This is a genomic window from Rhizobium sp. 01T417, from assembly GCF_056398905.1.
In genome coordinates this window covers 55,751-111,189 of sequence record NZ_JBFTQH010000005.1, presented here as the reverse complement: position 1 = coordinate 111,189, position 55,439 = coordinate 55,751, and the positions used below count along the sequence as shown (strand labels likewise).

Genomic DNA, 55,439 nt, shown 5'->3' with positions numbered 1-55,439 from the left:
GGGCTTGTCGAAATAGAGCTTGTTGATCTCGCTGTAGGGTACGAAATTCTGGACGTTGAGGACCTTGTCGCTTTCCGGCATGACGCCAGCCATCTCCTCGCCCTCGATGACGATGTATTCGCCATTGTCCAGCTGGTATCCCTTGACCTGGTCATCCCGCTCAACCGCCTTGCCCGTCTCGCTATCGACGAACTGCCGCTCCACCCGATGGCCGGTCTTCCGGTTGATGATATTGAACGAGATGCGGTCCGAGGTCGAAACCGCCGTATATAATCCTACGCTGCAGACAAGGTCTCCGACCTTGAGATGGCCTTTCCAGCTTGCCCGCGCTGCCATGACATTCCCCCTCAGTTGTCGTTTTGCAGTTTGCGTTTGCGTCGCTGGTCAATGGCTATGATCTTCTCGACGGAGGCGATGTCGTCGCTGGTGACGACTGGAACCGGATCGGACGCGATCGCCTCCAGGACTTCGTCCGAGAGTCCCCCATTCCGAATAACCCATTCCAGCGTCTCACGAGTCTGACGCTCGGCCTTGAGCTGAGCATAAAGCGCGATGATCAGCCTATCCCGGGCATCCACCTGCTTGCTCTTGCGATCAATTTTCCGGATCTGAGGCACCTGATCACCCGCCTGCTTCGGCAACGAAGGGATTCAATGGATTGGAAGCGAAAAAGTTCCGGCGCACCGCCGCGAGCGCCAGATTTTTTCCTCGTTTGCAACCTGATCGGGCCAAAGCGGAACCGCCGACGCCCTTCAGGCGCTGTCCTCAGTGTTTTGCCGATCTGGTCGGAATGCTGGAACCAGTTGCCGCGACTGGGTCGCTGGCTGGAAATGTGCCTTCCAATCCCTCGTCCAGCTGTTCTTCCATTGCGGTCTGATCGCCGGCGGCACGAGCGCTCGGCCGTGCCTTCAATCGGCCGACGCTGGCCTCTTCCGTGTCGGCCGTAGCCATCTCCGCCATGACAGCCTGGGCTCGTTCAACCGCGTTCCTTGAGTTGAGGGTTTGCTTCTCGTCATTGCGCAATTGGACGGAAACGATCTCCCCTCCATCGCCCACGAATTCAATTGTGAAACCGAGTTTGCCACCCTTCTCGGGAATGACCTGCGTGCCGACGACCTGCATGACGCTCTCCTTCAACTCTTCTTCCGGAGGAAACGAGCGGCCGCAACCGAATGTTCCGAGGCACGTCGACGGCGCGATAGGCAAAAAAAAGCCACCGCTATTCACGGTGGCTGGGAGTTCGAAGGTCAAAACCTCCAGAGGGAACAGTTGCCCATCGACCGGGAGGATGGTCGACATGCGTGAGCAACTGCCGTCAATATGCGATTTTGGCGCCGTCCGCTCAATCAACTAGGCACCGAAATTCCGCTGAGGCGGAAATCATCTTTCCATCGTTTTGGAAAAACGCGCGATATTCTACCAGCAACCGTCCCGGGGGAAGCGGCATCCGTAGTTATGACGTCAGGACGTAGACTGCCTGGCCGGCCCCGTCGACTCGCGCAGGATCAGTTCGACGGGCCACAATTCGTGGATGTCCAGCGGAGACCGTCCTGACAGCAATTGCAGGACAAGATCGGCGCATCGCGTTCCTGCCGCGCGCATCGAAGACCGCGTTGCCGAAAGCGACGGCACCATGTTGTCCGCCGTCAGATACGGAAAGACGTCGTCGTGAGCGATGACCGAAACGTCCCGGCCGATCTGCCGCCCGAGCGAGCGGGCCGCCCGATAGACGCCGAGCGCCGTCATCATGGATCCGGCGACGAATGCAGTTGGCGGGTTGGGTTGTTCGAGGAAAGATCGAGCGAAGCGGAAGCCAAGCTCGTCGGTGAAATTCCCGCTCGCCATCAGCTGCGGATCGGGCTCGATGCCATGGCTTTGAAGAGCCTTGCGGAAGCCGCTGTCCCGGTGAAGGGCATAGGTCGCGCCCGGCCGACCGTTTATCATCGCAATTCGCCGATGGCCGAGATCGATCAGGTGCGAGGTCGCGCGCATGATCGCAGCTTCGTTATCGATATCAAGCCAGGCGTGCGGCACGTCAATGGCCGACCGGCCATGCACGAGGAAGGGCATGCCGAGCTCGTGGAGCAGCGCGATGCGCTCGTCATTCGGTTTCGGCGAATGCACGATGATCGCGTCGACGCGCCGGCTCTCCACAAGTCGGCGGTAAAGCTGCATCTCGTCTTCCTGGTTCGGATCCGCCATCGGGATGACGAGAATGTCGGTTTCTTCCGCCACCAGCCGCTCCGCCATGCCGGCCATGAATTCGGCGAAGTGGAACTCGCCGGCACGCCCCATCACCACGCCGATCGCGCCCGCCCGACCCGTCTTCAGCCGCACCGCGTTGACGTTCGGGCTGTAGCCCAGTCTGACGGCGGCTTCCGCAACGCGTGCACGCGTGGTCTCGCTCACCTCAGGATAACCACTCAGCGCACGACTGACTGTCGTTGGAGACAATCCGACCTGTTTCGCGAACTCTTTAAGCTTCATTCAACATTGCGTCTTTCGTGCTGGTCCATCTGGCTGATCGCCGCCAAGTGCTGGTCTTGCTTATGGACTAAGCATAGCAGCTTACAAGCAACCAAACCGTTTTCAATTTTGGATATTCCCCGAAGAGGTATTTCGACCTTTACCCACAACCAAATTGAGCAGCATCTCTATGATTTTGCTTTGTTATCAATATGTGATCGCGGTTGTGCGACTTTGGCACGAGTGCCCGCTTGACTCAATATCGACCTTCTGACAACTTTTTCCAGCCAAACCGTTTTCAATTTTTCCAATGTTTGGTTCTTTTGGGAGGAAGATATGAAATTTCGTTTCACAGCGGTCGCCGTCGCGGCCGCGTTGATTGGCGTCGCACAACCGTCCTTCGCCGCAAATATCAGCATTTCCGCCAGCTCCACAGGCAAGAACCTGGAGCTCCTCCGCAAGCAGCTCGACGCCTTCGAGAAGGAGACCGGCAACAAGGTCAGCATCGTGACCATGCCATCCTCCTCGACCGAGCAGTTCTCGCAGTACCGCCTGTGGCTCGCCGCCGGCAACAAGGACGTCGACATCTATCAGACCGACGTCATCTGGGCGCCGCAGCTGGCGGATCAGTTCGTCGACCTGAAGGATGCCGCCAAGGATGTCGTCGGCGACTTCTTCCCGTCGATCATCGCTTCGCAGACCGTGAACGGTCGCCTCGTGGCGCTACCGCTCTACACCGACGCGCCGGCGCTCTACTACCGCAAGGACCTGCTCGACAAGTACGGCAAGCAGCCGCCGAAGACCTGGGACGAAATGGCGGCAACCGCCAAGGAAATCCAGGAAAAGGAACGCGCCGCCGGCCAGAAAGACCTCTGGGGTTATGTTTTCCAGGGCAATGCCTACGAAGGCCTGACCTGCAACGCGCTCGAATGGGTGAAGTCGTCGGGCGGTGGCCAGATCATCGAACCGGACGGCACGATCTCCATTAACAACGAGAATGCCGCGGCAGCGCTTGACCGCGCCAAGGGATGGATCGGGACGATCTCGCCCGGCGGCGTCCTCGCCTATCAGGAAGAAGAGTCCCGCGGCGTCTGGCAGACCGGCAATGCCGTCTTCATGCGCAACTGGCCATATGCCTATTCCCTCGGCAATGGCGCAGACAGTGCCGTCAAGGGCAAGTTCGATGTAACGACGCTTCCGGTTGCCAAGCAAGGCGACTCGCCGTCATCGACGCTCGGCGGCTGGAATCTCGCAGTCTCCAAATACTCTGAGAACCAGGACGCCGCGATCGCGCTCGCCAAGTTCCTGACCTCCAAGGAGAGCCAGAAACAGCGGGCGATCGAGCTCTCCAACCTGCCGACGCTGTCGGCGCTCTATGACGACAAGGACATCGCCACGGCACAGCCGTTCATGCCGAACTGGAAACCAATCTTCCAGAACGCCGTTCCGCGTCCGTCGGCATCCGCCAAGGTCAAGTACAACGAAGTCTCCTCGAAGTTCTGGACCGCCGTTCACAACTCGCTTTCGGGCAACGGCACGTCCGCAGAAAACCTCGAGCTTCTCGAGGCCGACCTGACATCGCTGAAGGGCGAGAACTGGTAATCGAAGGCATCGGCAGCGGCGGACGTCCCGCCGCTGCCCTTCCCTGAGACGCCACCGTCAATCGCCTCAAGAAGCGGGTACCACATGACTGAAGCCGCAGTTTCCCAAAGCGTCGGATCGCGAGCGCGCGCCGTCAATACCTCGTCGGACTTGCGCGCCGAGCGCATCCGTTCCGCCTGGATATTCCTGGCCCCCACCCTGTTCATTCTTGCCGTCGTCGCCGGATGGCCCCTTTTCAGGACGATCTATTTCAGCTTCACGAACGCATCGCTCACCAACCTCAGCGGCGCCGAGTTCGTCGGCTTCAAGAACTACCTCTCCTGGATCACGCTGAAGAGCGGGCGCACGGTCTATAGCGGCCTGCTCGCCGACCCGAATTGGTGGAAGGCGGTCTGGAACACGATGAAATTCGCGTTCCTGTCGGTGACCATCGAAACCATCCTCGGCCTCATCGTCGCCCTGGTACTGAACGCGAATTTCCCTGGCCGTGGCATCGTCCGGGCCGCCATCCTCATTCCCTGGGCAATCCCGACAATCGTTTCCGCCAAGATGTGGGCCTGGATGCTCAACGACCAGTTCGGCATCCTCAACGACATCCTGCTCGGCATGGGCCTGATCAGCCAGAAGATCGCCTGGACCGCCAATCCCGAGACGGCAATGATCGCGGTGCTGATCGTCGACATCTGGAAGACGACGCCTTTCATGGCGCTTCTCATCCTCGCCGGTCTGCAGATGGTACCTGCCGATATTTACGAGGCGGCAAAGATCGACGGCATCAATCCGATCAAGGTATTCTGGCGCCTGACCCTGCCGCTGGTCCGCCCGGCCATCATGGTCGCCGTGATCTTTCGCATGCTCGACGCTCTGCGCATCTTCGACCTGATCTATGTGCTGACGCCGAACAATGCTCAGACCAAGACCATGTCCGTCATGGCGCGCGAAAACCTCTTCGACTTCGACAAGTTCGCCTATGGGGCGACGGCGTCGACCGTGCTCTTCCTTATCATCGCGACGATCACCGTGCTCTACATGTGGCTCGGTCGCGTCAAACTCGGTGGGAGCGACCGCTGATGCTGCTGACCCTGACCAAGAACACGCTCTTCTATCTGCTCGTCACCGTCATCGTCATAATCGCGGTTTTCCCGTTCTACTATGCGATCCTGACGAGCTTCAAAGCCGGCACTGCCCTTTTCGAGGTCAACTACTGGCCGACCTCGATCTCGCTCACCAACTACACGTCGGTGCTGACCACCGGCAGCTTCATCCGCAGCCTCGGAAACTCGCTGCTCGTCGCCATCCTCGTTGTCGCAGCCTCGCTGCTGCTGGCCGTCACAGCATCCTATGCGCTTGCCCGCGTCAATTTCCGCGGCCGCGCGCTGCTGATGCTGACGATCCTGTCGGTCTCGATGTTCCCGCAGATCGCCGTGCTCGCTGGCCTGTTCGAGCTGATCCGTTGGATCGGCATCTTCAACACGCCCTTCGCGCTGATCTTCTCCTATATGATCTTCACCCTGCCCTTCACGGTCTGGGTTCTGACCACCTTCATGCGCGATCTGCCGATCGAAATCGAGGAAGCGGCGATCGTCGACGGCGCCTCGCCGTGGGTCATCATCACCCAGGTTTTCATGCCGCTGATGTGGCCGGCTCTAGTCACGACCGGTCTGCTTGCCTTCATTACAGCCTGGAACGAATTCCTCTTCGCCCTAACATTCACCTCATCGGACGCTCAGCGAACGGTGCCGGTTGCCATTGCCCTGCTTTCGGGCGGCAGCCAGTTCGAAATCCCGTGGGGCAACATCATGGCAGCATCCGTCATTGTTACGGTCCCTGTCGTTGTCCTGGTCCTGATATTCCAGCGGCGCATCATTTCCGGCCTGACCGCCGGCGGCGTCAAAGGTTGAAGAAAGCACGATATGGCACAGATTCGACTCGACAATATCCGCAAGAGCTTCGGTGCGCTTGAAGTCATCAGGGGCGTCTCGCTCGATATCCGCAAGGGCGAGTTCATGGTCTTCGTCGGCCCGTCCGGCTGCGGTAAGTCCACACTGCTGCGGTTGATCTCCGGGCTGGAGGACATCACCTCGGGCACGCTTTCCTTCGATGGCGAGGCGGTCAACCGCTACGCGCCGTCGAAGCGCGGCATCGCCATGGTCTTCCAATCCTATGCGCTCTATCCGCACATGACCGTGTTCGAAAACATGGCCTTCGGAATGAAGCTCTCGGGACGCACGAAGGAAGAGTGCAAGGCTCGTGTCGAACAAGCAGCCGGCATGCTGCAGCTGTCGCCCTACCTGGAGCGTCTGCCACGCCAACTGTCGGGCGGCCAGCGCCAGCGTGTCGCGATCGGTCGCGCCATCGTCCGCGATCCCAAGGTGTTCCTGTTCGACGAGCCGCTGTCGAACCTCGACGCAGCCCTCCGCGTCGCGACGCGTTTGGAGATCGCCAAGCTTCACCGCAGCATGCACGGCACGACGATGATCTACGTCACCCACGACCAGGTCGAGGCGATGACGCTCGCCGACCGCATCTGCGTTCTGCGGGACGGCGTCGTCGAACAAGTCGGCACGCCACTCGAACTCTACGAGACGCCGAATTCTGTTTTCGTCGCCGGCTTCATCGGTTCGCCGAAGATGAACTTCCTGACCGGTGAGTTCTCGGCACCCTACAATGCCCACACCATCGGCGTTCGCGCCGAGCATATGGAGATCGTTCAGCAGGACGCCGCCTGGCGCGGCACCGTCATTCATTCCGAAATTCTCGGCTCCGACAGCTTCGTTTATCTCGACATCGGCACATCAGAGCCGCTTGTCGTGCGGGAAACGGGCGTCTCCGGCCACCAGCCCGGCCAGAAACTCGGGGTTTCCCCGATGGCTGACCGTGTTCATCGCTTCGACCAATCCGGACGCGCGCTCGAGAGGGTGTTCCTTAAAGGCGCGGCCTGACATCTACCCAAAACCACAGGATCCGCCTCGCCTCCCATCGAGGTCGATCCACCATCTGCATGAAGGAGCAAGACCTTGCCTATTCGCACCATTGTCTGGGGTGAAAACATCCACGAGACCACCAATGCCATCGTTCGGGGCATCTATCCCGAAGGCATGCACACCACCATCGCCAACGCGCTGAATACCGATCCGGCGATCCAGGCGACGACGGCCACGCTGCAGGAGCCCGAGCACGGCCTGACGGAAGCCCGCCTTGCCGAAACCGATGTCCTCACCTGGTGGGGCCACAAGGATCACGGCGCGGTCTCCGACGTTGTCGTCGAGCGCGTCGCCAAGCGCGTCTGGGAAGGCATGGGCCTTCTCGTCCTGCACTCCGGCCACTTCTCGAAGATCTTCAAGCGTCTGATGGGCACCCCCTGCGCGCTGAAGTGGCGCGAAGCCGGCGAGCGCGAGCGTCTGTGGACGATCAACCCGCGCCACCCGATCGCAGCCGGCATCGACGAAAACTTCGTTCTCGAGAACGAGGAAATGTACGGCGAGCAGTTCTCCGTGCCGGAGCCGCTGGAAACCGTCTTCATCTCCTGGTTCCAGGGCGGCGAAGTCTTCCGTTCGGGACTTACCTGGCGTCGTGGCGCCGGTAACATTTTCTACTTCCGCCCTGGCCACGAAACCTATCCGACCTATCATGATGCCAACGTTCAGAAGGTACTCATCAACGGCGTGAAATGGGCTTATAACCCACAGGGCGATCTGAAGAGCATCACCGATGCCCCGAATGTTCCGGTCGAAAAGGCTCTCGAGCCGATCGTCGAACGCGGCCCGCGACTGCATCAGGCCGGCGAAGCCGGTTACCGCTGAGGAGCACACATATGCGACTACTCGTTCTTGGCACCGGCTCGATGGCCAGAAACCAGGTTGCCAACTTCCTCGCCATCGACGGCGTGGAAGTTGTCGGCGCCGTCGATACCGACCCGGCGCGCCTCACCGAATTTGCCGATCACTTCCACATCGAGAAGCGCTTCCAGACGCTAGAGGAAGCGATCGCATGGGGTGAATTCGACGCGGCCACCAACGTCACGCCTGATCGCATCCACCACGCGACGAGCCTGGCGCTGATATCAGCCGGCAAGCACGTCTTCTGCGAAAAGCCGCTGGCCGAGCATTACGACCACGCCTTGGAGATGACGGAAGCGGCAGAGGCTGCCGGCGTCATCAACATGGTCAACCTCACCTATCGCAACGTCGCTCCGCTGCAGCGGGCCCGCGAAATGGTATTGGCGGGAGAACTCGGCACCATCAGGCACGTCGAGGCCTCCTACCTGCAAAGCTGGCTGGTCTCGCGCGCCTGGGGCGACTGGCGCACGGAATCGCGCTGGCTGTGGCGCCTGTCGACCGGTCACGGCTCGAACGGCGTGCTCGGCGACGTCGGCATCCACATCCTCGACTTCGCCGCCTATGGCGCGGCGACCGATATCGACCACGTCTTTGCCCGCCTTAAGACCTTTAACAAGGCACCGGGCGGCCAGATCGGCGAGTACCTGCTGGATGCCAACGACAGCTTCACCATGTCGGTCGATTTCACCAATGGTGCACTCGGCGTCATCCATGCGACCCGCTGGGCAACCGGCCATCTCAATGAGCTGAAACTTCGCGTCTATGGCGAAAAGGGCAGCCTTGAGGTCATCCATCGCCCTGACGGTTCCGAACTGCGCGGCTGCTTCGGCGAGGATATCGAGACCGCCACCTGGCGCGACATCGAGGTCCCGGCTGTTCTGACCAACTATCAGCGCTTTGCGGAAGCCGTCAGAACCGGAAAGCAGGACGACCCGACCTTCCGCCACGCCGCTAATCTGCAGAAGGTCCTCGACCTTGCGATCGTGTCGGAGAAGGAGCGGCGGGAGCTCAATCTGCTGGAGGCCTCCGAGCAGGATAGCCCGGCAGACAAGCGGATACCGCCGCTGACCGTCGTGGTCTGACAAAGGCACCTGCGAAAAAGCCAGGCACCTTGATGCGGACATTCATACGACTGTCTCCGTCATGCCGGCCTTGAGCCGGCATCCAGCCGCACGGCGTCCGCGGTGCGAAAAGATCTTTCGCGCGCAAGGACTTGCGCGCGCTGGACCCTGGCTCATGGGCCGGGGTGACGACGGATGGGACATCCGCTTCGATACGCCACAGGAGTTGAACAATGCAGGCCCGCTAGCGCGGGCCTTCATCATTTCAAAACTACCGAAGACGATCCGCGAGCAAACTGATCGAAGCCGCATCGGCATTGGCGAAAGCCAGGCGGAGATAGTGCTCCTGCCCCTCCCCGAAATAGCTCCCAGGTAGGCAAACAACACCGGCCTCCTTCGCCAGACGCTCTGCGACAGCGGCTGAGCTGAGCTCCGCGAACGGGTGGCGGATGAACGCGAAATAGGCGCCAAGCGCACCGATCTCCCAGCCAGGCAATCCGGACATGACGGCCCGCAACGCATCCGCGCGGCGCGCAATCTCCAGGCGATTTCCCGCCCGCCAGTCCGCAAGGATCGGCATTGCCTCGGCAACGGCAACCTGCGCAGCGCGCGGCGCGCAGATCTGCATGTTGTCCATGACCTTGGTAATCTCGGCAACGACGTTAACGCCGGCGGTGATCGCTCCGAGACGATGGCCGGGAATGCAGAAGGACTTCGAGAAGCTGTAGAGCAGGATCAGCGTGTCTTCCCAGCCGGGGATGCCAAGCAACGGATGCGGGGCGCCATAGCCTTCGGGAAGGAAGTCGCGATAGGTTTCGTCGACGATCAGCCACGCCCCATGCTTGCGGCAGAGGTTAAACAGTTCCAGCAGCAATTCAGGCGGATAGACAGCGCCCGTCGGATTGTTCGGCGTGACCACCGCCAAGACCTTGGCGCCGGCCGCGAGCGCCTTTTCGGCCGACTGCACCTCAGGCAGGAAGCCATTTTCCGTATTGCAGTCGACGAGAACGCGCTTGATGCCGAGCATCGACAGCGTCGTCTCCTGATTGAAATAGAACGGGTTGGTCAGCGCCACGGTATCGCCGGAACCGGCGAGCGCGATGGCCACCGACATGAAGGCCTGGTTGCAGCCCGCAGTGATATGGATATTGGCGGCAGCAACGGACGCCCCATAGACGTCAGACATATGCCGGGCATAGGCGTCTCTCAGCACGCCCTCGCCCTCGATCGGCCCATAGCCCGTCGTCTTCGTCGAAGATGCCGCTTCGCCGAGCAGCCGCAACATTTCGGGATGGGCTGGATAGCCGGGCACCGCCTGCGAGAGATCGACCAGTGGACCTTTGCCGCCCTTGTATTCGCGAGCCCAGGCGAGAACCGAGGGAATGGGTGGCGGAGACAGGCGGGAAACAAGCGGATTGGCCAAGGCAGACATGCAGATCTCTTCTCGAACGAGGTGAACCATCACTCCTGCACGGAATGGGCTTGCTCGGCAACCTGCATTCAAGAATGCCGCACAGGGATCGTCAGGAGCCGCAGCAGGCCTTGAGCTTCGACAGCTTCGGCACCTCGATATGCCTGTTGGCGACGATCGAGATCACGCCGTCGGTTCTCAGCTTCGACAGCTGGCGGGAAACCGTTTCGACGGTCAGCCCCAGGAAGTCGGCAATGTCGGCCCGCGACAAAGGCAGCTCGAACCGGCGCTTTTCGCCGACAGTTTCGGGATCGAGATGGGTGGCGATCAGCAACAGGAAACTAGCAACCTTCTCGGCGGCCGTCTTGCGTCCGAGCGTTACCATCCAGTCCCGCGCTTCGTCCAGCTCACGCAGCGCCTGCGCCATCAGCCGCTCGGCCAGTGCGGGATTACTCTTGACCATGCGCTCCAGCGCGGCCTTCGGAATGCGACAGAGGTTGACGTCGGAGGCAGCCTCCACCGACACGGCATTCTCATTCGCATTGAGCCTGCCGAGAAGGTCAGGAGCGAACTGCAGGCCGACGATCTGCTGTCGTCCGTCTTCCAGCCTCTTAGTAAGCTTCACGACGCCGCGGATCACGGTGGCATAGGATTCGGCCGGCATCTTCTCGCCAGCGAGCTCGTCGCCGGATTGATAATTGACCAGGCGTGTATGCGCGGAAAGCATCAGCAGCTCCTCAGCGCTGAGCGCACCGCACACGCCCTTGTGGCGGATCTCACAGCTCATGCAACGCACTGGTATGTTTGAATTATGTATGTCTTTGCGCATCAAAATCAGCTCCGCGCAAAAGCATAGACCACGGCCATGGCGAGAGAACAGCAATTTCTTGATCGTGGTCAAAGTGTCACGATGCAGCGGCGCGCTACGCCGTTCCCCAGCGATCGGCCGGCTTCTGCTTCCTGACCCCTATCGAGGCACCAAATTGCCGCAGGCCTCACTTGCCGATTGCCCAGACAGCCGACCGGATTATAGTGATTTCAGAAATTTCTGAAATTACAGACATTACGGAGACCGATATGAATCTCCCACCACTGGTTCAATCCTTTGTTCTGCATTTCGGTGAAATGGGCTCGCGCTGGGGCATCAACCGCACGGTCGGCCAGATCTACGCCCTGCTCTACGTATCGCCTTCACCGCTCTGTGCCGAGGAAATTGCCGATGCCCTCAGCATTTCGCGCTCGAACGTCTCGATGAGCCTGCGCGAACTGCAGACTTGGAACCTCGTCCTGCTGAAACACAAACCGGATGACCGGCGCGACTTCTTCACCACCCCGGACGACGTTTGGCAGATCCTGCGAACGCTGGCGGAAGAGCGCAAGAAACGCGAGGTCGATCCGACGCTCTCGGTGCTGCGGGAAATCCTGATGCAGCGCCCGGCAAGCGATGCCGAGCGCCATGCCCAAGAGCGCATGAGCGAGATGCACGCCCTGATCGAGCAGCTAACGCATTGGTACGAAGACGTAAAACAACTTGAAACAGAGCGGCTTGCAACGTTACTCTCCTTAGGTGCGAAAGTGACGAAGCTGCTAGAGGCCAAGGACCGAGTCGTTTCGCTCGGCCGCGGCCGCCGGCCCAATCCTGCGAACAAGAGTTAGCGCTATGGCAAGTGCTTGCTTAGACGCAAACGGAAAGCAGGCTTTCGGCAAGCCGTCGAAACCTGTGCCCAGACATGGTGGGCTGCGCAAGGCAGCGGCTGTCCAGACCCTGGCATCGCTCATCTGGATCCCGCAGGCAGCGCTTCTCGCAACGGCAGTCGGCCGCATCACGAACGGTGGCGGCTTCAACGACGTCTTGTGGCTCGCCATCTATATTGCACTGCTCGGGATAGTAATAAGCTGCCTCGAGGCCACCGGTGGCCGTATGGCATTTCGCGCAGCGCGCGCCGAATTGTCGATGCGGCGTGAACTGGCCGTCGCAGCCCTCGCCCGACGCTCGCCGATCGACAGCAAAAGACCTAGCTCCGGCGAAGCCGCAAGCATCATCGGCGAGCAAGCCGATATGATCGTTCCCTATCTCTCGCGCTTCCAACCCGCCCGCTTCAAGGCGAGTGCAGTGCCGCTCGTCATCCTTGCCTGCGTGTTCCCCATTTCCTGGATTGCAGCTCTCATTCTCCTTTTTGCCATGCCGCTGATCCCGATCTTCATGGCATTGATCGGCTGGCGTGCGCAGGCGGTGAGTGAGAAGCAGTTGGCGGCGACTGGCGGCCTTAACGGTTTCCTCCTCGATCGCCTGCGTGGCATGGCCACGATCCGTTCGCTTCGTGCCGTCGATGCCACCGCGACGAGGCTCAGAGCCGATGCAGACTCGCTGAAGGCCCGCACCATGGCCGTTCTGAAAATCGCCTTCCTGTCGTCGGCGGTTCTCGAGCTTTTCGCTGCGCTGGGCGTCGCGCTGGTCGCCGTCTATGTCGGCTTCTCCCTGCTCGGCGAGATCCGTTTCGGTGCCTGGGCCAGTGGTTTCGACCTGACGAGCGGTCTCTTCGTGTTGCTGCTTGCACCCGCCTTCTTCGAGCCGCTGCGCGAGCTCTCGGCTGTCTGGCATGACCGTGCCGCCGGCGAAGCGGCGATCAAGGCGATCGAAGCGCTGAGCGCGGATGGACTCCAACTGCCCATCGTAAGCGATACATCCGCACCCCAAACTGCAGCTGGTGCCATCCGCCTGGAGAATATCGGCTTCCGCTACAGCGAGGGCAGCAACGCCGCCATCGATACCTTCAATTTGAGCATTCGCCCCGGCGAGCATGTTGCTTTGCTCGGCGCCAGCGGCTCCGGCAAATCGACCCTGCTCGCACTGATCGCCGGCCACGCCGCCTGTGAGACCGGCGGCGTCACCCTCGACGGACAACCAGCCAGCCCCGCCCTTCAGGCCAAGATCTCCTGGGTCGGCCAGAAGCCGCATATTTTTGCCGGCACGGTCGCCGGTAACATTTCGCTCGGCCGGCCCGGCGTCTCCATGCAGGCCGTGGCAAGAGCCCTTGATCTCGCAAAGCTCGGCCGCTTCGCCCGCAGCCACGCTCGCCGTCCGCTTGGCGATGGAGGCACGGGAGTGTCCGGCGGCGAAGCCCTGCGCATCGCCATCGCCCGCGCCGCCTGTAATGCGGAGGGCTGCATCGTACTTGCGGACGAGCCGACCGCCCATCTCGACGCCGAAACCGCACGCGACATCACCGAGAGCCTGCTCGCTCTGGCCAAGGGCCGCACCCTTGTCGTCGCAACCCATGACCCACAGCTTGCCGCACGCATGGGCCGGACGGTCGTCCTTGATCGCGAAATTGCACGGGAGGCCGCCGAGTGAGCACATCGCTTTCCAGCCTCAAGCCGATCGTTAGGCTTTTCCTGACCGCACGCCGCCGCGGTCTGCTTCTTGGGGCCGCACTTTCCGCGACCACCGTTTCCGCGGGGATTGCCCTGCTCGGCCTCTCCGGCTGGTTCATCACCGCAACCGGCATCGCCGGACTTTCGGCCGCAACGATTGCCGCCTTCGACATCTTCATGCCATCGGCCGGCATTCGCCTGCTTGCACTCGGCCGAACCGCCTCACGCTACGGCGAACGGCTGGCCACTCATGACGCAACGCTGAGCGTCCTCGCAGCTCTGCGCGAACGGCTGTTCCGTGGATGGGCCGCGCCCGGTGCCGCACGCGAGCTCGCACGCCGACCGGCCCGCCTGCTCTTCCGCCTGACGGGCGACATTGATGCACTCGATTCCCTTTACCTACGCGTGCTGGTACCCGCGGGCGTCGCTATTGTCGCAGCGTTTGCAACAAGCGTCGCGCTTGGTCTCATGGATCGGCTTTTTGGACTGGCTGCCGGCAGTGTCTTGCTCGTCGCAGGTCTCGGCATTCCGCTGTTTGCTGGACGCCGGGCAACGAAGCACGCCCGTCGACGCACCCACGGCATCGAAGCCATTCGCGCCCGCACCATCGATCTCGTTGCCGGGCAGACCGACTTGCTGATGGCCGGACGCCTCGACGCGCAGCGTACGGCGATTGCCGATGCCGACCACTACGCCGCGGCCGCCGACGACCGCCTAAACCGCATCGAAGCCGGCATCACAATCGGCCTTGGTTTCACCGCCACTGCGTTGCTGACCGGTGCGCTGCTGGCAGTCGCGGCATTGGCCCATGGGGGCGCAGTCAGCCCACCAGTCGCCGTGCTTGGAATCCTGATCGCCTTCGCCGCTGTCGAGCCCTTTGGTGCCTTGCGCCGTGGGGCGATGGAACTTGGCCGTACGCTTATTGCTGCCCGCCGCATCGCGCCCCGCCTGTCGGCAGATGATGAAGAACTACACCACAGCGCCGCGCCACTTCCCGGCTTTGCGCTTCGCCTGAGCCGCGTCAGCGCGGGACACGACACGGAAACACCCGTGCTTCACAATATCGATCTCGATCTGCAATTGGGGGAGAGGCTCGCCCTAGTTGGCACCAGCGGCGCCGGAAAATCAACACTTCTTTCCCTCCTCGCAGCCGAAATGCGCGCCAGCCAAGGAAGCGTCGAGTGCCTCGACGCCACCCTGCTGACGCAGCGAACGGAGCTTTTCCAAGATAGCCTTCGCGGCAATCTCCTGCTTGCAAGCCCCGATGCACCAGACACCGCCCTGCGCGAGGCGCTCGCCGCGGCGGGCCTCTTGCAGGATGTCGCAGCTTTGCCGCGCGGCCTCGACACGCCGCTTGGCGAAGGCGGCATGGGGCTCTCGGGTGGTCAGTCGCGCCGCCTTGCCCTCGCCCGCCTCTTCCTGCGCGACACGCCGCTCTGGCTGCTGGATGAGCCGACGGAAGGTCTCGATGGCGCCACCGCGCGCGACGTCATCCGCCGTCTGGTGGAGAAGGCGAACGGACGCTCGCTCGTCATCGCCACACATATCCGTCGCGAAGCCGCGATAGCTGATGCCATCGCGGTCATGGAGGATGGTCGCATCACAGAAGTTTCACGCCGTGGAGAGACGGCGTTCGAAAAGGCTTTGAACCGGCTGAGGCCGGACTGAGTCACACGACATGGCCGCCAGGCAATCCGGTTTGGCGGAAACTCTTCATACCCCATGGGGCCGTGGGAGAAAAACAATGGAACTAGACATCGTCGCGCTATCGCGCTTCCAATTCGCGCTGACCGCGCTTTACCACTTTTTATTCGTACCCTTGACGCTCGGACTCTCCGTGCTGCTCGCCATCATGGAGACCGTCTACGTCATGACGGGCCGCCACATCTGGCGACAGATGACGAAGTTCTGGGGCATACTCTTCGGCATCAACTTCGCGATCGGTGTCGCCACCGGCATCGTCATGGAATTCCAGTTTGGGATGAACTGGAGCTATTACAGCTACTATGTCGGCGATATCTTTGGTGCCCCGCTCGCAATCGAGGGGCTGATGGCCTTCTTCCTTGAGGCAACCTTCGTTGGCCTGTTTTTCTTCGGATGGGACAAGCTGTCGAGGGTCGGTCACCTAATGGCGACATGGTGTGTGGCACTCGGTTCCAATTTCTCGGCGCTATGGATTCTCGTCGCCAACGGCTGGATGCAGAACCCGGTCGGCTCGGCGCTCAATCCGCAGACAATGCGCATGGAAATCACCAGCTTCTTCGACGTGGTCTTCAACCCCGTCGCCCAGGCGAAGTTTGTCCATACCGTCTCGGCCGGCTATGTCTGCGCGTCGATCTTCGTTCTCGGTGTTTCGGCCTGGTACCTCCTCAAGGGCCGCCACCTCGAAATGGCGAAGCGCTCTATGACGGTTGCCGCCTCCTTCGGCCTTGCCTCGGCACTGTCGGTCGTCGTCCTCGGCGATGAAAGCGGTTACCTCGCAACCGAAAACCAGAAGATGAAGCTCGCCGCCATCGAGGCAATGTGGAAGACGGAACCGGCGCCTGCCGCCTTCACCGCCTTCGGCTTCCCCGATCAGGACGCGCGCGAGACACATTTCGCCGTTCACATTCCCTGGGTCATGGGTCTGATCGGCACACGCTCGCTGACGACGGAAATACCCGGTATCGACCAGCTGGAACGGGAGTCTGAAGGGCGTATCCGCGACGGCATCAAGGCTTACGACGCGCTGATGCAGATCCGTGCCGCCGCAACGCCGGACGCGGTTGCACCTCAACTCCGCACCTCCTTCGAGGAACTGGGGCATGAGCTTGGCTATGCCCTTCTTCTGAAGCGCTATGTCGACGATCCGCGCCAGGCGACTGATGCCCAGATCACCCAGGCCGCGCGCGACACCGTTCCGCATGTGCCGACGCTCTTCTGGTCGTTCCGCGTCATGGTCGGGCTCGGCATGTTCTTCATCGTCCTGACGGCGACCTTCTTCTGGCTGTCGGCACGGCGCCACCTGGATAAGTATCCACTGCTGCTGATGATCGCTGTCTTCGCCATCCCGCTTCCCTGGCTTGCCATTGAAGCAGGCTGGGTCGTCGCCGAGATCGGCCGCCAGCCATGGGTCATTGAAGGTGTGCTGCCGACCGCAATGGCCGTGTCGAGCCTTGGCGCAAGCACGGTTCTGCTGACGATCTGCGGCTTTGCCGCGCTCTATACAGTGCTGATCGTCGTCGAGATGACGCTGATGATCAGAGCCATCCAAAAGGGACCTGAGCCGGACAATGAGCCGGAAGCCGAGCTGATCTCCGAAACCCTCGTTCCAGCCGCGGAGTAACGATCATGATCCTGCACGAACTCATAGACTACGAAATCCTGCGCTTGATCTGGTGGCTGCTTCTCGGCGTGATCCTGATCGGCTTTGCCGCCACGGATGGCTTCGACCTTGGCGTCGGCACGTTGCTGCCCTTCGTCGCAAAGACGGATACGGAGCGCCGTATCGCCATCAACACGATCGGCCCTGTCTGGGAAGGAAACCAGGTCTGGCTGATCCTCGGCGGCGGCGCGATCTTCGCTGCCTGGCCGCCGCTTTACGCGGTCTCGTTCTCCGGCTTTTACCTCGCGATGTTCGCGATCCTCCTCGCGCTCATCCTGAGGCCGGTCGGCTTCAAATATCGCTCGAAGCGCGAGAGCGCCCGCTGGCGCAACAACTGGGACTGGGCGCTGTTCATCGGCGGTTTCGTTCCGTCGCTAATCTTCGGCGTAGCCGTCGGCAACGTGCTGCAGGGCGTACCCTTCCGCTTCGATCCGGCTGACATGCGCATCTTCTACGAGGGGTCGTTCTTCGGGTTGCTGAACCCATACGCGCTGCTTTGCGGCCTGCTTTCGGTCGCCATGCTCGTCATGCACGGTGCAGCCTGGCTGGTCCTGAAAGCCAGCGGTCCGGTCGCGGGGCGTGCAAGAAGCTACGGCAGCCTGGCCGCGCTTGGCGTGCTCGCCCTCTTCGCGCTCGGCGGAATCTTTTTGGCGCTTGGTGTAAACGGCTACAACATCACCAGCGAGATCGATCCGGCCGGTCCGTCGAATCCGCTCCTCAAGACGGCAGCGCATGACGGCTCGTGGCTGGCCAACTACGGCACCTATCCGTGGATGATGATTGCGCCGGTCCTGGGCTTCCTTGGAGCCGCGGCAGCCTTTGTCGCCATGCGGGCGAAGTGGGAAGTCGCAACGCTGCTTTTCAGCAAGCTCTCGATCTTCGGAATCATCTCGACCGTCGGTCTCTCGATGTTCCCGTTCATCCTGCCCTCCTCGCTCGAGCCAAACTCGAGCCTGACGGTGTGGGATGCCTCGTCGAGCCACACGACGCTATTCGTCATGCTCGTCGTGTCGCTGATTTTTCTGCCGATAATCATCGCCTACACTTCCTGGGTCTACAAAGTTCTCTGGGGCAAGGTCGATGAAGGGACGGTCAACGACAAGAGCGGCCACGCTTATTAAAGGAGAAAGACGATGTGGTACTTCGCATGGATCCTCGGCTTGCCTCTGGCCGCCGCCTTCGCCGTCCTCAACGCCATGTGGTATGAACTGATGGACGACGAGGCAAAAAAGAAGAAGCAATAGCGACTTTTTTTGTCTGCCTGGCAATAGAACAGACGGGGACGCGCTCGACCGGTGCTTCCCCTTTGCTTTTTGCGTGCGCGGCCTCATCGGAATCTCGGCTGTAGTATTCCCTTAGTACCCGTTCGCTCGCCTGCCTTGCTAAGCTCCTCCCGTTGGTTTTGGGAGGAAAAAGATGCCAGCTTCGAAGATTCTGATGATTACCGGCGACTTCACCGAGGACTATGAAACGATGGTCCCATTCCAGACGCTGCTCGCCTGCGGCTATACGGTTCACGCTGCGTGCCCCGGCAAGAATGCCGGCGAGACAGTCGCGACCGCTATCCATGATTTCGAAGGCGATCAGACCTATTCCGAGAAGCGCGGTCACAACTTCGCGCTCAACGCAACCTTCTCCAGTATTCGCGCTGAAGATTACGACGCGCTCGTGATCCCTGGCGGTCGCGCGCCCGAGTATCTGCGCCTCAACCCTGATGTCATCAAAGCCGTCCGGCACTTCTTCGAGGCCGGCAAGCCTGTAGCGGCGATCTGCCACGGCGCTCAGCTCCTTGCCGCAGCCGGTGTCCTCAAGGGCCGCACCTGCTCGGCCTATCCCGCTTGCCGCCCGGAAGTCGAACTCGCCGGCGGCATTTACGCGGATATCGCCATCAGCGACGCGGTCTCGGACAGCAACCTCGTCACCGCACCGGCATGGCCGGCACATCCCTCCTGGTTACGGCAATTCATGGCTGTGCTGGACGCATCGGCGCTGCTACAAACGGACGCCGCCTGAGGAGACGGAGGGAGAGACGAGATGTGCGAGCTGTTCATCAAGGCGGACGCGAAGCTCTGGGAGAGCACGACTCGATCGTTGCGGATTGATGGCATGGTGACAAGCGTTCGACTGGAAAACTTCTTCTGGTCGAAACTGGAAGAGATCGCCAGGCGAGACCGCATGAACGTTACGCAGCTGATTACCAGGTTGCATCACGAATCCATCGATGCCGGCCACGATCTCGGGAACTTCACGTCTTTCCTGAGGGTGTGCTGCGCGCGTTACCTCGATCTCCAGCTGACAGGAGATATCCCGGCGGATGTCAACCAACCGATTGCCGGGCTGAATGCTCCGGCAATCCTCGTTCGCGAGCGGGAGAAATATCACTGAGCCCGAAAGGGTTCAGTAGCTCGCCTCGACGAAAATCCGCGCTATAGCCTCGACACCGGCCTGATCTTCAGCGTCGAAGCGGGACGCAGTCGGGCTGTCGAGATCGATGACACCGAGGATCTTGCCGTTGTGATGGAGCGGCACGACGAGTTCCGAACGGGACGCAGCATCGCAGGCGATATGCCCGGGAAATGCATGCACGTCCTCCACGAGGATCGAAGTCCCCTTCTCCACAGCCGACCCGCAAACTCCCCGGCCAACGGCAATGCGGACACATGCCGCCTTGCCCTGGAACGGCCCGAGGACCAGCTCGCTGTCCGACTTCAGGAAGTAGAAGCCAGCCCAATTCAGATCCGGCATCATTTCGAACATGAGAGCCGAGGTGTTCGCGGCGTTGGCGATCGTATCGCTTTCTCCGTGCAGCAAGCCCTTCAGTTGCTGGCTGAGCTCCCCGTAAAAATCGGCCTTGCTGGCGGAATTAATGGTCGCAGGTTGAAACATGTCCGTGTCGCTTCTGTTTTTGTGGTGAGCGTCGATATAGTGACACGCATGCCGATTGCCAAACGCAATCGTGATGGCCGGGACGGAGCACTGTGTCACTAGATGGTGATAGTTATCGCCAGCCACCTTGTCGGTCGATGATCCGACTCTATCTAGTTCCCTATCACGACCTATTGCGGTCGTGACCCAAGTCGGCCGGCAGCTGCGGTTTGCGCACACGGCGATATCGGGCGATGGTCAGGTAACGCGCCTGCCGCCCCTCATTGTTAGGGCATTCCGACGAGCGGAGCAGCTATGTCGACCAGAGCTGCGCACGAAGTCATGAAACCGCTTCGGCTGGGCAGATAGATCCATTGATTTCAAGCAGAGGTAAGAACGATGACACCGGAAGACAGACGGGCGGTCTTTAGCCACCGCCAGATAGCGGCAATCATTGAAGGTATCATGCAGGAAGATGGCACCGAACTCCCGATCACGGGAAAATCACTTGGCGAGGCGATCCTTTTCGTATCGGAGGAAGCGGCAACCAGCGCGTCCAGCGCCCATGTCATTTACGGCGAGAACGGCTCGCTTAGCTATACCGATTGCCTGAGCGTTTACCGCGACTATGGCGTGGCCCTTCGCCAGACCCCAAATTAAAAGCAGCACGCTGGGCCTTCACGCCCAGCGTTCCTCCCAGAGCAAAAGGATGCAGTCGAGATGGCCAAGCGGAGTGCAGGCCTGCTGATCTACCGCCTCCGCGATGGTAGCTACGAGGTCCTCCTGGTTCATCCCGGAGGCCCCTACTGGGCTAAGAAGGACATCGGCGCGTGGTCGATCCCCAAGGGCCTCGTGGAAGAGGACGAAGATGAGCTTGATGCCGCAAGACGTGAAACCCGCGAGGAGTTGGGCGTAGACGTCGAAGGCAGTTTTCACCATCTCGGGGAATACAAACAACCCGGTGGCAAGATTGTCGTCGCCTGGGCCATCGAGGCCGACACCGATCTCAAAGCCATTGCCAGCAATCACTTTCAGATGGAGTGGCCGCCGCGCTCCGGCGTGATGGCGGAATTTCCCGAAGTCGACCGAGCCGAATGGTTCACACTACCGGATGCGGAGCAAAAGATCCTGAAAGGGCAGCAACCGCTGCTCGCGGATTTCCTTCGACGGCGGTTGCAGAGCCCGCTGGAGGTATATGCGACCTGAAGGCCGGTGAGAGCCTGGGCTTGCGATTGCGCATGGCAGCTATTCGCAATCGGCAATCGCTTTGCCGCCAGCTGTCCGTAAAAGTTGGAAGTCTCTCCTCCCGGACGAATCTGATTCATGACAGCCCTCTCTTCAGCAACGCGCGGTGTTCTCGTCGCGTTTGGCGCCTATGCCGTGTTCGCGTTCAGTGACGCATCGATCAAGATCCTGCATGGCGGCGTGCCCGCCTATCAGATCGCCTTCATCGGCGCGCTGTTCGGTTGCGCCGCATTGCCCTTCATCAAAGACAGGGATGATTCCTGGCTCGATATCGTCAGGAGCACGAACCGTACTCTGTGGCTGATGAGATTCTTTTGCGGCGCGATAGGAGCAATAGCTTCGATCATTACATTCACAAAGCTCCCGATGGCCGAGGCTTTCTGTCTGCTGTTTCTTCTGCCGTCCTTCGTAACCATTCTGTCCGTCATCTTTCTCGGCGAAGATGTGCGCTGGCAGCGCTGGGCGGCCGTGGTCGTCGGTTTCATCGGCGTTCTGATCGTGCTGCGTCCGGGTTTTCGCGAGTTGTCCGCTGGTCACCTTGCGGCGGCAATCGGCGGCCTGGTTGCGGCAATCTCGATCGTCATCATGCGAAAGATGGGGCCCGCCGAAAAGCGCCTGTCGCTGTACGGTGCAGCGCTGCTTGGCACACTTGCCGTCAGCGGCATATTGATGCTCTCGGAGATGGTCGTTCCAACTCCGCGCCAATGGCTGTTCATTGCAAGCTACGGCCTGCTCGGTGGGGCGGGCAACGTCATGCTGATGACCGCGGCCAGGCTGGCGCCGGCCAATCTCGTTGCGCCTCCACAGTATAGCCAGATGCTTTGGGCCATCGCGTTCGGATATTTGATCTTCCACGACGCCATCGACCTTGCAATGGCTGCCGGCATCGTTCTCATCATCTGTTCGGGCTTGCTGACGCTGGCTCGTGAAAAGAAACGCGGCACGCCGCTGCCGCGGGCGGTCGTTTCCGCTGACAATCAGGCGTCGCTTGCGACCTCAACCGACGAGACCGGCGACATTGAGCAACCGGCTCAAACGGCTTCGCACGCGATTCCTCAAGCCTAAAAAGAAACCGCCCTTGCCGAAGTCGAAAGACGTTTGCGAGGGCGGTTTTCTATTTTCTCAGGGTCTGGCGATCGTCGCCGTCAGCGGCGCAGGACCGGGCAGCCGCGGGCGTTGGCGAAGCTGATTTCGTCCGCGCCGCGGCGCGTCCAGCCCTCGACGATCACACGGCGAGGCGTGACGTCGACCACACGTGCACGACGGAAGCCGTAGTCACGTGCGATGTCTTCTGCCAGCCGCGGGTCACAGCCGCGGCCACGCGGCGGCGGGCGGTTATAGTCGGGCGGTGGCGGGCGGTAGTAACCCGGAGGCGGTGGCGGGCGGCCACTACCAATATAGACGTCTACCTGGGCGGAAGCCGGCGCAGTCACCCCGGCAACCGTGCCGACAACGAGCAACGTCGCAAGGCCGGCCTTGGCCAGAAATTGCATCATCGAAATTCTCCCTCGGGTACGGCAAAGGCCTTCCCCATTCGCTACACTCTTGCCGGCAAGGTCATGTCCAACCCTTCCGGATTTGCGCATTCATATGCGATTCGCACAGAGCAGGCCGAAAATGGCGCGGGCAAGGCAAGCCGAGGGCGCCATTGTGGACGAAGTCATTTAGCGGCGGATCACGGGGCAACCGCGAACGTTGGCGAAGACCATCTGGTCCCAGCCGCGATGGTCGCGGCCCGAAACGACGACACGGCGCGGCGTAACGTTGGTGACGCGCGCTGAGCGCAGACCCGACCAACGTGCCTTCTGAACCGCCTGCACGGGCGAGCAGGCATGCATTGGACGGTGCTGAACATGGACTGGTGGACGTCCCCATTCCGAAGCCGAGGCATTCGGCGTAGCGAACGGAATCGAGGCCAATGCGATAAGAGCGGCAAAGGAAGCCTTGGTGATGAAATGGGTCATGATACGACTCTCTAAATGGTTGCTTACATCTCCCGTACGGGATTGTGCAGACCATAACCCTATGAAAATGAATGATCTTCGAACTGGCCGTTCAGTTCAGGTTCAGCCGCCGAGATGCAGCACGATCTCGCGCCGATGCGGCCTGTCGCGGTGTTCGAACAGGTAGATTCCTTGCCATGTGCCGAGTGCGAGCCGACCGCCGATAACCGGAACGCCGATGGAAACCTGCGTCAACGCGGCTTTGATATGCGCGGGCATATCGTCGGGACCCTCCGTCGTATGGACAATCCAACGCATCGAAGGATCGGAACTGGGTGGCACCAATCGACGGAAGAATCCGTCGAGGTCGGTGCGAACATCCGGGTCGGCGTTTTCCTGGATGAGCAGCGAGCATGAGGTGTGGCGCACGAAAACCGTCAGCAGCCCTTCGGCCGCGCCAGTGGCGCGAACGAAAGATGCTGCTTCTGCTGTAAACTCGTACAATCCTTGCCCCCTGGTGGAAATGCTGATGATCTTCTGGGGCATGAACGATGTTCCACTTGCATATCTCTTGCGAGGCGAGACGTTCGGCTGACCTTATGTCAGTACCGCATTTCCTCCGAACTCTCAAAGCTGCAGGAAGGGAACGAATCCACCGAAAATCATCCGTTTGCCATCGAAGATGGACTTCCACGCGTCAACTTGAAGACGCGGGTCTGCCATCACCTTCTTCATGATGTCGTCCCGGTCCTGGCGTGAGCTATAGACGATCCAGGAAAAGATCACGACTTCATCATCTGCCGCCTGGACCGCACGGGGAAACGAGGTCAGTTCCCCATATGGCACATCATCGGCGATGCATTCGACATATTCCTTGGCCCCATAGGACTTCCAGACTGCGCCGGTGGTGGCGGAAAAGGCCTTGTACGCCTCGATGTTCTTCTGCGGCACAGCCACGACGAACCCATCGACATAGGACATGTTTTTCTCCCTTAGCGTTGTTGCGCGTCCAAGGACGAACGGAGGCGGCTTGGACCGACATCCCTCTTCAACTTAAGATTAGGCAGGATCGGCGATAGGCAAGAGAATTGCCGCCGGGAATAATTTCGAGCCGACTGTCGACAGCTTCTCTAGGGCGCGGCGAATGGCGAAGATCGGCGTCGCTGCGCTCGGGCGCGGGCTAAGCGCCGGACAACTCGATAAGCCGCTGCGCCTGCATGTCGGCCTCCTGGCACTGCGTGGTGACGCGCAGCGTTCGGAACTGTTCCACGAGAAAGTCGACGAGCGCCCGAACCGCAGTCGGCAGTCCTCGAGAGGCCGTAAAGACGAGATAGATCGTGGCCTGCGACATCCGGTAATCCGGCAGAAGGCGGACCAACCGGCCGTCGCGTATCCCCTCGGCGCAGATGTGGTCGGGCAAAAGCCCTACCCCGACCCCGGCATAGATAGCCTCTAGAATCGCCGACACGCTGCGGCAACTCATGCGTGGCTTGTGCTGGTGCCGGTATCGAGTGCCATCCGGTCCGGTGAATTCCCAGACATCCAAATCCTGCCACTCCGTCATCGGCCCGGCAAACGATACCGTTGGTGCATCGGCAAGACATTCGACGCCTTCGATCGACGGCAGCGAGCTCGCAACCTTCTGGTTGGCCACAAGGATCAAATCCACCTTGCTGAGCACTCGCATCGTCAGTTCAGAATCGGTCTCCTCGGTCAATTGCGCCCGAACTGCAAGATCAAGGCGCTCATCGATGATGTCGACTCGCCGATCCGTGGTGAGTATCTGCAGCTGCACCTTGGGGTATCTATTGAGAAACTCCGGGATCATGGTGCCAAGAGAGCCGTCCAGCAATCCGTGCGGCACGCTTATGCGGATTTGCCCCTGTGGCTCGCCGGTTGCATCGTTGATCGCCTTGGCGGCGCGATCGGCTTCGCGCAGCATGTTTTCGCAGTGATTGTAGAAGGCGCGTCCGATTTCCGTCACCCGGAACCGGTTGACCGTTCGCTCGAGCAGCCTGACACCAAGCCGCGTCTCCAGCGCAGTGATGTGCCGGCTGAGCTTTGATTTCGGCATGTTCAGCACCCGCCCGGCGGCGGAAAAGCCGTTGTGACGAACAACTGCGGCAAAATAGACGAAATCGTTCAGATCCTGGAAAACACCCTCTGCATTGAGCATGGGGCACCCCTTTCAGTAAGCACGACAGGCCGGCGGCCCGTTATCGCTTACCTGTCCCGGCAGATGATGCCAACCGCCACGAACAAGATTTCGTTCCAAATTTGGAACACTGCGTTCCAATCAGCGCCCTTCAGTTCGACCGGCGGCGGGACTATCTGCGGGGAGATTTCCTTTGGCGCCATTGCAATGATGGCGCCAGACGCGCTCCCACGAGCCTCCGAAAACAGCACCGGCCACCGCGATGCCCCGCAGAGTTGCGGCGCAAGGTGTCTTTGCGCCTAAGTGATTGATATTGTTACATAAAAACCACACAAAGAGCCAAACGGCTGTCTCAACGAGGGATTTTCATACCGGGAGAATTGATAGATTTAATCAGGGATGAAATTAAGGCTTCGGCGGTTCGCTGATCCGCCAGCCGAAAGGCAGACTATCGGAACCGCCCCGTCTCCCACGGTGGCAGTTCACTCGAAAAGGAAATGGATTTTCAAATGAACATACGGATGGCTTTGCTGACCTCCGCCGCAGCATTTGCTGCTGCGTCCACGCCGGTCTTTGCTGCTGACGCAATCGTCGCAGCTGAACCCGAGCCAGTTGAATACGTCCGCGTCTGCGACGCGTACGGCACGGGCTACTTCTACATCCCGGGCACCGAAACCTGCCTCAAGGTCAGCGGTTACCTGCGTTTTGAAGTCTATGGCGGCCCGGATCAGAAGGGCACCTCGGACTGGAACGCCCGTACGCGCGCTCAGGTTCAGTTCACCGCCAAGAGCGACACCGAGTATGGTCCGCTCACCGGCGTTATCGTTCTCCGTAACAACGGCGACAACGCTTCGACCAACTCGACCCTGGACTCGGCATATATCGACATCGCCGGCTTCCGCGCTGGTCTGTTCTACAGCTGGTGGGATGACGACCTTTCCGGCGAGCCGGACGTTCTCTCCAGCTTTGAAACCCTGCACAACTCCATTCGCTACCAGTATGAAAACGGCGATTTCTACGCCGGCATCAGCGTAGACGAACTGGAAGACGGCTACTTCAAGGACGGTGAAAACCCGAACAACGTTGGCGTCGCCCTCGGCGTTGGCGGCAAGGCTGGCGTAGTCAGCTACCAGCTCATCGGCGGCTACGACACCGACAACGAAGAAGGCGCTGTTCGAGGCATGATCTTCGCTGATATCGGCCCTGGCACCCTCGGCCTGGCAGGTGTCTATGCATCTGGTCCGAACTCCTACTACTCTCAGTCGGAATGGACTGTTGCGGCAGAATACGCGATCAAGGCGACCGACAAGTGGACCATCACCCCGATGGCCCAGTACTTCGGCAACTACGTTCCCGATCTCGACACCTTCCACGGCAACTCGTTCGACGGCCTCGGCGATGCCTGGAAGGTCGGCATCACGGTCGACTACCAGATCGTCGACAATCTCTATGCCAAGGCAACCGTCGACTACACCGATCCGGACGACGCTGACGAAGTAACGAAGGGCTTCTTCCGCCTGCAGCGCGCGTTCTAATCAAACTCCCCGGCGCCCTGGATCAACCTAGGGCGCCGCCTGGTACTGCGTTTTCTGATCCGATTGACCTCCGATCAGTTACGGGGACTGGTCCGGTTTCCCTGCCGGACCGTCCTTGTTTCCTCCCAAGAATCCGCGGCTCCGCGGCGAACACTACCTTATTCGGCGTTTCGCCCATGAGCTGCACTAGCCCGGAAACTCCTCAACCGAGTCGACCCGATCGGGATAGAAAGCGAGGTGCTCCTTGATCTCGCTGACAGCGGCATACGGACTTTCATAGGTCCAGATCGCATTCACGACCTCCGCACCGCCCAAAACAATGTTGAAATACGACGCCTCGCCCTTATACGGGCAGTAGGTATGGTGATCACTCCGGGTGAGAAGCGCCATATCGACATCAGCGCGCGGTATGTACTGAACGGCAGGATAGGACGCTTCCTTCAGCGACAACGCATTGCGACTATCGGCAATAGCCTGCCCGCGCAGCTTTATGACGACGCGCGCAGGATTGGGCGTGACGGTAATCGGGTGATCGGGACCGGGTATCTTCATCGATTGTGCAGACATCGGCAGCTCCTTCGGCCAGAACTCAGATATAGGAGCCGCGCCATCAAATTGCAGGAGCGGCCGTGGCGGGTCCTCGCTTCCGCCGCCCGTGAACGGCACCGGCAAACAACGCTACTTTGCCGCCATCGCCCGTCGCTGAAACAAGCCGAGTCCTAGGACAGCCGCCAGCACGCAGCCGACGCCGGCAACTTGGTTGGAATGCAGCGGCTCACCGAGTATCACGAAGGCCATCAATAACGCGGAAACCGGTGCGACTGCGGTGAAAAGCGACGCCTCGACGCCGCTCACACGCTCCGCCCCGGCATACCAAAGGATGAAACCGACAACGGTCGGCACCAGCGCGTAGTAGATCACTGCCGACATCGCACCTGCCGAGAATTCCCGTGGCACACCTTCTGCCAAGACGGCCGCCACCATGGCGACGCCGAAGCCAATCCCCGTCATCAATGCAGACTGCGTCAGCGCCGAGATCGGTGTGCTGAGGTTCTTGTTCAGGAGTATGAACAGGCTTTCGCAGATCACGGCTCCGAAAACCAGTGCGTTGCCAGGCAGGGATCCACTTCCGGCATCGGGTGAAAGCGCGATGAACAAAACGCCGGTTGTCGCCAGCACGATCGCCAACACCATCGACGAACGAGGCTTTTCGCGCAGAACAACGACGGAAAGCGCCCCGGCGACAACCGGCAACGTCCCGATGATGACGCCCGCGTCGGCCGCGGTGGTCAGCTTCAGGCCTGAGATCAGCAAGGTCGTGTAGCCAACACTGCCCGCACCGGCCTGAACGAAGACGATGATCCAGTCGCGAAGCGGCAAGCTTGGCAGGCGGGTCCCGGTCATACCCATCAAAAGCAGGAAGAACGGGAAGGCAGCGGCGAAGCGCAGAGCTGTCGCCGTGAACGGCGGCATGCCTGACGCAATGACCCGGCTTGCGATAACGGTGCTGCCAACCGTGATCATCGCCAGAGTCAGATAGAGGTAACCTTGCAAATGTCGCTGCATCGCCTTCTCCTGTTTGCGCAGAAGAAAGACCATAATTATCTAGCGATCTTGTATGAAATTGCAGCGCAGTCAGGCGACCGCATTGGCATAGGCGCGCGGAGAGACCCCATACTTCCGCACAAACACGCGCGTCATGTGGCTTTGGTCGACGAAGCCGCTGGCAATGGCGGCCTCCGCCAAGGGTGCGCCGCCCGCGATCAGACGCCGCGCAAGATGGATGCGGCGCTGGACCAGATAGGCATGTGGCGTCATGCCGGTTGCTTTCGCGAAACCCCGCAATACCTGAAACCGGCTGAGCCGGCTCGCACGGGCCAGGTCGGACAGAGAGATTGCCGCTGTAGGATCGCAGTCGATCATTTCCTGCGCGGTCCGAATGGCCTGGGGTGCACCCGGCCGATCGTTCGGGACGGCCTCCGCAAAGACGCGGGCGACGAGTTCAAGCAGGACTTGCTCCAGCTGCAGTTGCCGCCCTCCCTCGTTGGTCAAGAGCGCAAAAACTGCCTCGAAGTGCGCCGCGATCGCCTTGTCATGCAGCACCGGATGCGCAATCTCGACCGCCGATCGTCGTCCCCCTGTAACTTCGGAGAGGTTGGCAGTGATCACCGCAGGGTCGAAGTAGAGGATTCGCCACGACCTGCCCTCACCGATCGGCGTGCCATCATGCACTTCGTTCGGATTGACCGTGATGATGTCGCCGGCACCAGCCTCGACCATCCCACGCCCGCTCAGCGATTTCTGCGCACCTGACGAAACCAGCCCGATGCCGAACTGCTCATGAGTATGGCGCGCGAAGCTCCGGCCGCTACTGGCAGCCACGGCCTCAATGCCGGCAACCGCCGACCTGAACATGCGAAATTGACTGCGGGCCATGAGTGGGCTTTCAGAGATGAAGCCGCATAGTGCCAGCCGAAGCCACCGAAAACAACGGCAAGCGACACCCCTCGCTGCCCATCGCCTCAAGCGATCATGCTGGCCAAAGTGCTCAATGGAGCGTTTCGCCCAGATCCTTGTCTGCCAGAATCGCCCAGACATCATCGAGCGCGGCAACCAGGATATCGGTGAGCTCGTCTCCGCGATTCTCGAAAAAGGCAGCCTTGGTCGCTTCATCCTGCAGTTCGAAGAAGCGCTCGATTTCGTTCGACATCTCATTGTCCTTTCACGCGCCACCGACATGTGGCGATGGGAAAGGGTTAAAGGGACTGTCTTGCGCCGAACTGGTGAACGCTAGTCCATCGGGAAACGGCGGCTCGCCCATTCGCTCCTTGGAACCGGATTGCCGACGGCAAAGCTGAACGATTGGATTTTCGTGGCCCCATCGTCCACCTCGCAACGGAAACTGACATCATACCAGCGGCCCGCAGCCCGAAATGCGCCTTTCCGGACCTGGAGAACGGTGCCCTTTGACAAGCGGTAGGATGGCAGGAGTTCCGGCCGATATGACGGGGAACCATGCATCAGCTGCTGCCGAAGCTCCGTGCCGCAGAGTTGGTCGACACGAACACTCCGCGGCAGATCGCCCATTGCGGTTCTCGCTACTGGATCATTCGTCATATTCTGCGAGAACAATGTCTTCGCCTCCGTCAGCTCGACGGGCTTGTCCGCCTGTGCGGTTGCCGTCGCATCGGGCTTCGTTGCATTGGGCGGTTTGCCCTGCTCAAAGCTGGTCTTGGCCTCGCTTTCGGCGCCGGCGGCTGGACCGTTCTTCTCGGCATGGCTTTCCGCCAGGTCGACCCGCGGCAGGTCGACATCATCAGGGACCGGATTGGCCGGCGGTTCCTTGCTTTCAGGTGTCTTGGCTGCCTCTGTCGTTTGCTCCGGTTTCACCTGATCTTCCTGGGTTTCAGGCTTGGGTTCAGGTGAAGGCTTCGGCGTATCAGACTTTACACCCGCGACGGAAGCATCCCCCTCGGTCGATTTCTCCGGGCCGGAATCCTTGTCGCCAAATTCCGTCACCGGGCGCAGCACCGGCAGCGGCTGCCCCTTGCCAGACTGCTCCTTGGACTTGGCATCCTCTGCAGCTGCTGCTTCCGGTGGTTTTTCCGGCGGTTTCTCTTCCGGCGTCTTTGCCTGCTCCGGCGGCGGAGGCGGTGGTGGCGGAGGCGGCGGCTGCTCGGCCTTCTCTTGCTTCGGCGGTTCCGGCGGCTTCTCGGCCGGCTTTTCCTCTGCCTTCTTCTCCTCGGGTTTCGGCTCCTCTGGCTTGGGCTCTTCCGGCATCTTCAATTCCGGCAGCTTCTCCTCGGGTTTCTTTTCCTCTGGTTTCTTTTCTTCTGGCGGTGGCACGAGGTCGACGCTGACGGTTTCCTCCTCCGGCTGAGGCGCAGGTACGGGCAGCTTCACGAGAAAGAAGCCGACGACGGCAAGGTGCAGCAGAACGGAGGCAAAGATGCCCCAGCCGAATGCTCCCCATTTCTTTCCCGAAGTCTGCTGCATGCCTACGAACGATGCCCTGCGCCACGCTACCGATGTGGCCTTTTAAGAAGGCATCATCAAGCCGTAAAACAAAAAAGCCTCGTGCCACGCGAACGCAACCGTTTTCGCGCGGCACGTCCTCCACATGTTTGCGCGTATTCGCCTCTGCGAGAAGGTCAAGGGCTATCCGAGCGAGCCTATGATCTCGCGATAGGCAGCCTCCGGAAACGCCTTTAGCGTCTTGGTGCGCACATTACCCGCCATCCCAAGCGACAGCCCGAAGCGCGCCATGACAGCATCGTCAGGCGCCTCGCAGACAGCAACCATGTCGTGATCGCCCAAGGTAAGGAAGAAATTCTGGAAGGAGCCGCCCATGTCGCCAAGCAGCTTCTTTGCCGCGTCCAGGCGCTTTGCCGAGTCGCGAACGTTGCGAATGCCCTGATCCGTCCAATTAATAAGCACGATGTAAGTGGTCATTGCACACCTCCCACCGGAGGGTCTTGGCCCTACGCAACAGGCTATGGCGACCTTCGCTCACGCGCTGTGGTCGGTCCTGTCCCCCGTAGTGTCTACCTTACTCCTGTCCCCATGCGACAACAAGAAATGCCACGGCCCGCAAGGGTGCCAGAAAAGCAAAAGCCGGGCACAAGGCCCGGCTCTTGGATGTTTCCAGTCGAAGGTGGAAGCTTAGCTGTCCAGGAAGCTGCGAAGCTTTCTCGAACGGCTCGGGTGCTTCAGCTTGCGCAGCGCCTTCGCTTCGATCTGACGGATACGTTCGCGGGTAACCGAGAACTGCTGACCGACTTCCTCGAGCGTATGGTCGGTGTTCATGCCGATGCCGAAACGCATGCGCAGCACGCGCTCTTCGCGCGGCGTCAGTGATGCCAGAACGCGGGTCGTCGTTTCGCGCAGATTCGCCTGGATGGCGGCGTCGATCGGCAGCAGCGCGTTCTTGTCCTCGATGAAATCGCCGAGGTGTGAATCCTCTTCGTCACCGACAGGGGTTTCGAGCGAGATCGGCTCCTTGGCGATCTTCAGGACCTTGCGGACCTTTTCGAGCGGCATGGCAAGCTTTTCGGCCAGTTCTTCCGGCGTCGGCTCGCGACCGATTTCGTGCAGCATCTGGCGCGACGTGCGGACGATCTTGTTGATCGTTTCGATCATATGCACCGGAATACGGATCGTGCGGGCCTGGTCGGCGATGGAACGGGTGATCGCCTGACGGATCCACCACGTCGCGTAAGTCGAGAACTTGTAGCCGCGGCGGTATTCGAACTTGTCGACCGCCTTCATCAGGCCGATGTTGCCCTCCTGAATGAGGTCGAGGAACTGCAGACCACGGTTCGTGTACTTCTTGGCGATGGAGATGACGAGGCGAAGGTTCGCTTCGACCATTTCCTTCTTGGCGATGCGGGCTTCGCGCTCGCCCTTCTGCACCATGTGCACGATGCGGCGGAATTCCGAGATCGAGATGCCGGTTTCCGTTGCGAGATTCTGGATCTCCTGGCGGATGTCGCGGATCGTCGTGTTTTCGCCCTTGGCGAATTCCTTCCAGCCGCGTGCCGCCAGATTGCCGATCGACTTCATCCAGTTCGGATCGAGTTCGGCGCCCTGATACTGCTCGAGGAACGAGTCGCGCTTGACGCCGTAGGATTCAGCGAGACGCAGCAGGCGGCCTTCGTTCTGAACGAGGCGCTTGTTAATGTCGTAAAGCTGCTCGACGAGGGCGTCGATGCGGTTCTGGTTCAGCGACAGAGACTTGACGGCCTTGATGAGCTCATCCTTGAGCTCCTTGTACCGGCGCTCCTGGGCAGACGACAGCGTGCCGGTGGCAGCGAGCCGCTGCTCGACCTGCTGGTCCTGAAGCTTGCGCAGCTTCTTGTAGGTCTCGGCGATGATGTCGAGCGTTTCCATGACCTGCGGGCGCAGTTCCGCTTCCATAGCGGCGAGCGACAGGTTGGACTCGTCTTCGTCTTCTTCTTCCTCTTCCGGAGGAAGGCCTTCGCCGCCGACATTGGTGATGTCGTCGTCGCCAGAACGGACGCGGCGCGTCTTTTCCTTCTCTTCGGCGGCCTTGCGGTCAGCCTCGATCTTCTCGGGGCTTTGGAACTGCGGTGCAGCCTTGGCTTCCGGGCCGGAATAGGTGGTTTCGAGGTCGATGATCTCGCGAAGCAGCGTCGTGCCTTCGTTGAGCTCATCGCGCCAGATGATCAGCGCCTGGAACGTCAGCGGGCTTTCGCAGAGGCCGCCGATCATGGTTTCGCGGCCGGCCTCGATGCGCTTTGCGATCGCAATTTCGCCTTCGCGCGACAGCAGCTCCACCGAGCCCATTTCGCGCAGATACATGCGAACCGGATCGTCGGTGCGGTCGGTCGGTTCCTTCTTCTTGGCGGTCGCAAGGGCAGTGCCGCCGGAAGGTGCGAGCTCGCCGCCTTCGCTCTCGTCGTCGGAGCCGGAATCATCATCGTCGCCGCCGGCCGTGGCTTCCTCGGCTTCTTCGTCTTCGATGACGTTGATGCCCATGTCCGACAACATCGACATCGTGTCTTCGATCTGCTCGGACGTCACTTCTTCTGACGGCAGGACGGCGTTCAACTCGTCCATCGTTACATAGCCGCGCTTCTTCGCGGCCTTGATCATCTTCTTGACCGCGTCATCGGAAAGATCGAGAAGAGGGCCGTCGGTGCCGCCGTCGCGTTCGACTTCCGCTTCTTCGTTTTCTTTGACCTTGGTTGCCATTTATGTCGTCGCCTTCCTGACGCTATTCAAACTCGTCGCAGTGAACGGCCGCACGCAGCCGATACGCCGCAAACGACCGTCTCGAATCACCTAGTCTCACCTAACGGGATGAGATTTAATGCCTGATTAACCACGATTGCCGGCGCCGGACGACAGAGCTTCATTGTCATCAAATGTCCGGCCATGGTTGTGCGATCCGCCCTTGACCCAGTTCACCGCTTTCCAAGTCGAACGGTGATTCCCACATTTTTTGTTCTCGTCAAGCTTTTCTAGCAAAAAAGCCTCACAAAACCCGGAAAAAGCCTTATCCACAGGCCCGGAACCGCCCAAGCGATTGCCAACCATAAATAGGATGTCACCACGAGAAGACAAGAGCAGCAGGCATTCTTCCTGAACAGCCAAGTCGCCGCCAAGATTCGACGTGCCCGCCGTTTGTTTTGTTCGACCTCCGTCGAAGCTTAATGCGACTGCCCATCCCAGGGCTGGATCTCCAGACTTGCAAGATCAACAGCGGGAATGCAGCGAACGTTGATGCAGGCCATCTCGGCACCGTCAGGCATCTTAGCTTCCGCGAAGGGAGCGATGCCGCAAGTGCCGCAAAAGCGGTGCTGGATCGTGTGGGTATTGAACGTATAGGTGGACAGCTTCTCACGCGGCGTTCTCAGGGTGAACTTGTCGCGGGGAACGAAGGCGAGCAGCCCTCCGCGCCGTCGGCATAGCGAACAATTGCAATCAAGGGCGGAGGTGAACTCCCCTCCTCCTCAAATGCGATGTTGCCGCAATGGCAGCTTCCTTCGTACTGCATCGATCCTCCTCAGTTCCAGTCCATAACCACCTTGCCTGAATTGCCCGAGCGCATCGCCTCGAATCCCTCCCGGAACTCATCGATCCCGATCCGGTGCGTGATAACGGGCGACAAATCCAGCCCGCCCTGCACGAAAGCAATCATCTTGTACCAAGTCTCGAACATCTCGCGACCGTAGATGCCCTTCAGGTTAAGCATCTTGAAGATGACTTTGTTCCAGTCGATCTCGAAGCCGGCAGGCGCAATGCCGAGGATCGCGATCTTGCCGCCATTGTTCATCTTGTCGATCATGTCGCGAAAGGCCGGCGCAGCGCCGGACATTTCAAGCCCGACGTCGAAGCCCTCGGTCATTCCGATCGACTTCATCACGTCGGTGAGGTTCTCCTTCGAGGCATCGACGACATAATCGATGCCGAGCTTGCGGGCGAGATCAAGCCGATGCGGGTTGATGTCTGTTATGACCACCTTGCGGGCGCCCGATCGCTTGGCGACCAGCGCCCCCATGATGCCGATCGGGCCCGCGCCGGTGACAAGCACATCCTCGCCGACGAGATCGAAGGAAAGAGCTGTATGCACCGCGTTGCCAAACGGGTCGAAGATCGCGGCGATCTCATCGGAAATATCGTCCGGAATCGGCACCACATTCGCCTCGGGAATGCAGACGAACTCTCCGAACGAGCCGGGGCGGTTGACGCCGACGCCGAGCGTGTTGCGGCAGAGGTGGCCCCTGCCCGCACGACAGTTGCGGCACTTGCCGCAGACGATATGCCCCTCGCCGGAAACACGTTCACCGACATGGTATTTCGTAACCGCCGAGCCGATCTCAGCGATCTCTCCGCAGAATTCATGGCCGACGACCATCGGCACAGGAATGGTCTTCTGCGCCCACTGGTCCCAGTTCCAGATATGGACATCGGTACCGCAGATCGCGGATTTCTTCACCTTGATCAACACGTCGTTCGGTCCGACCTCGGGAACCGGGACATGTTCCATCCAAAGCCCCACCTCCGGCTTCGCCTTGACCAGCGCCTTCATCATGTTCGACATGATCTAACTCTCCCAAACCCTTTAAATGACACCGAGTTCGCGGCCGGCTTCGGCAAAGGCCGCAATCGTCCGCTCGACATCTGCACGTGAATGCGCCGCCGACATCTGCGTGCGGATGCGCGCCTGTCCCTTTGGCACGACAGGGAAGGAGAAGCCGATCACATAGACGCCCTTCTTCAGCATGAGCGCCGCCATGTCCTGCGCCAGCTTGGCGTCGCCAAGCATGACAGGAATGATCGGATGCCCCTCGCCCGCCAAGGTGAAGCCGAGCTTCGTCATTTCGGAGCGGAACAGCGCCGCATTGGCTGCCAACCGCTCGCGCAGCGCATCACCGTTCTCGATGAGATCGAAGACCTTGAGCGACGCAGCCGCAATTACCGGTGCCAGCGTGTTCGAGAACAGATAGGGGCGCGACCGCTGCCGCAGCCAGTCGACGATTTCCGCCTTTGCCGAAGTATAGCCGCCGGAGGCACCGCCGAGCGCCTTCCCGAGCGTGCCGGTGATGATGTCGACCCGGCCCTCAACCCCGCAATGCTCGGCTGACCCGCGCCCATGCTTCCCGACGAAGCCGACGGCGTGGCTGTCGTCGACCATGACCATCGCACCATATTTCTCGGCGAGGTCGCAGACGCCCTGCAGGTTGGCAATAATGCCGTCCATCGAGAAGACACCATCAGTAGCGATCAGCTTGAAGCGGCTGCCTTCCGCCTTCTTCAGCTCTTCCTCCAGCGCCGTCATGTCGTTGTTGGCATAGCGGAAGCGCTTCGCCTTGGAGAGACGCACGCCATCGATGATCGAGGCGTGGTTCAGCGCGTCGGAGATGATTGCATCCTCCTCGCCGAGCAGCGTCTCGAAGAGACCGCCATTGGCGTCGAAACAAGAGGAATAGAGGATCGTGTCTTCCATGCCGAGGAAGGAGGAAATGCGGGCCTCGAGCTGTTTGTGCTCTTCCTGTGTACCGCAGATAAAGCGCACCGACGCCATGCCGTAGCCATAGCGGTCGAGCGCCTTCTTCCCCGCTTCGACAAGCTCCTCATTATCAGCGAGCCCGAGATAGTTGTTGGCGCAGAAGTTCAGCACGCGCTCGCCGGAGGCAACGGCAATCTCGCCTGCCTGCTTGGAGGTGATGACGCGCTCGGACTTGTAAAGTCCGGCATCCTTCAGTGCGGCAAGTTCGGTGCGGAGGTAGGAGAGGAATTCCAAGGTCATTGAATGCCCTTCTTGTGATGTTTCCCGATGCCCTGCACTAGCACATAGCCAAGAGCCTGTCTTGCCGTCGTCAACGCCGGATTTCGCCGCCATAGTTCGCCAAAGCATATCCGCGGTACGATTTTGACAGAGATCAATGCAGGTCGGCGCGAAAGGAGTAGAATCGGCTTCATCCAACAGAAAGGCGGGTCAAAATGACGATCAAAACCGTTCTAGCTGTTCTCGGCGTCGACCATTGGGCCGACGACCTCAGCAACGCCGTGAAGTTCTGCGAGGGTCACGACGCACATCTGACAGCGCTTGTGATGAGCATGGGTGCCGTGCCCGCGATCGCAACATACCAGGCGATCTCCACAGCGTGGCTCGACGAGCAGCAGCGCGAAATCGAACACCTCGGCGAAGAAGCTGCGGCAGTCAAAGCGGAACTGCGGAACGCCGATCTTTCAAGCGATGTGCAGGAAATCTACACAGAGTTCGCCTGGGTCGATGACGACATCGCCGAACGTTCCCTTTATGCGGACCTGGTTCTTGTCGAGGCTCAGACGGCGCGCAACGAGCCCCTGCGAAAACGCGTTATCGACGGAGCACTCTTTCAATCGCCGACCCCGATTTTGATCAATCCCGCCAAGAGATCGATGACGACGTCTCCGAAGTCGGTATTGCTTGCTTGGGACTCCAGCAACGAAGCCGCCCGTGCGGCGCGGCAATCCCTGGATTTCCTGAAAGCCAGCGACACGGTTCACGTGACACTTATTGATCCGGTCTCTTCAGCAACAGCAAACGGTGAGGAACCTGGAGCCGACATCGCGGCCTATCTTGCGCGGCATGGGATCAATGTCGAAGTTGACCGCGTGCCCAGCGGCGGACGGCGGGTGGACGAGGCATTGAGGCAGCACGCCCTCGATGTCGCGGCAGATCTCATCGTGATGGGTGCCTATAACCACCCACGCCTGCAGCAACGCCTCTTCGGTGGCGTAACACAGTCCATGCTGAAAGACAGCACCGTTCCGATGTTTCTATCTCGGTAAAGTTTGGTAAAACGCGTGGCTCGAGACGGGGGGCTTTGGATCCTAAAGACCTTGAAAGCGTCAGCATGTCATGCCCGATCCAACCGTCACCCTCGGCGCAGCCTAGTCATCGTGACCGAGGATCACATCCAGAAACGCATCACCGTAGCGCTCGAGCTTCGACTGGCCGACCCCCGAGATGTTGAGCATCTCCTTGTGCGTCCGCGGCCGCTCGGTCGCGAAGGCGATGAGTGTCGTATCGGGGAAGACAACATAGGGCGGCACGCCGAGCGAGCGCGCGATCGCCGTCCGCTCCGCGCGCAAGGCTTCGAAGAGCACGCCGTCTCCGCCTGAAAGAACGGAGCGCCGCTCGACCTGCGCCGTTCGTTTCGAACGTCGTTCCGCAACCGGACGATCCTTGCGGAAGAAAACCGGGCGTTCGCGCTTGAAGACGGCGCGGGCCTCCGCCTCGAGCTTCAGGGCGCCGAACGCTTCATTGTCGACGCGGACTAATCCCATCGCAAGCAATTGCCGGAATACCGATTGCCACGTGCGGGCCGGCAGATCATTTCCGGCGCCAAAGACCGGCATTGTCGTGTGGCCGAAGCGTTCAGTCTTCTCGTTGACGTTGCCGAGCAGCACATCCACGACATGCCCGGTGCCGAACCGCTCGCCGGTCCGGTAGATCGCGGCAAGCGCCTTGATGGCTGCCTCCGTCCCGTCCCAGGTCTCGACCGGCTTCAGGCAGGTATCGCAGCCACCGCACTTGCCGGCATGCGCCTCGCCGAAATGCGCAAGGATTGCCTGACGGCGGCACGAGGCGGTTTCGCAGATCGCCAGCAGCGCGTTCAGCTTGGAGCGCTCAACGCGTTTGATCTCGTCGGCCGCACCACCGTCGTCGATCATCCGGCGGCGCTGGATGACGTCGGCCATGCCGTAGGCCATCCAGACTTCGGAAGGCAGGCCGTCGCGCCCGGCGCGGCCCGTCTCCTGGTAGTACGCCTCGACCGAGCCCGGCAGATCGAGATGCGCGACGTAGCGCACATTCGGCTTGTCGATCCCCATGCCGAAGGCGACGGTGGCGACAAGGCAAAGCTCATCCTCTTTCAGAAAGGCATCCTGATTTGCATCGCGAAGCACCCTGTCCATGCCGGCGTGATAGGGAAGCGCCCGAATGCCCTGCCCGTTCAGCCACTCGGCCGTATCCTCGACCTTGGCGCGGGACAGACAGTAGACGATACCGCTGTTGCCTTTGTGTCCGGAAAGAAACCGCAGCAACTGCTGGCGCGGCTGATCGCGCTCGACGATTTCGTAGGAAATGTTCGGGCGATCGAAGCTGGTCGTAAAGACCTGGGCATTGTTCAGCGCCAACCGTTCGACGATATCGTCGCGGGTGTGCGAGTCGGCCGTCGCCGTCAGCGCAATGCGCGGCACACCCGGGTAGTGCTCCGCCAGCTTGCCAAGCTCGCGATACTCGGGGCGGAAGTCATGGCCCCATTGGGAAACACAATGCGCCTCGTCGATCGCGAAGAGCGAGATCCGCGCGTTACCGATCGTGTCGCGGAAGCCATCCATGAGAATGCGCTCCGGCGTCACGTAAAGGAGATCGAGCTTGCCTGCGGCAATCGCGCGACGAACCTCGATGAACTCCTCGCGTGACAGCGCCGAGTTCAGTGCCGCGGCCCTGATGCCGAGCTGCTTCATCGCCTCCACCTGATCGCGCATCAGCGCAATCAGCGGCGAAACGACAATGCCGACACCTTCGCGGCAGAGCGCCGGAATCTGGAAGCAGAGCGATTTGCCGGCCCCCGTCGGAAAGAGAACGACGGCATCGCCGCCGGCGACGACATGCTCCACCACCTGCTGCTGCTTGCCGCGGAAGGCCGGATAGCCATAGACACGGTTAAGAATGCCAAGAGGCGAGCGCTCCGCGCCGAACAGCGCATCGCCGGCAGAAAGTTGCTCTGTAGAATCCCTCAATGGCTAGCCGCTCCCTTGACGCGGCCGGAGAGCACGCCGAATCCATCGATGATCGCTTCCTGGTTCTCTAAGCGAAGCCCCTCGAAATGAACCTCCTGCAATGCGCGCATCAACTGATCGATCACCTCGCCGTTGCCGGCCTCGGTTGCCTCGGCGATCTCGCGTTCGAGCTCGATCTTCTGGAAACGCAGCGCTTTGGCGCGTTTGTGGAAGGCGAGCGCCTGCCGGTAGCCTTCGCGCGCATCCTCCATCGCAGCCTCCGATGTAGCGATCCAAAGGCGGGCATTGCGGATCTGCTGCTCGAGCCCCTGCAGCAATGAGCCGAAGCCTTGCTCTTCCATGCGCTCCAGCAGGTGCTCTCGCGTGAGGTGCGGGCCGGCCACGGCCGCGGCGGCGCCGAGCATGACAGACCAGAGCCGCTGAAGCTCGCGATTGTCGTAGTCGATCGAGGCGATTTCGTCGTACTCGTCCTGCATCAAGGCCGGATGATTGATAACTGTCAGCGCCAGAACGCTCTCGCGCAAGGCAGGCGTCTCCTGGTGGCCTCGAACCAGACCGGAGCGGGCGAGCCGATCGGAAATGCCTCCGCCGGAAAGGCGCGGGCCGCGTGGCCCCTCGTTGCCACGGCCACGGGATTGTCCACCGCCACGATCAAAGCTTCGCCGCTCATTGCCGCGATTCTGGAATTGCGGCTGGAAGAAGCCGTTCAGGCGGTCGCGCATATCCTGCTGGTAGTGACGGCGCACATTCTCATCGGCAATGACACCAACCAGCTGCTTCAACCGCGCTTCGAGCTCGGCCTTCGCTTCAGGCGTCTCGAACTGCCCGGTATTGATCTCACGGCCCCAGATCATCTCTGCCAGCGGCTTCGCCTGGCTCATCACCTTGTCGAAGGGCGCACGGCCTTCGTTGCGCACCAAATCGTCCGGGTCCTTGCCGTCGGGCAACAGGGCAAAGCGCACGGTGCGCCCCGGCTTGATATGCGGAAGCGCCAGATCGGCAGCGCGATTGGCGGCGCGAATGCCGGCGCCGTCGCCATCGAAGCAAAGCACGGGCTGCGGCGTTATCTTCCAGAGGAGTTCAAGCTGGTTCTCGGTCAATGCCGTGCCGAGCGGCGCCACGGCATTCTCGACGCCGGCCTGATGCAGCGCGATCACGTCCATATAGCCTTCGACGGCGATGATCGTGCCCTCGCCGTTCGCACCCTGCGTCGCCCGGCGGGCGCGTGCGAAATTGTAGAGCACATTGCCTTTGTGGAACAGCTCTGTCTCGTTGGAATTGAGATACTTCGCGGGCGCATCCGGCGACATGGCACGCCCCCCGAACGCAATTACCTTCTCGCGAGATGACAGGATCGGGAACATGATGCGGTCGCGGAAGCGATCGTAGGAGACCGGCACCTCGGGACCATGGACCACCAGCCCACATGCTTCGATCTGTTCCTTGGCAATGCCCTTGCCCGCCAGAAACTCCTTGAGTGCGTTTCGGCTATCGGGGGCAAAGCCGAGCCGGAAGGTCTCGATCGTGCGTCCCGTCAGCCCGCGGTCGCGAAGATAAGCCCGCGCCCGCGCGCCGTTTGCCGTCTGCAACTGATCCTGAAAGTACTTGGTCGCAAGCTCCATCACGTCGAGAAGCGAAGTGCGCTCCTTCTCGCGCTTCTCCATAACCGGATCGGCAACCGGCATGGCAACGCCCGCCATGTCGGCGATCTGCTGCACCGCCTCCGGAAAATTCAACCCTTCCAGATCTGTGAGAAAGCGGAAGTGATCGCCGGTGACGCCGCAGCCGAAGCAGTGGTAGCGCCCCTTTCGGTCCTCGCAGTGGAAGCTCGGCGACTTCTCGCCGTGAAACGGGCAGCAGGCCCAATAGTCGCCGCGCGACACGTTGGTCTTGCGCTTGTCCCAGCTCACACGACGGCCAATCACGTCCGAAATCGGCACGCGATCGCGTATCTCGTCGAGAAAGGAATTGGAAAAGCGCATGTGAACCTCTTGATTGGGTCCATATAAGCAGGTTCATACGCAGATGCCACGGCATTTGGGCGAAAGCCGCGCTATTCACAGGACCATTGCCTGCTCAAAATTCTCCCGAAATGAGTGTTCAAAAATGCGTTACCGCCCCTGCGACAGGGGGTGCGACACTGACGGCAATAACCCCACGTTTTGCGTGTATGTAAGCAGGCGTCCCGACCGTCTCAGTTCTTGACTATCGTCAAAAACCGATTTCGGAACAACGGCTTCCGAATTGCTCCGACCGACGAATTTCATGTCGGCGCGCAGTAGCCTCCATCGCGGTTGCCACACCTAAGGCAGCCCCGTCGCCAATCATTATTTTTTTGTAATTTGAATCAGTTGCCGCGTCGCAATAACTTCAATGGGAAAGAAGCGATCCCCAAGCGAGGCACCATCCCTACCCCCGGCGCCGCCTCGCAAGGGTGTCTTTGCGAGTAACCGGTGGCTTGGATCTCGGTCCTGCGTCGCCACCGGAAGCAAAGAGCAAGAAGGCAGGAGCACCCCCAGCTCCTGCCTTCTATAATTTCACCTAAAAGTTTTATCTTCGATGTCTCCATGTCCGCTGTGGGCAGTGGATGGCATTGACAGTTCTCCTTCGATGCCCAATGAAAGTATCCTACCGGGATCATCGAATGCCACATAGAGTTGAGGATTTTTTAGAAAGCGACGCCTTTTTCGTGGCCGTGCTGAACTGCGCCCGCGAAATGCTGACGATCTACCGCGAGAGCCCGCGCATCGCATCGATCTTTGCCGCGCAGCAACGCTGGTTGATGGCCCATGCCGGCTTTGCACTCCACTTCGGCTATCCCGGCGAACCGAAGCTCGGCCTTTATTCGCGCCGTTTCATCGCCTTTGCCGTTGCGAACAAGATTGCGAGCCGCAATACCGCCGCAGCCTTTATCCAGGAAATGCTAGCCTACCGGTTCCTTAGTCCGGTCTTGAGTACCAGCGACAAGCGCACGCGCCTGTTGGAGCCGACGGAAACCGCTCACGAACACTTTTACAGGTGGCTCGCCACCCACCTTTTTATTCTCGACAGTCTTGACGGCGGCAATCGGCTGGACCGGATGAATGCCGACCCCTCGGCCTTCTCGAGGATGCAGCCGCTGATCTCCAAGGGGATTATCGATAGCGATGCCGTGCGCGACCCAGGCGCTACATACAATCTGTTCAACTGGGCAAACTCCGGCGGCCTGATCATGGACTACCTTATGATCAGTATCGACAACTTCGATCGCAACTCGGAACGGGCCCACATCGGCCCCGTGTCGCTCAAGGAAATCCGTGACCAGTTCATGATCTCCAACACGCATTTGAAGCGCCTGCTGACGACGGCATCCGAAATGGGAAGCGTGGGTTGGACACAACCGCCCTATAAGGGCGATACCTGGATTTCGCGCGCGTTTATCATGGAGTATTGGGGTTATCAGGCCGCGAAATTCGCCATTGTCGATGCTGCCGCAGAAGCGGTTCTGGGGCTCGCCGCCAGAAAGACGGCGAGCCTGCGCTGATTAGTTCAGCTGTTCCTTGACGGCGCCGGAGGCCTTGGAGAAATCCATCTGGCCGGCATAGCGCTCCTTCAGGACGGCCATCACCTTGCCCATGTCCTTCGGGCCGGCGGCGCCGATTTCCGCGATGATCGCGGCGATGTTGCTGCGAACCTCCGCATCCGAAAGCTGTTTCGGCAGGAAATCATGGAGCACCGCAATTTCGGCACGCTCTTTAGCGGCCAGTTCGGGGCGCGCGTTTTCTTCGTAGATCTTCGCCGATTCGTCGCGCTGCTTCACCATCTTGGCGAGGATCTGCAGGATTTCGTCGTCGCTCGCTTCTTCCTTGCCGGCGCCACGATTGGCAATATCCCGGTCCTTGATGGCGGCCTGAATCAGGCGAACGGTCGAGAGCCGCTCGGCATTCTTGGACTTCATGGCATCCTTGAGGGCGGCGGCGAGTTGATCGCGCAACATCATAATCACTCCTGTTTGAATGCCGCTTCATAAACCACGCGAATGCATGGGATCAAATAAATTGCGGAAAATGACGGCAGAAAGCGCGAGAAAACCCGCAGAATGTGCGCTACAAAGATTGACCTCGCGCAACAGCGTGGCTATTTACCGCCACCTGCACCAAAATTCGTGATCAGGCCTGAGAGCGCGCGCCTTGCCGCGCGCATATGCTTGCGAACCAAATGGCCGGCCAACGTTGCCCAAGGACGTGTGGCTGCCGGAAACGGGATGAAGATGACCGCGACAGCACCCTGGACAACCGAAAAGCCGACTGCCCTGCTCGTTCTTGCAGACGGAACCGTCATCGAAGGCAAGGGCATCGGCGCGACCGGCAAGGTCCAGGCTGAGGTGGTCTTCAACACGGCGCTGACTGGCTACGAAGAGATTCTGACGGACCCCTCCTATCTCGGCCAGATCGTCACCTTTACCTTCCCGCATATCGGCAACATCGGCACCAACGACGAAGACATCGAGGACCTGACGCCAGCAGCACGCCACGGCGCCGTCGGCGTCATCTTCAAGGCCGATATCACCGATCCGTCCAACTACCGCGCCGTCAAGCACCTCGATGCCTGGCTGAAGGCTCGCGGCATCATCGGCCTCTGCGGTGTCGACACACGCGCGCTGACGGCTTGGATCCGCGAAAACGGCTCGCCGAACGCCGTTATCGCCCATGACCCCAACGGTGTGTTCGACGTTGAGACGCTGAAGGCGGAAGCCAAGGCGTGGAGCGGCCTCGAAGGCCTCGACCTCGCCAAGATCGCTTCGTCAGGCCAAACGTCGCAGTGGGCGCAGACCCCGTGGATCTGGAACGAAGGTTACGGCGAGCTTACCCCAGAAAATGCGACGTATCACGTCGTCTGCCTCGACTACGGCGTCAAGCGCAACATCCTGCGCCTCTTTGCCGGCCTCGACTGCAAGGTCACCGTCATGCCGGCAACGACGAGTGCCGAGGATGTGCTTGCCATGCAGCCCGACGGCATCTTCCTGTCGAACGGCCCGGGCGACCCGGCCGCAACAGGCGAATACGCCGTTCCTGTTATCCAGAAGCTGATCAAGACCGACATCCCGGTCTTCGGCATCTGCCTCGGTCACCAGATGCTCGGCCTCGCGCTCGGCGCCAAGACCGAAAAGATGCACCAGGGCCATCATGGCGCCAACCACCCCGTCAAGGATCACACCACAGGCAAGGTCGAGATCGTCTCGATGAACCACGGCTTCGCGGTCGACACGAAGTCTCTGCCCCATGGCGTTGAAGAGACTCACGTTTCCCTCTTCGACGGCACCAACTGCGGCCTGCGTGTCGCTGGTAAGCCGATCTTCTCGGTGCAGCATCACCCGGAAGCCTCCCCCGGCCCGCAGGACAGCCACTACCTCTTCCGTCGCTTCATCAATCTGGTGCGCGCGAAGAAGGGCGAGGAAGCTCTCGCCGAGCGCTGAGACGGATCCCTTCACGCAATTCGAAAGCCCGCTTCCCAGCGGGCTTTTCTCGTTTTAGCTATTGCGCGCATCCGCGGCTGCCGCCACGCGATATCCGTTTGAATAGCGTCGAGAGTGCTGATTTACTGAGTTTCGGTCAGGAGGCCGCCAGCCATGAGATGCTTGGTTCTAGTCGTTGCGTGCTTGCTCCCGACGGTATCCTTTGCCGCCGGGCCTGTGAAGGTCGATGCGAAAGACTACAGCTGCGCACAGCTCGCGCAGATTATCCGCCAATCCAAGAAGGTCTATGTCCGCCTCGGCTTCGGAGGCCGCAACTTTCGCTATCCGCCAGCTCAATGCGGCCCAGGCGACAAGCTGAGCACCGCCAGCTTGCGTGACCGTACGGGCAAGCAGTGCCTCCTGGACTACGCCTGCATCAACGATCCAATGTCGATGTACAATTACTAGGTCGCAGATTATAAGCGCGCGGCCACCGCCGGACTGAGGCGGGTCGGTCGCGCGACTATGCCAGAACGTATGTCAACCTGATCACGTCCCCGCCAATTCGATCGCTCGCCACGAGGCGCAGCGGCGGCCGCGGGCCGGCGAAGAACGGCTTGCCGCGACCAAGCACGACGGGATGGAGATACATTCGATACTCATCGACCAGACCGAGGTCACCAAGACTTCGCGCCAGTTCAGGTCCGGAAACTTCAATCACTCCGTCCAGCTGAGCCTTCAACCCGCGGATGGTCGCTTCGATGTCGTCCGCGACAAGCGTGGCGTTCGGGCCGACTGATTGCAGCGAGCGCGACACGACCCATTTCGGTTGGCGCCGCCACGCCGCTGCGTAGTCGCACTCCGCCTCGTCCCATTCGGCATGGTCTTCGTCCCAATACCGCATCGCCTCGTACATGCGGCGACCGTATACGCTTCCGGCAAGGCCGCGCACGTCGTCGATGAAATGACGAAAGAGCACGGGATCGGGCGGCCCAAATTCTAAATGGTCGACATAACCATCCAGGGACTGGTTCAAAGCGAACACGAGCTTGGACATGCTGCAGGACCTCCTCCCAAGTTCCTCACAACGGTCTGACCGATGCTACGCAGAAATGAATTTGCTTACAATCTGACGTCGCTTGGTTGGTGCGACCAAATTAGAGCTCCCTTCCAACCTCTACGCACAAGGCAGACCGGCCCTAACCACCCACGGGTCACCTACAGTGGCCATTTGTGTCGACCTATTGACCTCAACTTAACTTGAGGAATTACACCCGCGCTTGTGACATCCAAAGCAAAGGAGACAGGGATGAACGGAGCGTTTTACCGGATCGACAAGTTTGCTGTTCCGGAGGCTGCGCGGGAGGAATTCCTCATGAACGTGCTGAAGACGCACGAGGTCTTGCAGGCGCAGGAGGGCTTCATCAGCCATCAGGTGCTGGAGCAGGTTTCAGGGCCTGGCGAGTTCAACTTCGTGACGATCGCGCAATGGGAAAGTGCCGAGGTGATCGACCGGGTCAAAGCGGTGGTGCAGGCAGCCCATCGCGCCAGAAACTTCGATCCGCAGGCGCTGTTCGAACGCCTAGGCATTCGCGCCGACATTGCCAACTACAAGCCGATCGCGGCTTGATCCGAATGGCCGGCTAGACGCCGGCCATGTTCTTTTCGCGGCGGACAAGCAGGTAGAAGCGTCCGCAAAGCATCACGGCTGCCGCCGCCAGCCCGACCAAGAAGCCGAACCAGATGCCGATTCCACCGAAGCCAAGCGGGAACGCAAAGGCCCAGGCGAGGAAGAAGCCAATCGGCCAATAGGCGATCAGCGCCAGGATCATCGGTACGCGCGCATCCTTCAAGCCGCGCAGCAGGCCATTGGCGATTGCCTGCAAGCCATCGACCAACTGGAAGAGCCCTGCCACAACGATCAGCGGCCCAGCATAGGCAAGCACCTGAGGTGCCTCCGGCAGGGTCGTATCAAGGAACCAGCTTCCCAGGAACTCGGGAACGGCAGCAAACAGAATGCTGCCGGCCGCCGCGATCAGGCAGGCGATGACGACGACAGCGATCGAAGCCCGAACGACTGCGGTGTAGTCGCCCTGCCCGTGCGCGACGCCGACCCGAACGGTGGCCGCCTGCGACAGGCCAAGCGGGATCATGAAGGCAATCGACGCCCATTGCAGCGCGATGCCGTGAGCGGCGAGCTCGATCGTTCCGATTTGCCCCATCAGCAGCGAGGCAACGGAAAAGAGGCTCACTTCGGCGAGGATCGTCACGCTGATCGGCAGGCCGAGACGCACGACTTCCCAGAAGGCCTTCCAGTCGGGACGCCAGAACCGGACGAATATCTCGTAGCGCCGCGTCTCCGCCCTGCTCTGCACATAGCCAATGATAAACAGGAAGCCGGCGGCCTGCACGACGACCGAAACGATCGCCGCTCCCTCTAGGCCCATTGCCGGGAAGCCGAAATGGCCGAGCACCAGCGCATATGCGAAGAAGGCGTTCAGCACCAGCATCGCGATCGTCACGTTGAGAATGACCGCCGCGCGGCCGATCGCGCTGACCAGCGCACGCATGACATTGTAAAGCAGCCCCGGCAGCACGCCGAATTGACCGATCAATATGTAGCCATGCGCGAGTGCAGCCACTTCGGGCTTCTGTCCAGCGGCAAGCAGGATCCGCTCGGAATTGAAGAACGCTGGCAGCATGATCACCCAATAGGCCAGCACGACCCAAAGGCCCATGCGTAGCGACCGGCGCACGCTGACGACGTCGCCCTTCCCGTAGGCCTGCGCAACCATCGGTATGACCGCGATGGCGAAACCCGAGCCGAAAACGAGGATCGTGAACAGGAACTGCGCCGATAGCACCATGGCAGCGAGGTTTTCAGCACCGAGACGGCCGACAATCATCACGTCGGTCGTGTTGATGCCGAGCTGGGCCAGCTGCGCGCCAATCAACGGGACTCCGAGCGCCAGCGTGGCGCGGAAATGCGCAGCCCAATGGTTATCGTTTTTCGGCGCTAGCTTGCGCGCGTCGATCGGCGTGTCCATGACACCAGTCCTGTGATTGAATCGCTGACGGCCGCAAGTTGCGGCAAAACATCAAGAGGAATTAGATCAAAGCTCCGCAAAGAGCCATTCAAAACTAGGCAAATGATGAAAAATTCATCATCGCATCACGAATTCTGATGGCTCACTCGGCCGGCTGCTCGACGGCTTCTGCGACCTTGACCGTGCGTACCTTCGTCAAGAACACAATGGCCGCGATCAGGATGATGATGGCCGACAGCAGGTATGGCGCCCCAGCGAAACGCACCGGCGCCTCGGGTCCAGTGAAGTAGCCGAACAGCTGCGTAAAGATCAGCGGCCCGACGATCGTGGTGATGCTGCTGAGGCTGGTGAGCGCCCCTTGCAATTCTCCCTGAGCAGAGGGGGGCACCTTGGCGACTGCTATGCTTCGCAGCGGCGGATCGGCGACATTTTCCATCACCGTCAGCACGATGATCGTGTAGACCATCCAGCCCTCCCAGGCGAAGGCGTAACCCGTCAGTCCGACGACGGAAAAACACAAGCCCAGCACTGCTGTCTTCCACTCGCCGAGTACCGGCACGATCTTCGGCAGAATGACGCCCATGACAAAGGCTGCGCCGATGCCGTAGATGCCGAGAGACAGGCCGATCTGGCCCTCGCTCCAGCCATAACGGAAAGTCGATACGAAGGCCCAGACCGCCGGATAGACGGCATGCGCCAGCCAGAAAAGGAACATGACCGCACAGATTGACCCAATACCGGGGTAGTTTCGCATCTGCTTCAGCGCGCCAAGAGGATTGGCACGCTTCCACTCAAACGTCCGACGATTCTTTGCCTCCAATGTCTCGGGAAGCATGAAATAGGCGGCAACGAAATTGAGGAACGAGAGCGCCGCTGCCCCAAAAAACGGTACTCGGGGGCCGAACTCGCCGAGGAAGCCGCCGATGACAGGGCCGATCGTGAAACCGACGCCAAACGCAATGCCGATCAGGCCGAAATTCTTGGCCCGATTGTCATCATTGCTGATGTCGGCGATGTAGGCGGAACAGGTCGCAAAGCTGCCGCCGCTGAAGCCAGCCAGCGCACGACCGATAAAAAGCATCCAGAAGCTCGTCGCCACTGCGCAGATGAAGTTGTCGATCGCAAAGGTCAGCACCGACAGAAGCAGAATGGGGCGCCGCCCGAAGCGGTCGCTGAGATTGCCCAGGAACGGCGCAAACAGGAACTGCATGACCGCATAGACGACAAGCAGCCAGCCACCATCGAGAGCTGCATCGCTCACGGACCCACCGGTCAATTGCTCAAGATAAGCGGGCAGCACAGGCATGATGATCGCGATCCCGATCACGTCGAGAAACAGGATCATGAAGACAAGGAACAAGCCGCGACGAACGAATTTCGGATCAAGCATGAGGCATCTCTACAGCAGGCTATTTCTGAAAAGACGATCTCGTCGCCGGCATTTGTTACATAGCTCACGTATATTAGCGAAACAATCCGTGAACATTTCAAATCTTTTGATAGGCTCACGAGTTAAGTTGATCGAGAACCGGAACAAACGGGGATTCTACCCCTCTTTCCGCGGTTCGCCTTTGACGAAGTCGACGAACGCCCGAAGCGCAGGCGGCATGTGTTTACGGCTCGCATAGTAGAGAAACGGACCTGAGAATTCCGTCACCCAATCATCGAGGATCGGCACCAATTCTCCCCTCTCGATGGCGGGCATCAGAACCTCCTCGAAGGTCCTGATGATGCCGAGCCCGGTGACCGCAGCCGAGACTTGCATTTCGATCGTGTTGGCGATGATCGGCCCCTTCGGCGTAATCACTAGAGTCTCGTCTGCCCGCTCGAACTCCCAGGGCAACGCAGCTCCGCTGAGGAAACGATGCCTGACACACTCATGCTCGAGCAGGTCGCGCGGGTGACCAGGGATACCGCGGCGCTCGAGGTAGTCAGGCGCGGCCGCCGTGACATATCTTTGACGGCGCGGCCCGATCGGCACTGCGATCATGTCGCGCTCAAGCCGCTCGTCATAGCGGATGCCGGCGTCATACCCGGCTGCGAGCACATCGACGAACGTATCCTCTCCGACGATCTCGAGCGAGATCCGCGGGTAACGCTTCAGAAAACGGCTGGCGAGATCAGGCAGGAAAAGCCGCGTGGCGATGATCGGCACGTTGAGGCGGAGGGTTCCGCTCGGGCTATCACGGAAAACGTCGAGTTGCTGGAGCGCCAAGGAGATTTCGCTAAGCGCAGGTGTCAGGCGTTGGAGCAGCCGCTCCCCAGCCTCCGTCGGCGTGACGCTGCGGGTCGTCCGGTTGAGCAGGCGAACACCGACATGCTCCTCCAGCCGCCGCAGCGAGTCGCTCAGTGAAGAAGCGGAGACACCGCGCTTGCGGGCAGCGGCGCGAAAGCTGCGCTCCCTTGCAATGGCCGTGAAGGCATCCAGATCATTGAGAGGAAGGTCTTCCATTGTGCATTTCCCCGTACAGCTCGTTCGCATTCATATGGATTATCGCACGAGGCCGGGCGCGATAAAACTATTCCCGGCGATCAACATCGGCGTGACGAAGGAGAACGAAATGGAAAAGCATCGTTTGGGAGAAACCGGCCCAATGGTATCGGCCATCGGCCTCGGCTGCATGGGCATGTCCGGCATGTACGGGCCATCCGACCGCAGCGAGAGCATTGCCACGATTCATGCTGCTCTCGACGTCGGCATCAACCTGCTCGACACCGGCGACTTCTACGGCATGGGCCACAACGAGATGCTGATCGGCGAAGCGTTGAAGGGCCGCAAGCGGGACGACGTCGTCATCAGCGTCAAGTTCGGCGCCCTGCGCGATCCAGCCGGCAACTGGAGCGGCTACGACTCCCGGCCCGCCGCGATCAAGAACTTCCTCGCCTACACGCTGAAGCGTCTCGACGTCGACTACATCGACATCTACCGCCCCGCCCGCCTGGATCCCAACGTTCCCATCGAGGAAACGGTGGGCACGATCGGTGACATGATCAAGGCAGGGTACGTCAGGCATGTCGGCCTTTCGGAAGTCGGCGCAGATACCATACGCCGCGCAGCCAGCGCCCATCCGATTTGCGATCTGCAGATCGAGTATTCACTGATCTCGCGCGGCATCGAGAACCAGATCCTGCCAACCTGCCGTGAGCTCGGGATTTCAATCACCGCCTACGGTGTTCTCTCCCGCGGCCTGATCAGCGGACATTGGCATAAGGGACAGGCAACCGGCTCCGGTGATTTCCGCGGCATGAGCCCGCGCTTCCAGGACAGCAACATCGATCAGAACCTCGCGCTCGTCGAGGAACTGCGAAAGATCGCGGACGAGAAGCGGGTATCTGTCGCTCAGATCGCCATCGCCTGGGTGGCGGCCCGCGGGCAGGACATCGTGCCCCTCGTCGGCGCGCGCCGACGTGACCAGCTTACCGAAGCGCTCGGTTCGCGCGCTGTGCAATTGTCCACCGAGGATATGGCGGCCATCGAACGCGCCGTGCCGAAGGACGCCGCGGCGGGTGCACGCTACCCTGACGCACAGATCAGACATATGGACAGTGAAAAGTGATGCTGGCCAGCCTCTCCACATAAGGAGAGGCTGTCTCAAATCACACGGGGCCTGAGAAGGTATCGCAGGCCGACAACTGCCCGCTGTCGAAGCCACGCTTGAACCAACGCGCCCGCTGCTCCGAAGTGCCGTGGTTGAAACTCTCGGGCACGACGTAGCCCTGGCTGCGCTTCTGCAGCCTGTCGTCGCCAATCTGCTGGGCTGCGTTCAGCGCCTCCTCCAGATCGCCGGCTTCGAGAATGCCCTTCTGATCGGTAAATTTGCCCCAGATGCCGGCGAAGCAGTCGGCCTGCAGTTCAACGCGGACGGACATCTTGTTGGCCTCCGCCTCGCTCATCCGCTGACGCGCCTCGTTGAATTTCGGCAGGATGCCCAGCAAGTTCTGAACATGATGGCCGACTTCATGCGCAACGACGTAGGCTTCGGCGAAATCGCCGGAGGCGCCGAACTGGCGGCTGAGCTGGTTGAAGAAGGCCGTGTCGAGATAGACCTTGTGGTCGCTCGGGCAGTAGAAAGGACCGGTCGCCGCTGAGGCAAAGCCGCAGGCAGACTGCGTCTGTCCGGAAAAGAGAACGAGGCGAGGCTCTTCGTACTGACGACCAAGGGACTGGAAGATCCCGTTCCACGTGTCCTCGGTCTCGGCAAGAACGGTACGAACGAATGCGGTCATTTCATCGTTGGCAGGTGTCTGACTTCCCGATTCGCTTTGCTCATAGCCGGGGCCGTTGGTCGTCATGCCGCCATCCATAACCTGCAGCAGGTCTATGCCCATGGCCTTGAGGATAAAATAGATGACAACAAGAAAGATGATGGTGCCGATGCTCAGGCCGCCGCCGCGCCGGCCCATGCCGCCGCCGGTAGGAAAGCCGAAGCCTCCACCTCTGCCCAATCCGCCCATGGAAGGATCGCCACGACGATCCTCGATGTTGTCGGACTGACGCCGGCCTTTCCACTCCATGACGGTTCCCCTGGGCTAAACCTTCGATCGGTAGGTATATATCTCGATGATCGGGAAATTCCAGTTAACCTGAGAGAACCCGTACACCACTGTGGACCAGCTTGACGAGACATCGACATTCGGGCCTCCTTGCGAGAAAGAAGTCTGAGGAGGAGAGACATGAAGGCACTTCGGCTCGAAGCGACGGGCAAGCTGGCTCTGCGCGAGGTAGAGCGTCCCGACCCGGGTGTTGGCGAGTTGCTGGTTCGTGTGGAGGCTTGTGGCATTTGCGGCACCGACCGGCATCTGTTCCTCGGAGAGTTTCCTTCCAAGCCGCCCGTTACGCTCGGCCATGAGTTCTGCGGCATCATCGAAAGAGTGGGCGATGGCGTGAGCGGCTTTCGCGAAGGCATGCGCGTCACCGGCGATCCGAATATCGCATGCGGTCAGTGTCCAGAATGCCAGCGCGGCCGCGTCAATCTCTGCCATAACCTGCAGGCGACCGGCATCCATCGCGACGGTGGCTTTGCGGAATATGTCTGCATCCCGCAGCAGCAGGCTTTCGAGCTGCCCTTGGCACTGCCGCCTCTGCATGGCGCCTTCTGCGAACCTCTCGCCTGCTGCATCCACGGTGTCGACCTTGCGGAAATCCGAACGGGCTCGTCGGTTGTCGTCCTTGGCGGCGGCGTGATCGGCTTGCTGGTCGTCCAGTTGGCCCGCCTGGCGGGAGCGACAAAGGTTGTTCTCGTTACCCGCAGCGAAGAGAAGCGGAGGGTCGCCGAAAGGCTGGGAGCGACCGCGAATGCGGATCCCTCGGTCGGCGATATCGTGTCCCGCTTGACCGCGCACGACGGTTTGTTGCCGGGAGGCGCCGATGTCGTCATCGAATGCGCGGGCGTAGCGGAAACGATCGAACAGGCACCTGGGCTTGCGCGGCGCGGCGGCACGGTCGTGATCCTCGGAGTCATGCCGCAGGGTGTGAAGGTCGCAATCGAGCCGTTCGATCTCCTCTTCCGAGAGATCAAGCTGGTAAGCTCATTTATCAACCCGTTCACTCACCGGCGGGCGGCCGAACTGATCGCGTCGGGAACGATCCAAGTCGAGCCACTAATCTCCCGCCGGATCGGTTTCAAGGAGGGCGTGGAAGCGATCTCCAATCCCGCCCGGAAAGGCGAGATCCGGGCACTTGTCGTACCGGGCATCGACTAGGCTCTCACAAGAGCTGCCAATTCCTGTCGATTCCGCAAATTATGGGGTTCCGTTTACAAATACATTTGCCTATAAGCCGCTTCTAGCCTGAAAAGACCATCATATGCGCGACCCGGCCGGTGCCTCCCACCCTGGCCGGCTTTCTGCGCAGCTAGGAAACGGAAAACGCCCATGCCGAAGCGCCAAGATATCAAATCGATCCTCATCATCGGCGCAGGACCGATCGTCATTGGCCAGGCTTGCGAATTCGACTACTCCGGCACCCAGGCCTGCAAGGCGCTGAAGGAGGAAGGCTACCGCGTCATCCTCGTCAACTCCAACCCGGCAACGATCATGACCGACCCGGGCCTCGCCGACGCCACCTACGTCGAGCCGATCACCCCCGAAGTCGTCGCCAAGATCATCGCCAAGGAGCGCCCCGACGCGCTGCTGCCGACCATGGGCGGCCAGACCGCGCTCAACACCGCGCTTTCCCTGAAGAGAATGGGCGTCCTGGACCGCTACAATGTCGAAATGATCGGCGCCAAGCCCGCCGCTATCGACAAGGCCGAAGACCGCGCCCTGTTCCGCGAGGCGATGGAAAAGATCGGCCTCGAAACCCCGCGCTCGATGCTCGCCAACGCCACCGACATCAAGGATGCCGACCGCAAGACGCATGAAGCCGAGCGCAACAAGCTGAAGGAAAGCCTCTCCGGCGCCGAACTCGACAAGGCGCTCGACGAACTGGAAAACCAGTGGAACCTCGGCGAGACCGACCGCAAGCAGCGCTACATCAGCCACGCCATGGCGATTGCCGCCCAGGCGATCGACGTCGTCGGCCTGCCCGCCATCATCCGCCCCTCCTTCACTATGGGCGGCACCGGCGGCGGCATTGCCTACAACCGCTCGGAGTTCTTCGAAATCATCGGCGGTGGCCTCGATGCCTCCCCGACGACCGAAGTTCTGATCGAGGAATCGGTTCTCGGCTGGAAGGAATACGAAATGGAAGTCGTCCGCGACAAGGCGGACAACTGCATCATCATCTGCTCGATCGAAAACATCGACCCGATGGGCGTCCACACGGGCGACTCGATCACCGTCGCGCCGGCTTTGACGCTGACCGACAAGGAATACCAGATGATGCGCAACGCCTCGATCGCGGTCCTGCGCGAGATTGGCGTGGAAACCGGCGGCTCGAACGTCCAGTTCGCCGTCAACCCGAAGGACGGCCGCCTCGTCGTCATCGAAATGAACCCGCGCGTCTCGCGTTCGTCGGCGCTTGCCTCGAAGGCCACCGGCTTCCCGATTGCCAAGGTCGCCGCCAAGCTCGCCATCGGCTACACGCTCGACGAGCTCGACAACGACATCACCGGCGGCGCGACGCCCGCCTCCTTCGAACCGTCGATCGACTACGTCGTCACCAAGATCCCGCGTTTCGCCTTCGAGAAGTTCCCGGGCGCCTCGCCGGTTCTCACCACCGCCATGAAGTCGGTCGGTGAAGTCATGGCGATCGGCCGCACCTTCGCCGAATCGTTGCAGAAGGCGCTGCGCGGCCTCGAAACCGGCCTGACCGGCCTCGATGAAATCGAAATCCCCGGTGTTGAAGAAGGCGAATCCAGCCAGAACGCCATCCGCGCCGCGATCGGCACACCG

The 55,439-nt window shown here is 60.5% G+C and carries 57 protein-coding genes and 1 pseudogene (2 of these 58 running past the window's edge); 26 read left to right on the top strand and 32 right to left on the bottom strand.

Annotated elements, in window-relative coordinates:
* The 5 genes from ku to AC1DPR_RS07615 all read right to left on the bottom strand — a co-directional run.
* Positions 1-336, bottom strand: partial view of a non-homologous end joining protein Ku gene (gene ku / locus AC1DPR_RS07635; RefSeq protein WP_018857143.1) — the 5' portion only. The gene continues 498 nt to the left of window position 1, outside the view; only the first 336 of its 834 coding nucleotides appear in the window; it begins with the start codon at positions 334-336; its stop codon lies beyond the left edge, outside the window.
* Between the two features lie 11 nt (positions 337-347).
* Complete coding sequence (locus AC1DPR_RS07630) at positions 348-617, bottom strand: hypothetical protein (protein ID WP_026371785.1); 270 nt, start codon at positions 615-617, stop codon at positions 348-350.
* Between the two features lie 148 nt (positions 618-765).
* Positions 766-1,122, bottom strand: a complete 357-nt coding sequence (locus tag AC1DPR_RS07625; RefSeq protein WP_477816052.1) for a hypothetical protein — start codon at positions 1,120-1,122, stop codon at positions 766-768.
* A 339-nt stretch (positions 1,123-1,461) separates the two neighbouring features.
* Positions 1,462-2,487: a substrate-binding domain-containing protein gene (locus AC1DPR_RS07620; protein WP_477816051.1), complete on the bottom strand. Its 1,026-nt coding sequence runs from the start codon at positions 2,485-2,487 to the stop codon at positions 1,462-1,464.
* 167 nt (positions 2,488-2,654) lie between these two features.
* Complete coding sequence (locus AC1DPR_RS07615; RefSeq protein ID WP_409564067.1) at positions 2,655-2,885, bottom strand: hypothetical protein; 231 nt, start codon at positions 2,883-2,885, stop codon at positions 2,655-2,657.
* Here AC1DPR_RS07615 and AC1DPR_RS07610 point away from each other — a divergent pair.
* The 6 genes from AC1DPR_RS07610 (at position 2,803) to AC1DPR_RS07585 (ending at position 8,989) form a co-directional block, all read left to right on the top strand.
* Positions 2,803-4,068, top strand: a complete 1,266-nt coding sequence (locus AC1DPR_RS07610; RefSeq protein WP_018857146.1) for an ABC transporter substrate-binding protein — start codon at positions 2,803-2,805, stop codon at positions 4,066-4,068. The two genes, AC1DPR_RS07615 and AC1DPR_RS07610, sit on opposite strands and share 83 nt — an antisense overlap.
* 84 nt (positions 4,069-4,152) lie before the next feature.
* The gene (locus tag AC1DPR_RS07605; RefSeq protein ID WP_018857147.1) at positions 4,153-5,139 is read left to right on the top strand and encodes a carbohydrate ABC transporter permease; all 987 of its coding nucleotides are present in this window, start codon (positions 4,153-4,155) and stop codon (positions 5,137-5,139) included.
* Positions 5,139-5,969 carry a carbohydrate ABC transporter permease gene (locus AC1DPR_RS07600; protein WP_018116605.1) on the top strand — a complete coding sequence of 277 codons (831 nt, stop codon included), beginning with the start codon at positions 5,139-5,141 and terminating at the stop codon, positions 5,967-5,969. The genes AC1DPR_RS07605 and AC1DPR_RS07600 overlap by 1 nt, the downstream gene beginning before the upstream one ends.
* 12 nt (positions 5,970-5,981) lie before the next feature.
* Positions 5,982-7,010: an ABC transporter ATP-binding protein gene (locus AC1DPR_RS07595; protein ID WP_113471559.1), complete on the top strand. Its 1,029-nt coding sequence runs from the start codon at positions 5,982-5,984 to the stop codon at positions 7,008-7,010.
* A 75-nt stretch (positions 7,011-7,085) separates the two neighbouring features.
* Positions 7,086-7,871, top strand: coding sequence for a ThuA domain-containing protein (locus AC1DPR_RS07590; RefSeq protein ID WP_018857149.1), 786 nt, complete (start codon positions 7,086-7,088; stop codon positions 7,869-7,871).
* Positions 7,872-7,882: 11 nt separating this feature from the next.
* Positions 7,883-8,989, top strand: a complete 1,107-nt coding sequence (locus tag AC1DPR_RS07585) for a Gfo/Idh/MocA family protein (protein WP_018857150.1) — start codon at positions 7,883-7,885, stop codon at positions 8,987-8,989.
* 250 nt (positions 8,990-9,239) lie between these two features.
* Here the strand turns inward: AC1DPR_RS07585 and AC1DPR_RS07580 are convergent, their stop codons facing one another.
* Both AC1DPR_RS07580 and AC1DPR_RS07575 read right to left on the bottom strand, forming a co-directional pair.
* Positions 9,240-10,400: an aminotransferase gene (locus AC1DPR_RS07580; RefSeq protein WP_477816050.1), complete on the bottom strand. Its 1,161-nt coding sequence runs from the start codon at positions 10,398-10,400 to the stop codon at positions 9,240-9,242.
* Positions 10,401-10,491: 91 nt separating this feature from the next.
* A complete protein-coding gene (locus tag AC1DPR_RS07575) occupies positions 10,492-11,166 on the bottom strand; it encodes a Crp/Fnr family transcriptional regulator (protein WP_051085590.1) in 675 nt (224 codons plus the stop codon).
* 290 nt (positions 11,167-11,456) lie between these two features.
* On the opposite strand from AC1DPR_RS07575, the gene AC1DPR_RS07570 reads away from it, so the two are divergent.
* From AC1DPR_RS07570 to AC1DPR_RS07535, 8 genes are all read left to right on the top strand, one after another.
* Entirely contained in the window at positions 11,457-12,035 is a 579-nt protein-coding gene (locus AC1DPR_RS07570; RefSeq protein ID WP_018857153.1) for a GbsR/MarR family transcriptional regulator, read from the top strand.
* A gap of 4 nt (positions 12,036-12,039) precedes the next feature.
* Positions 12,040-13,734: a thiol reductant ABC exporter subunit CydD gene (cydD, locus tag AC1DPR_RS07565; protein WP_477816049.1), complete on the top strand. Its 1,695-nt coding sequence runs from the start codon at positions 12,040-12,042 to the stop codon at positions 13,732-13,734.
* A complete protein-coding gene (cydC, locus tag AC1DPR_RS07560) occupies positions 13,731-15,422 on the top strand; it encodes a thiol reductant ABC exporter subunit CydC (protein ID WP_477816048.1) in 1,692 nt (563 codons plus the stop codon). The genes cydD and cydC overlap by 4 nt, the downstream gene beginning before the upstream one ends.
* A 76-nt stretch (positions 15,423-15,498) precedes the next feature.
* Entirely contained in the window at positions 15,499-17,079 is a 1,581-nt protein-coding gene (locus tag AC1DPR_RS07555) for a cytochrome ubiquinol oxidase subunit I (protein WP_477816047.1), read from the top strand.
* 5 nt (positions 17,080-17,084) lie between these two features.
* Positions 17,085-18,239 carry a cytochrome d ubiquinol oxidase subunit II gene (cydB, locus tag AC1DPR_RS07550; protein WP_477816046.1) on the top strand — a complete coding sequence of 385 codons (1,155 nt, stop codon included), beginning with the start codon at positions 17,085-17,087 and terminating at the stop codon, positions 18,237-18,239.
* 12 nt (positions 18,240-18,251) lie between these two features.
* Entirely contained in the window at positions 18,252-18,362 is a 111-nt protein-coding gene (gene cydX / locus AC1DPR_RS07545) for a cytochrome bd-I oxidase subunit CydX (RefSeq protein ID WP_018857158.1), read from the top strand.
* Positions 18,363-18,534: 172 nt separating this feature from the next.
* On the top strand, positions 18,535-19,131 hold the full coding sequence (locus tag AC1DPR_RS07540; RefSeq protein ID WP_477816045.1) for a DJ-1/PfpI family protein: 597 nt from the start codon (positions 18,535-18,537) through the stop codon (positions 19,129-19,131).
* Between the two features lie 21 nt (positions 19,132-19,152).
* Positions 19,153-19,503 carry a ribbon-helix-helix domain-containing protein gene (locus AC1DPR_RS07535; protein ID WP_018116210.1) on the top strand — a complete coding sequence of 117 codons (351 nt, stop codon included), beginning with the start codon at positions 19,153-19,155 and terminating at the stop codon, positions 19,501-19,503.
* Positions 19,504-19,515: 12 nt separating this feature from the next.
* Here AC1DPR_RS07535 and AC1DPR_RS07530 read toward each other — a convergent pair whose 3' ends face one another.
* Complete coding sequence (locus AC1DPR_RS07530; RefSeq protein ID WP_169681517.1) at positions 19,516-20,004, bottom strand: GAF domain-containing protein; 489 nt, start codon at positions 20,002-20,004, stop codon at positions 19,516-19,518.
* Between the two features lie 378 nt (positions 20,005-20,382).
* Between AC1DPR_RS07530 and AC1DPR_RS07525 the strand changes: the two genes are divergently transcribed.
* The 3 genes from AC1DPR_RS07525 (at position 20,383) to AC1DPR_RS07515 (ending at position 22,293) form a co-directional block, all read left to right on the top strand.
* On the top strand, positions 20,383-20,643 hold the full coding sequence (locus AC1DPR_RS07525; protein WP_018116204.1) for a hypothetical protein: 261 nt from the start codon (positions 20,383-20,385) through the stop codon (positions 20,641-20,643).
* Positions 20,644-20,703: 60 nt separating this feature from the next.
* Positions 20,704-21,189, top strand: coding sequence for an NUDIX hydrolase (locus AC1DPR_RS07520; protein ID WP_018857163.1), 486 nt, complete (start codon positions 20,704-20,706; stop codon positions 21,187-21,189).
* A gap of 117 nt (positions 21,190-21,306) precedes the next feature.
* On the top strand, positions 21,307-22,293 hold the full coding sequence (locus AC1DPR_RS07515; protein WP_018857164.1) for a DMT family transporter: 987 nt from the start codon (positions 21,307-21,309) through the stop codon (positions 22,291-22,293).
* Positions 22,294-22,373: 80 nt separating this feature from the next.
* On the opposite strand, the gene AC1DPR_RS07510 is transcribed toward AC1DPR_RS07515, so the two are convergent.
* From AC1DPR_RS07510 to AC1DPR_RS07490, 5 genes are all read right to left on the bottom strand, one after another.
* Positions 22,374-22,724 carry a hypothetical protein gene (locus AC1DPR_RS07510; protein WP_018116228.1) on the bottom strand — a complete coding sequence of 117 codons (351 nt, stop codon included), beginning with the start codon at positions 22,722-22,724 and terminating at the stop codon, positions 22,374-22,376.
* A 168-nt stretch (positions 22,725-22,892) separates the two neighbouring features.
* Positions 22,893-23,192, bottom strand: coding sequence for a hypothetical protein (locus AC1DPR_RS07505; protein ID WP_018857165.1), 300 nt, complete (start codon positions 23,190-23,192; stop codon positions 22,893-22,895).
* 102 nt (positions 23,193-23,294) lie between these two features.
* Positions 23,295-23,717: a secondary thiamine-phosphate synthase enzyme YjbQ gene (locus tag AC1DPR_RS07500; RefSeq protein WP_477816044.1), complete on the bottom strand. Its 423-nt coding sequence runs from the start codon at positions 23,715-23,717 to the stop codon at positions 23,295-23,297.
* 81 nt (positions 23,718-23,798) lie between these two features.
* Positions 23,799-24,152: a DUF1428 domain-containing protein gene (locus AC1DPR_RS07495; protein ID WP_477816043.1), complete on the bottom strand. Its 354-nt coding sequence runs from the start codon at positions 24,150-24,152 to the stop codon at positions 23,799-23,801.
* Between the two features lie 199 nt (positions 24,153-24,351).
* Positions 24,352-25,347, bottom strand: a complete 996-nt coding sequence (locus AC1DPR_RS07490; protein ID WP_018857168.1) for a LysR substrate-binding domain-containing protein — start codon at positions 25,345-25,347, stop codon at positions 24,352-24,354.
* A gap of 488 nt (positions 25,348-25,835) precedes the next feature.
* Here AC1DPR_RS07490 and AC1DPR_RS07485 point away from each other — a divergent pair, with 488 nt between their 5' ends.
* Positions 25,836-26,861, top strand: coding sequence for a porin (locus tag AC1DPR_RS07485; RefSeq protein ID WP_025659304.1), 1,026 nt, complete (start codon positions 25,836-25,838; stop codon positions 26,859-26,861).
* A gap of 186 nt (positions 26,862-27,047) precedes the next feature.
* On the opposite strand, the gene AC1DPR_RS07480 is transcribed toward AC1DPR_RS07485, so the two are convergent.
* From AC1DPR_RS07480 to AC1DPR_RS07430, 11 genes and pseudogenes are all read right to left on the bottom strand, one after another.
* Entirely contained in the window at positions 27,048-27,428 is a 381-nt protein-coding gene (locus AC1DPR_RS07480) for a DUF427 domain-containing protein (protein ID WP_018857170.1), read from the bottom strand.
* Positions 27,429-27,539: 111 nt separating this feature from the next.
* Positions 27,540-28,427, bottom strand: a complete 888-nt coding sequence (locus AC1DPR_RS07475; protein ID WP_025659302.1) for a DMT family transporter — start codon at positions 28,425-28,427, stop codon at positions 27,540-27,542.
* Between the two features lie 69 nt (positions 28,428-28,496).
* Positions 28,497-29,297, bottom strand: a complete 801-nt coding sequence (locus AC1DPR_RS07470) for an AraC family transcriptional regulator (RefSeq protein WP_018857172.1) — start codon at positions 29,295-29,297, stop codon at positions 28,497-28,499.
* Between the two features lie 112 nt (positions 29,298-29,409).
* Positions 29,410-29,571 carry a hypothetical protein gene (locus AC1DPR_RS07465; RefSeq protein WP_018116301.1) on the bottom strand — a complete coding sequence of 54 codons (162 nt, stop codon included), beginning with the start codon at positions 29,569-29,571 and terminating at the stop codon, positions 29,410-29,412.
* 80 nt (positions 29,572-29,651) lie between these two features.
* On the bottom strand, positions 29,652-30,857 hold the full coding sequence (locus tag AC1DPR_RS07460) for a DUF930 domain-containing protein (protein ID WP_477816042.1): 1,206 nt from the start codon (positions 30,855-30,857) through the stop codon (positions 29,652-29,654).
* A 162-nt stretch (positions 30,858-31,019) separates the two neighbouring features.
* Complete coding sequence (locus AC1DPR_RS07455) at positions 31,020-31,313, bottom strand: GYD domain-containing protein (RefSeq protein ID WP_018116303.1); 294 nt, start codon at positions 31,311-31,313, stop codon at positions 31,020-31,022.
* Positions 31,314-31,523: 210 nt separating this feature from the next.
* On the bottom strand, positions 31,524-33,575 hold the full coding sequence (gene rpoD / locus AC1DPR_RS07450; protein ID WP_007534225.1) for an RNA polymerase sigma factor RpoD: 2,052 nt from the start codon (positions 33,573-33,575) through the stop codon (positions 31,524-31,526).
* A 126-nt stretch (positions 33,576-33,701) separates the two neighbouring features.
* Positions 33,702-33,977 carry a hypothetical protein gene (locus tag AC1DPR_RS07445; protein WP_131815344.1) on the bottom strand — a complete coding sequence of 92 codons (276 nt, stop codon included), beginning with the start codon at positions 33,975-33,977 and terminating at the stop codon, positions 33,702-33,704.
* Between the two features lie 56 nt (positions 33,978-34,033).
* A pseudogene (locus tag AC1DPR_RS07440) lies at positions 34,034-34,380 on the bottom strand (GFA family protein).
* Between the two features lie 9 nt (positions 34,381-34,389).
* A complete protein-coding gene (gene tdh, locus AC1DPR_RS07435) occupies positions 34,390-35,427 on the bottom strand; it encodes an L-threonine 3-dehydrogenase (protein ID WP_018116225.1) in 1,038 nt (345 codons plus the stop codon).
* A 21-nt stretch (positions 35,428-35,448) separates the two neighbouring features.
* Positions 35,449-36,636: a glycine C-acetyltransferase gene (locus AC1DPR_RS07430; RefSeq protein WP_477816041.1), complete on the bottom strand. Its 1,188-nt coding sequence runs from the start codon at positions 36,634-36,636 to the stop codon at positions 35,449-35,451.
* A gap of 194 nt (positions 36,637-36,830) precedes the next feature.
* Here AC1DPR_RS07430 and AC1DPR_RS07425 point away from each other — a divergent pair, with 194 nt between their 5' ends.
* Complete coding sequence (locus AC1DPR_RS07425; RefSeq protein WP_018857176.1) at positions 36,831-37,664, top strand: universal stress protein; 834 nt, start codon at positions 36,831-36,833, stop codon at positions 37,662-37,664.
* A 102-nt stretch (positions 37,665-37,766) separates the two neighbouring features.
* Here the strand turns inward: AC1DPR_RS07425 and recQ are convergent, their stop codons facing one another.
* Both recQ and dnaG read right to left on the bottom strand, forming a co-directional pair.
* On the bottom strand, positions 37,767-39,623 hold the full coding sequence (recQ, locus tag AC1DPR_RS07420; RefSeq protein WP_018857177.1) for a DNA helicase RecQ: 1,857 nt from the start codon (positions 39,621-39,623) through the stop codon (positions 37,767-37,769).
* Positions 39,620-41,605, bottom strand: a complete 1,986-nt coding sequence (gene dnaG, locus AC1DPR_RS07415) for a DNA primase (protein WP_169681521.1) — start codon at positions 41,603-41,605, stop codon at positions 39,620-39,622. Before dnaG ends, recQ begins: the two co-directional genes overlap by 4 nt.
* Before the next feature lie 662 nt (positions 41,606-42,267).
* Here dnaG and AC1DPR_RS07410 point away from each other — a divergent pair.
* On the top strand, positions 42,268-43,146 hold the full coding sequence (locus AC1DPR_RS07410) for a hypothetical protein (protein ID WP_018857179.1): 879 nt from the start codon (positions 42,268-42,270) through the stop codon (positions 43,144-43,146).
* Here the strand turns inward: AC1DPR_RS07410 and AC1DPR_RS07405 are convergent, their stop codons facing one another.
* Positions 43,147-43,599: a GatB/YqeY domain-containing protein gene (locus AC1DPR_RS07405; RefSeq protein ID WP_025659295.1), complete on the bottom strand. Its 453-nt coding sequence runs from the start codon at positions 43,597-43,599 to the stop codon at positions 43,147-43,149. It lies immediately after the preceding gene.
* A 273-nt stretch (positions 43,600-43,872) separates the two neighbouring features.
* On the opposite strand from AC1DPR_RS07405, the gene carA reads away from it, so the two are divergent.
* Both carA and AC1DPR_RS07395 read left to right on the top strand, forming a co-directional pair.
* Positions 43,873-45,078: a glutamine-hydrolyzing carbamoyl-phosphate synthase small subunit gene (gene carA, locus AC1DPR_RS07400; protein ID WP_025659294.1), complete on the top strand. Its 1,206-nt coding sequence runs from the start codon at positions 43,873-43,875 to the stop codon at positions 45,076-45,078.
* Between the two features lie 153 nt (positions 45,079-45,231).
* On the top strand, positions 45,232-45,525 hold the full coding sequence (locus tag AC1DPR_RS07395) for a hypothetical protein (protein ID WP_018857182.1): 294 nt from the start codon (positions 45,232-45,234) through the stop codon (positions 45,523-45,525).
* A gap of 55 nt (positions 45,526-45,580) precedes the next feature.
* Here AC1DPR_RS07395 and AC1DPR_RS07390 read toward each other — a convergent pair whose 3' ends face one another.
* A complete protein-coding gene (locus tag AC1DPR_RS07390) occupies positions 45,581-46,114 on the bottom strand; it encodes a dihydrofolate reductase family protein (protein ID WP_018857183.1) in 534 nt (177 codons plus the stop codon).
* A 252-nt stretch (positions 46,115-46,366) separates the two neighbouring features.
* On the opposite strand from AC1DPR_RS07390, the gene AC1DPR_RS07385 reads away from it, so the two are divergent.
* Positions 46,367-46,687: an antibiotic biosynthesis monooxygenase family protein gene (locus tag AC1DPR_RS07385; RefSeq protein ID WP_018857184.1), complete on the top strand. Its 321-nt coding sequence runs from the start codon at positions 46,367-46,369 to the stop codon at positions 46,685-46,687.
* A gap of 13 nt (positions 46,688-46,700) precedes the next feature.
* Here AC1DPR_RS07385 and AC1DPR_RS07380 read toward each other — a convergent pair whose 3' ends face one another.
* From AC1DPR_RS07380 to AC1DPR_RS07370, 3 genes are all read right to left on the bottom strand, one after another.
* The gene (locus AC1DPR_RS07380; protein ID WP_477816040.1) at positions 46,701-48,104 is read right to left on the bottom strand and encodes an MATE family efflux transporter; all 1,404 of its coding nucleotides are present in this window, start codon (positions 48,102-48,104) and stop codon (positions 46,701-46,703) included.
* A 142-nt stretch (positions 48,105-48,246) separates the two neighbouring features.
* On the bottom strand, positions 48,247-49,494 hold the full coding sequence (locus AC1DPR_RS07375; RefSeq protein ID WP_018857186.1) for a TCR/Tet family MFS transporter: 1,248 nt from the start codon (positions 49,492-49,494) through the stop codon (positions 48,247-48,249).
* A gap of 156 nt (positions 49,495-49,650) precedes the next feature.
* Entirely contained in the window at positions 49,651-50,556 is a 906-nt protein-coding gene (locus AC1DPR_RS07370) for a LysR family transcriptional regulator (protein WP_018857187.1), read from the bottom strand.
* 109 nt (positions 50,557-50,665) lie between these two features.
* Here AC1DPR_RS07370 and AC1DPR_RS07365 point away from each other — a divergent pair, with 109 nt between their 5' ends.
* A complete protein-coding gene (locus AC1DPR_RS07365) occupies positions 50,666-51,661 on the top strand; it encodes an aldo/keto reductase (protein ID WP_026371791.1) in 996 nt (331 codons plus the stop codon).
* A 40-nt stretch (positions 51,662-51,701) separates the two neighbouring features.
* Here the strand turns inward: AC1DPR_RS07365 and ypfJ are convergent, their stop codons facing one another.
* Positions 51,702-52,619 (bottom strand): KPN_02809 family neutral zinc metallopeptidase, encoded by a 918-nt coding sequence (gene ypfJ, locus AC1DPR_RS07360; protein ID WP_113163495.1) that lies wholly within the window; start codon positions 52,617-52,619, stop codon positions 51,702-51,704.
* A gap of 159 nt (positions 52,620-52,778) precedes the next feature.
* Between ypfJ and AC1DPR_RS07355 the strand changes: the two genes are divergently transcribed.
* Both AC1DPR_RS07355 and carB read left to right on the top strand, forming a co-directional pair.
* The gene (locus AC1DPR_RS07355) at positions 52,779-53,807 is read left to right on the top strand and encodes a zinc-dependent alcohol dehydrogenase family protein (RefSeq protein ID WP_018857190.1); all 1,029 of its coding nucleotides are present in this window, start codon (positions 52,779-52,781) and stop codon (positions 53,805-53,807) included.
* Between the two features lie 171 nt (positions 53,808-53,978).
* On the top strand, positions 53,979-55,439 hold the 5' portion of the coding sequence (gene carB / locus AC1DPR_RS07350) for a carbamoyl-phosphate synthase large subunit (RefSeq protein ID WP_018857191.1). 2,025 nt of this gene lie beyond the right edge of the window; 1,461 of the gene's 3,486 nt are visible here — the first part of the coding sequence; it begins with the start codon at positions 53,979-53,981; its stop codon lies off the right edge, out of view.

What these genes read in the sequence shown, in the direction of transcription:
- AC1DPR_RS07625 (WP_477816052.1), bottom strand. Translation starts at nt 1,122, where the DNA reads ATGCAGGTCGTCGGCACGCAGGTCATTCCCGAGAAGGGTGGCAAACTC.
- AC1DPR_RS07620 (WP_477816051.1), bottom strand. Translation starts at nt 2,487, where the DNA reads ATGAAGCTTAAAGAGTTCGCGAAACAGGTCGGATTGTCTCCAACGACA.
- AC1DPR_RS07610 (WP_018857146.1), top strand. Translation starts at nt 2,803, where the DNA reads ATGAAATTTCGTTTCACAGCGGTCGCCGTCGCGGCCGCGTTGATTGGC.
- AC1DPR_RS07615 (WP_409564067.1), bottom strand. Translation starts at nt 2,885, where the DNA reads ATGCTGATATTTGCGGCGAAGGACGGTTGTGCGACGCCAATCAACGCG.
- AC1DPR_RS07605 (WP_018857147.1), top strand. Translation starts at nt 4,153, where the DNA reads ATGACTGAAGCCGCAGTTTCCCAAAGCGTCGGATCGCGAGCGCGCGCC.
- AC1DPR_RS07600 (WP_018116605.1), top strand. Translation starts at nt 5,139, where the DNA reads ATGCTGCTGACCCTGACCAAGAACACGCTCTTCTATCTGCTCGTCACC.
- AC1DPR_RS07595 (WP_113471559.1), top strand. Translation starts at nt 5,982, where the DNA reads ATGGCACAGATTCGACTCGACAATATCCGCAAGAGCTTCGGTGCGCTT.
- AC1DPR_RS07585 (WP_018857150.1), top strand. Translation starts at nt 7,883, where the DNA reads ATGCGACTACTCGTTCTTGGCACCGGCTCGATGGCCAGAAACCAGGTT.
- AC1DPR_RS07580 (WP_477816050.1), bottom strand. Translation starts at nt 10,400, where the DNA reads ATGTCTGCCTTGGCCAATCCGCTTGTTTCCCGCCTGTCTCCGCCACCC.
- AC1DPR_RS07575 (WP_051085590.1), bottom strand. Translation starts at nt 11,166, where the DNA reads ATGAGCTGTGAGATCCGCCACAAGGGCGTGTGCGGTGCGCTCAGCGCT.
- AC1DPR_RS07570 (WP_018857153.1), top strand. Translation starts at nt 11,457, where the DNA reads ATGAATCTCCCACCACTGGTTCAATCCTTTGTTCTGCATTTCGGTGAA.
- cydD (WP_477816049.1), top strand. Translation starts at nt 12,040, where the DNA reads ATGGCAAGTGCTTGCTTAGACGCAAACGGAAAGCAGGCTTTCGGCAAG.
- AC1DPR_RS07555 (WP_477816047.1), top strand. Translation starts at nt 15,499, where the DNA reads ATGGAACTAGACATCGTCGCGCTATCGCGCTTCCAATTCGCGCTGACC.
- cydB (WP_477816046.1), top strand. Translation starts at nt 17,085, where the DNA reads ATGATCCTGCACGAACTCATAGACTACGAAATCCTGCGCTTGATCTGG.
- cydX (WP_018857158.1), top strand. Translation starts at nt 18,252, where the DNA reads ATGTGGTACTTCGCATGGATCCTCGGCTTGCCTCTGGCCGCCGCCTTC.
- AC1DPR_RS07540 (WP_477816045.1), top strand. Translation starts at nt 18,535, where the DNA reads ATGCCAGCTTCGAAGATTCTGATGATTACCGGCGACTTCACCGAGGAC.
- AC1DPR_RS07535 (WP_018116210.1), top strand. Translation starts at nt 19,153, where the DNA reads ATGTGCGAGCTGTTCATCAAGGCGGACGCGAAGCTCTGGGAGAGCACG.
- AC1DPR_RS07530 (WP_169681517.1), bottom strand. Translation starts at nt 20,004, where the DNA reads ATGTTTCAACCTGCGACCATTAATTCCGCCAGCAAGGCCGATTTTTAC.
- AC1DPR_RS07525 (WP_018116204.1), top strand. Translation starts at nt 20,383, where the DNA reads ATGACACCGGAAGACAGACGGGCGGTCTTTAGCCACCGCCAGATAGCG.
- AC1DPR_RS07520 (WP_018857163.1), top strand. Translation starts at nt 20,704, where the DNA reads ATGGCCAAGCGGAGTGCAGGCCTGCTGATCTACCGCCTCCGCGATGGT.
- AC1DPR_RS07515 (WP_018857164.1), top strand. Translation starts at nt 21,307, where the DNA reads ATGACAGCCCTCTCTTCAGCAACGCGCGGTGTTCTCGTCGCGTTTGGC.
- AC1DPR_RS07510 (WP_018116228.1), bottom strand. Translation starts at nt 22,724, where the DNA reads ATGATGCAATTTCTGGCCAAGGCCGGCCTTGCGACGTTGCTCGTTGTC.
- AC1DPR_RS07505 (WP_018857165.1), bottom strand. Translation starts at nt 23,192, where the DNA reads ATGACCCATTTCATCACCAAGGCTTCCTTTGCCGCTCTTATCGCATTG.
- AC1DPR_RS07500 (WP_477816044.1), bottom strand. Translation starts at nt 23,717, where the DNA reads ATGCCCCAGAAGATCATCAGCATTTCCACCAGGGGGCAAGGATTGTAC.
- AC1DPR_RS07495 (WP_477816043.1), bottom strand. Translation starts at nt 24,152, where the DNA reads ATGTCCTATGTCGATGGGTTCGTCGTGGCTGTGCCGCAGAAGAACATC.
- AC1DPR_RS07490 (WP_018857168.1), bottom strand. Translation starts at nt 25,347, where the DNA reads ATGCTCAATGCAGAGGGTGTTTTCCAGGATCTGAACGATTTCGTCTAT.
- AC1DPR_RS07485 (WP_025659304.1), top strand. Translation starts at nt 25,836, where the DNA reads ATGAACATACGGATGGCTTTGCTGACCTCCGCCGCAGCATTTGCTGCT.
- AC1DPR_RS07480 (WP_018857170.1), bottom strand. Translation starts at nt 27,428, where the DNA reads ATGTCTGCACAATCGATGAAGATACCCGGTCCCGATCACCCGATTACC.
- AC1DPR_RS07475 (WP_025659302.1), bottom strand. Translation starts at nt 28,427, where the DNA reads ATGCAGCGACATTTGCAAGGTTACCTCTATCTGACTCTGGCGATGATC.
- AC1DPR_RS07470 (WP_018857172.1), bottom strand. Translation starts at nt 29,297, where the DNA reads ATGGCCCGCAGTCAATTTCGCATGTTCAGGTCGGCGGTTGCCGGCATT.
- AC1DPR_RS07465 (WP_018116301.1), bottom strand. Translation starts at nt 29,571, where the DNA reads ATGTCGAACGAAATCGAGCGCTTCTTCGAACTGCAGGATGAAGCGACC.
- AC1DPR_RS07460 (WP_477816042.1), bottom strand. Translation starts at nt 30,857, where the DNA reads ATGCAGCAGACTTCGGGAAAGAAATGGGGAGCATTCGGCTGGGGCATC.
- AC1DPR_RS07455 (WP_018116303.1), bottom strand. Translation starts at nt 31,313, where the DNA reads ATGACCACTTACATCGTGCTTATTAATTGGACGGATCAGGGCATTCGC.
- rpoD (WP_007534225.1), bottom strand. Translation starts at nt 33,575, where the DNA reads ATGGCAACCAAGGTCAAAGAAAACGAAGAAGCGGAAGTCGAACGCGAC.
- tdh (WP_018116225.1), bottom strand. Translation starts at nt 35,427, where the DNA reads ATGTCGAACATGATGAAGGCGCTGGTCAAGGCGAAGCCGGAGGTGGGG.
- AC1DPR_RS07430 (WP_477816041.1), bottom strand. Translation starts at nt 36,636, where the DNA reads ATGACCTTGGAATTCCTCTCCTACCTCCGCACCGAACTTGCCGCACTG.
- AC1DPR_RS07425 (WP_018857176.1), top strand. Translation starts at nt 36,831, where the DNA reads ATGACGATCAAAACCGTTCTAGCTGTTCTCGGCGTCGACCATTGGGCC.
- dnaG (WP_169681521.1), bottom strand. Translation starts at nt 41,605, where the DNA reads ATGCGCTTTTCCAATTCCTTTCTCGACGAGATACGCGATCGCGTGCCG.
- AC1DPR_RS07410 (WP_018857179.1), top strand. Translation starts at nt 42,268, where the DNA reads ATGCCACATAGAGTTGAGGATTTTTTAGAAAGCGACGCCTTTTTCGTG.
- AC1DPR_RS07405 (WP_025659295.1), bottom strand. Translation starts at nt 43,599, where the DNA reads ATGTTGCGCGATCAACTCGCCGCCGCCCTCAAGGATGCCATGAAGTCC.
- carA (WP_025659294.1), top strand. Translation starts at nt 43,873, where the DNA reads ATGACCGCGACAGCACCCTGGACAACCGAAAAGCCGACTGCCCTGCTC.
- AC1DPR_RS07395 (WP_018857182.1), top strand. Translation starts at nt 45,232, where the DNA reads ATGAGATGCTTGGTTCTAGTCGTTGCGTGCTTGCTCCCGACGGTATCC.
- AC1DPR_RS07390 (WP_018857183.1), bottom strand. Translation starts at nt 46,114, where the DNA reads ATGTCCAAGCTCGTGTTCGCTTTGAACCAGTCCCTGGATGGTTATGTC.
- AC1DPR_RS07385 (WP_018857184.1), top strand. Translation starts at nt 46,367, where the DNA reads ATGAACGGAGCGTTTTACCGGATCGACAAGTTTGCTGTTCCGGAGGCT.
- AC1DPR_RS07380 (WP_477816040.1), bottom strand. Translation starts at nt 48,104, where the DNA reads ATGGACACGCCGATCGACGCGCGCAAGCTAGCGCCGAAAAACGATAAC.
- AC1DPR_RS07375 (WP_018857186.1), bottom strand. Translation starts at nt 49,494, where the DNA reads ATGCTTGATCCGAAATTCGTTCGTCGCGGCTTGTTCCTTGTCTTCATG.
- AC1DPR_RS07370 (WP_018857187.1), bottom strand. Translation starts at nt 50,556, where the DNA reads ATGGAAGACCTTCCTCTCAATGATCTGGATGCCTTCACGGCCATTGCA.
- AC1DPR_RS07365 (WP_026371791.1), top strand. Translation starts at nt 50,666, where the DNA reads ATGGAAAAGCATCGTTTGGGAGAAACCGGCCCAATGGTATCGGCCATC.
- ypfJ (WP_113163495.1), bottom strand. Translation starts at nt 52,619, where the DNA reads ATGGAGTGGAAAGGCCGGCGTCAGTCCGACAACATCGAGGATCGTCGT.
- AC1DPR_RS07355 (WP_018857190.1), top strand. Translation starts at nt 52,779, where the DNA reads ATGAAGGCACTTCGGCTCGAAGCGACGGGCAAGCTGGCTCTGCGCGAG.